At 60.3% G+C, this 56031-nt stretch carries 60 protein-coding genes and 2 tRNA genes (2 of these 62 running past the window's edge); 25 read left to right on the top strand and 37 right to left on the bottom strand.

Annotation, left to right across the window (positions count from 1 at the left end; all coding sequences use genetic code 11):
* Positions 1-1366, top strand: the 3' end of a protein-coding gene (locus QMX97_RS04910) for an AvrE-family type 3 secretion system effector (protein ID WP_282396262.1). 2972 nt of this gene lie to the left of the window's left edge; the window shows 1366 of its 4338 coding nt (coding positions 2973-4338); its start codon lies beyond the left edge, outside the window; the stop codon is at positions 1364-1366.
* A gap of 52 nt (positions 1367-1418) precedes the next feature.
* Here the strand turns inward: QMX97_RS04910 and QMX97_RS04905 are convergent, their stop codons facing one another.
* The 4 genes from QMX97_RS04905 to QMX97_RS04890 all read right to left on the bottom strand — a co-directional run bounded on the left by QMX97_RS04905 (position 1419) and on the right by QMX97_RS04890 (position 3702).
* Complete coding sequence (locus tag QMX97_RS04905; protein WP_201143494.1) at positions 1419-2198, bottom strand: PhzF family phenazine biosynthesis protein; 780 nt, start codon at positions 2196-2198, stop codon at positions 1419-1421.
* 96 nt (positions 2199-2294) lie between these two features.
* Positions 2295-3128, bottom strand: coding sequence for an EamA family transporter (locus tag QMX97_RS04900; RefSeq protein ID WP_282396259.1), 834 nt, complete (start codon positions 3126-3128; stop codon positions 2295-2297).
* Positions 3129-3187: 59 nt separating this feature from the next.
* Positions 3188-3514, bottom strand: coding sequence for a DUF2388 domain-containing protein (locus QMX97_RS04895; RefSeq protein ID WP_282396257.1), 327 nt, complete (start codon positions 3512-3514; stop codon positions 3188-3190).
* A 111-nt stretch (positions 3515-3625) separates the two neighbouring features.
* Positions 3626-3702, bottom strand: a tRNA-Met gene (locus tag QMX97_RS04890).
* Between the two features lie 271 nt (positions 3703-3973).
* Here QMX97_RS04890 and QMX97_RS04885 point away from each other — a divergent pair.
* Positions 3974-5170, top strand: a complete 1197-nt coding sequence (locus QMX97_RS04885; protein WP_201143497.1) for an MFS transporter — start codon at positions 3974-3976, stop codon at positions 5168-5170.
* 43 nt (positions 5171-5213) lie between these two features.
* Here the strand turns inward: QMX97_RS04885 and QMX97_RS04880 are convergent, their stop codons facing one another.
* The gene (locus QMX97_RS04880; RefSeq protein WP_065900458.1) at positions 5214-5765 is read right to left on the bottom strand and encodes an RNA polymerase sigma factor; all 552 of its coding nucleotides are present in this window, start codon (positions 5763-5765) and stop codon (positions 5214-5216) included.
* A gap of 271 nt (positions 5766-6036) precedes the next feature.
* Between QMX97_RS04880 and QMX97_RS04875 the strand changes: the two genes are divergently transcribed.
* The 11 genes from QMX97_RS04875 to sctU are packed head-to-tail and all read left to right on the top strand — an operon-like array spanning position 6037 to position 16174.
* Positions 6037-7101, top strand: coding sequence for a TyeA family type III secretion system gatekeeper subunit (locus QMX97_RS04875; RefSeq protein WP_177410383.1), 1065 nt, complete (start codon positions 6037-6039; stop codon positions 7099-7101).
* Positions 7098-9191, top strand: coding sequence for a type III secretion system export apparatus subunit SctV (sctV, locus tag QMX97_RS04870; RefSeq protein WP_065900460.1), 2094 nt, complete (start codon positions 7098-7100; stop codon positions 9189-9191). The genes QMX97_RS04875 and sctV overlap by 4 nt, the downstream gene beginning before the upstream one ends.
* A 34-nt stretch (positions 9192-9225) precedes the next feature.
* Positions 9226-10125: an FHA domain-containing protein gene (locus QMX97_RS04865; RefSeq protein WP_282396254.1), complete on the top strand. Its 900-nt coding sequence runs from the start codon at positions 9226-9228 to the stop codon at positions 10123-10125.
* Positions 10122-11480: a FliI/YscN family ATPase gene (locus tag QMX97_RS04860; RefSeq protein WP_065900462.1), complete on the top strand. Its 1359-nt coding sequence runs from the start codon at positions 10122-10124 to the stop codon at positions 11478-11480. The genes QMX97_RS04865 and QMX97_RS04860 overlap by 4 nt, the downstream gene beginning before the upstream one ends.
* On the top strand, positions 11467-11895 hold the full coding sequence (locus QMX97_RS04855) for a YscO family type III secretion system apparatus protein (protein ID WP_282396253.1): 429 nt from the start codon (positions 11467-11469) through the stop codon (positions 11893-11895). The genes QMX97_RS04860 and QMX97_RS04855 overlap by 14 nt, the downstream gene beginning before the upstream one ends.
* Positions 11892-12353, top strand: a complete 462-nt coding sequence (locus QMX97_RS04850) for a type III secretion system HrpP C-terminal domain-containing protein (RefSeq protein WP_282396252.1) — start codon at positions 11892-11894, stop codon at positions 12351-12353. Before QMX97_RS04855 ends, QMX97_RS04850 begins: the two co-directional genes overlap by 4 nt.
* The gene (locus QMX97_RS04845; protein ID WP_282396251.1) at positions 12347-13360 is read left to right on the top strand and encodes a FliM/FliN family flagellar motor switch protein; all 1014 of its coding nucleotides are present in this window, start codon (positions 12347-12349) and stop codon (positions 13358-13360) included. The genes QMX97_RS04850 and QMX97_RS04845 overlap by 7 nt, the downstream gene beginning before the upstream one ends.
* The gene (sctR, locus tag QMX97_RS04840; protein ID WP_106805216.1) at positions 13357-14010 is read left to right on the top strand and encodes a type III secretion system export apparatus subunit SctR; all 654 of its coding nucleotides are present in this window, start codon (positions 13357-13359) and stop codon (positions 14008-14010) included. Before QMX97_RS04845 ends, sctR begins: the two co-directional genes overlap by 4 nt.
* A 7-nt stretch (positions 14011-14017) precedes the next feature.
* Entirely contained in the window at positions 14018-14281 is a 264-nt protein-coding gene (sctS, locus tag QMX97_RS04835) for a type III secretion system export apparatus subunit SctS (protein WP_065900472.1), read from the top strand.
* A gap of 10 nt (positions 14282-14291) precedes the next feature.
* On the top strand, positions 14292-15080 hold the full coding sequence (gene sctT / locus QMX97_RS04830; RefSeq protein WP_106805215.1) for a type III secretion system export apparatus subunit SctT: 789 nt from the start codon (positions 14292-14294) through the stop codon (positions 15078-15080).
* Complete coding sequence (sctU, locus tag QMX97_RS04825; protein WP_106805214.1) at positions 15077-16174, top strand: type III secretion system export apparatus subunit SctU; 1098 nt, start codon at positions 15077-15079, stop codon at positions 16172-16174. The genes sctT and sctU overlap by 4 nt, the downstream gene beginning before the upstream one ends.
* On the opposite strand, the gene QMX97_RS04820 is transcribed toward sctU, so the two are convergent.
* The 18 genes from QMX97_RS04820 to QMX97_RS04735 form a co-directional block, all read right to left on the bottom strand.
* Complete coding sequence (locus QMX97_RS04820) at positions 16175-16525, bottom strand: transcriptional regulator (protein WP_213550650.1); 351 nt, start codon at positions 16523-16525, stop codon at positions 16175-16177. It lies immediately after the preceding gene.
* Between the two features lie 11 nt (positions 16526-16536).
* A complete protein-coding gene (hrpT, locus tag QMX97_RS04815) occupies positions 16537-16740 on the bottom strand; it encodes an HrpT family type III secretion system protein (RefSeq protein ID WP_065900480.1) in 204 nt (67 codons plus the stop codon).
* Positions 16737-18881: a type III secretion system outer membrane ring subunit SctC gene (sctC, locus tag QMX97_RS04810; protein ID WP_282396246.1), complete on the bottom strand. Its 2145-nt coding sequence runs from the start codon at positions 18879-18881 to the stop codon at positions 16737-16739. Before sctC ends, hrpT begins: the two co-directional genes overlap by 4 nt.
* Positions 18882-18895: 14 nt before the next feature.
* Positions 18896-19291, bottom strand: coding sequence for a type III secretion protein (locus QMX97_RS04805; RefSeq protein ID WP_106805211.1), 396 nt, complete (start codon positions 19289-19291; stop codon positions 18896-18898).
* Positions 19292-19597: 306 nt separating this feature from the next.
* On the bottom strand, positions 19598-20230 hold the full coding sequence (gene sctL / locus QMX97_RS04800; protein WP_207200620.1) for a type III secretion system stator protein SctL: 633 nt from the start codon (positions 20228-20230) through the stop codon (positions 19598-19600).
* Positions 20169-20774 (bottom strand): type III secretion protein, encoded by a 606-nt coding sequence (locus QMX97_RS04795; RefSeq protein ID WP_106805208.1) that lies wholly within the window; start codon positions 20772-20774, stop codon positions 20169-20171. Before QMX97_RS04795 ends, sctL begins: the two co-directional genes overlap by 62 nt.
* The gene (gene sctJ, locus QMX97_RS04790; RefSeq protein WP_106805721.1) at positions 20764-21564 is read right to left on the bottom strand and encodes a type III secretion inner membrane ring lipoprotein SctJ; all 801 of its coding nucleotides are present in this window, start codon (positions 21562-21564) and stop codon (positions 20764-20766) included. Before sctJ ends, QMX97_RS04795 begins: the two co-directional genes overlap by 11 nt.
* A gap of 5 nt (positions 21565-21569) precedes the next feature.
* The gene (locus QMX97_RS04785; RefSeq protein ID WP_120447587.1) at positions 21570-21953 is read right to left on the bottom strand and encodes a type III secretion protein; all 384 of its coding nucleotides are present in this window, start codon (positions 21951-21953) and stop codon (positions 21570-21572) included.
* 108 nt (positions 21954-22061) lie between these two features.
* Complete coding sequence (locus tag QMX97_RS04780) at positions 22062-22262, bottom strand: hypothetical protein (protein ID WP_157955103.1); 201 nt, start codon at positions 22260-22262, stop codon at positions 22062-22064.
* A 234-nt stretch (positions 22263-22496) separates the two neighbouring features.
* Entirely contained in the window at positions 22497-23420 is a 924-nt protein-coding gene (locus QMX97_RS04775; protein WP_106805206.1) for a sigma 54-interacting transcriptional regulator, read from the bottom strand.
* Between the two features lie 307 nt (positions 23421-23727).
* Positions 23728-24828, bottom strand: a complete 1101-nt coding sequence (gene ychF / locus QMX97_RS04770; RefSeq protein ID WP_106805205.1) for a redox-regulated ATPase YchF — start codon at positions 24826-24828, stop codon at positions 23728-23730.
* 21 nt (positions 24829-24849) lie between these two features.
* Positions 24850-25434: an aminoacyl-tRNA hydrolase gene (gene pth, locus QMX97_RS04765; protein WP_010213318.1), complete on the bottom strand. Its 585-nt coding sequence runs from the start codon at positions 25432-25434 to the stop codon at positions 24850-24852.
* A gap of 167 nt (positions 25435-25601) precedes the next feature.
* Positions 25602-26201 carry a 50S ribosomal protein L25/general stress protein Ctc gene (locus tag QMX97_RS04760; RefSeq protein ID WP_065900493.1) on the bottom strand — a complete coding sequence of 200 codons (600 nt, stop codon included), beginning with the start codon at positions 26199-26201 and terminating at the stop codon, positions 25602-25604.
* A 139-nt stretch (positions 26202-26340) separates the two neighbouring features.
* Entirely contained in the window at positions 26341-27282 is a 942-nt protein-coding gene (locus QMX97_RS04755; RefSeq protein WP_003208392.1) for a ribose-phosphate pyrophosphokinase, read from the bottom strand.
* 46 nt (positions 27283-27328) lie between these two features.
* Positions 27329-27403: transfer RNA gene (locus QMX97_RS04750), tRNA-Gln, on the bottom strand.
* Positions 27404-27440: 37 nt separating this feature from the next.
* Complete coding sequence (ispE, locus tag QMX97_RS04745; RefSeq protein WP_282396239.1) at positions 27441-28289, bottom strand: 4-(cytidine 5'-diphospho)-2-C-methyl-D-erythritol kinase; 849 nt, start codon at positions 28287-28289, stop codon at positions 27441-27443.
* A 1-nt stretch (position 28290) separates the two neighbouring features.
* The gene (gene lolB, locus QMX97_RS04740) at positions 28291-28908 is read right to left on the bottom strand and encodes a lipoprotein insertase outer membrane protein LolB (protein ID WP_065900494.1); all 618 of its coding nucleotides are present in this window, start codon (positions 28906-28908) and stop codon (positions 28291-28293) included.
* Between the two features lie 4 nt (positions 28909-28912).
* Entirely contained in the window at positions 28913-30637 is a 1725-nt protein-coding gene (locus QMX97_RS04735) for a tetratricopeptide repeat protein (protein WP_065900496.1), read from the bottom strand.
* Between the two features lie 182 nt (positions 30638-30819).
* Here QMX97_RS04735 and hemA point away from each other — a divergent pair, with 182 nt between their 5' ends.
* From hemA to QMX97_RS04705, 6 genes are all read left to right on the top strand, one after another.
* The gene (gene hemA, locus QMX97_RS04730) at positions 30820-32109 is read left to right on the top strand and encodes a glutamyl-tRNA reductase (protein WP_065900498.1); all 1290 of its coding nucleotides are present in this window, start codon (positions 30820-30822) and stop codon (positions 32107-32109) included.
* Positions 32106-33188 (top strand): peptide chain release factor 1, encoded by a 1083-nt coding sequence (gene prfA / locus QMX97_RS04725; RefSeq protein WP_012722110.1) that lies wholly within the window; start codon positions 32106-32108, stop codon positions 33186-33188. Before hemA ends, prfA begins: the two co-directional genes overlap by 4 nt.
* Positions 33189-34019 carry a peptide chain release factor N(5)-glutamine methyltransferase gene (gene prmC, locus QMX97_RS04720; RefSeq protein WP_282396236.1) on the top strand — a complete coding sequence of 277 codons (831 nt, stop codon included), beginning with the start codon at positions 33189-33191 and terminating at the stop codon, positions 34017-34019.
* The gene (gene moeB / locus QMX97_RS04715) at positions 34013-34768 is read left to right on the top strand and encodes a molybdopterin-synthase adenylyltransferase MoeB (protein WP_065900502.1); all 756 of its coding nucleotides are present in this window, start codon (positions 34013-34015) and stop codon (positions 34766-34768) included. Before prmC ends, moeB begins: the two co-directional genes overlap by 7 nt.
* Positions 34761-35555, top strand: a complete 795-nt coding sequence (gene murI, locus QMX97_RS04710) for a glutamate racemase (RefSeq protein ID WP_282396234.1) — start codon at positions 34761-34763, stop codon at positions 35553-35555. Before moeB ends, murI begins: the two co-directional genes overlap by 8 nt.
* A gap of 111 nt (positions 35556-35666) precedes the next feature.
* Positions 35667-36185, top strand: coding sequence for an acyloxyacyl hydrolase (locus QMX97_RS04705; protein WP_065900506.1), 519 nt, complete (start codon positions 35667-35669; stop codon positions 36183-36185).
* Positions 36186-36237: 52 nt separating this feature from the next.
* Here QMX97_RS04705 and QMX97_RS04700 read toward each other — a convergent pair whose 3' ends face one another.
* The 12 genes from QMX97_RS04700 to QMX97_RS04645 all read right to left on the bottom strand — a co-directional run bounded on the left by QMX97_RS04700 (position 36238) and on the right by QMX97_RS04645 (position 46231).
* Positions 36238-36543, bottom strand: a complete 306-nt coding sequence (locus QMX97_RS04700) for a YkgJ family cysteine cluster protein (protein WP_065900507.1) — start codon at positions 36541-36543, stop codon at positions 36238-36240.
* Between the two features lie 54 nt (positions 36544-36597).
* Positions 36598-37089 (bottom strand): DUF2878 domain-containing protein, encoded by a 492-nt coding sequence (locus tag QMX97_RS04695; protein ID WP_065900508.1) that lies wholly within the window; start codon positions 37087-37089, stop codon positions 36598-36600.
* A complete protein-coding gene (locus QMX97_RS04690) occupies positions 37082-38353 on the bottom strand; it encodes a cyclopropane-fatty-acyl-phospholipid synthase family protein (protein ID WP_065900509.1) in 1272 nt (423 codons plus the stop codon). Before QMX97_RS04690 ends, QMX97_RS04695 begins: the two co-directional genes overlap by 8 nt.
* A complete protein-coding gene (locus QMX97_RS04685) occupies positions 38340-39149 on the bottom strand; it encodes a DUF1365 domain-containing protein (RefSeq protein ID WP_065900510.1) in 810 nt (269 codons plus the stop codon). The genes QMX97_RS04690 and QMX97_RS04685 overlap by 14 nt, the downstream gene beginning before the upstream one ends.
* Positions 39146-40393, bottom strand: a complete 1248-nt coding sequence (locus tag QMX97_RS04680; protein ID WP_065900512.1) for an FAD-dependent oxidoreductase — start codon at positions 40391-40393, stop codon at positions 39146-39148. The genes QMX97_RS04685 and QMX97_RS04680 overlap by 4 nt, the downstream gene beginning before the upstream one ends.
* Entirely contained in the window at positions 40390-41172 is a 783-nt protein-coding gene (locus tag QMX97_RS04675) for an SDR family NAD(P)-dependent oxidoreductase (protein WP_065900514.1), read from the bottom strand. The genes QMX97_RS04680 and QMX97_RS04675 overlap by 4 nt, the downstream gene beginning before the upstream one ends.
* Entirely contained in the window at positions 41169-41591 is a 423-nt protein-coding gene (locus QMX97_RS04670) for a nuclear transport factor 2 family protein (RefSeq protein WP_065900516.1), read from the bottom strand. The genes QMX97_RS04675 and QMX97_RS04670 overlap by 4 nt, the downstream gene beginning before the upstream one ends.
* Positions 41584-43026, bottom strand: a complete 1443-nt coding sequence (gene phrB, locus QMX97_RS04665) for a deoxyribodipyrimidine photo-lyase (RefSeq protein ID WP_282396228.1) — start codon at positions 43024-43026, stop codon at positions 41584-41586. The genes QMX97_RS04670 and phrB overlap by 8 nt, the downstream gene beginning before the upstream one ends.
* The gene (locus QMX97_RS04660) at positions 43027-43956 is read right to left on the bottom strand and encodes a MerR family transcriptional regulator (protein ID WP_282396226.1); all 930 of its coding nucleotides are present in this window, start codon (positions 43954-43956) and stop codon (positions 43027-43029) included.
* Between the two features lie 3 nt (positions 43957-43959).
* Positions 43960-44919 (bottom strand): DUF523 and DUF1722 domain-containing protein, encoded by a 960-nt coding sequence (locus QMX97_RS04655; RefSeq protein WP_282396225.1) that lies wholly within the window; start codon positions 44917-44919, stop codon positions 43960-43962.
* A gap of 113 nt (positions 44920-45032) precedes the next feature.
* On the bottom strand, positions 45033-45248 hold the full coding sequence (locus QMX97_RS04650; RefSeq protein ID WP_065900523.1) for a TIGR02450 family Trp-rich protein: 216 nt from the start codon (positions 45246-45248) through the stop codon (positions 45033-45035).
* The gene (locus QMX97_RS04645) at positions 45245-46231 is read right to left on the bottom strand and encodes an NAD(P)/FAD-dependent oxidoreductase (protein WP_106805197.1); all 987 of its coding nucleotides are present in this window, start codon (positions 46229-46231) and stop codon (positions 45245-45247) included. Before QMX97_RS04645 ends, QMX97_RS04650 begins: the two co-directional genes overlap by 4 nt.
* A 211-nt stretch (positions 46232-46442) precedes the next feature.
* Between QMX97_RS04645 and QMX97_RS04640 the strand changes: the two genes are divergently transcribed.
* Together QMX97_RS04640 and hemH are read left to right on the top strand one after the other, a co-directional pair.
* Entirely contained in the window at positions 46443-47342 is a 900-nt protein-coding gene (locus QMX97_RS04640; protein WP_282396222.1) for a TIGR01777 family oxidoreductase, read from the top strand.
* A gap of 14 nt (positions 47343-47356) precedes the next feature.
* Positions 47357-48382 carry a ferrochelatase gene (gene hemH / locus QMX97_RS04635; RefSeq protein WP_065900526.1) on the top strand — a complete coding sequence of 342 codons (1026 nt, stop codon included), beginning with the start codon at positions 47357-47359 and terminating at the stop codon, positions 48380-48382.
* A gap of 61 nt (positions 48383-48443) precedes the next feature.
* Here the strand turns inward: hemH and QMX97_RS04630 are convergent, their stop codons facing one another.
* The gene (locus QMX97_RS04630) at positions 48444-50540 is read right to left on the bottom strand and encodes a TonB-dependent siderophore receptor (RefSeq protein WP_282396219.1); all 2097 of its coding nucleotides are present in this window, start codon (positions 50538-50540) and stop codon (positions 48444-48446) included.
* 112 nt (positions 50541-50652) lie between these two features.
* A complete protein-coding gene (gene algW, locus QMX97_RS04625) occupies positions 50653-51807 on the bottom strand; it encodes a Do family serine endopeptidase AlgW (protein WP_065900528.1) in 1155 nt (384 codons plus the stop codon).
* 102 nt (positions 51808-51909) lie between these two features.
* Between algW and QMX97_RS04620 the strand changes: the two genes are divergently transcribed.
* The 4 genes from QMX97_RS04620 to cysN form a co-directional block, all read left to right on the top strand.
* On the top strand, positions 51910-52668 hold the full coding sequence (locus QMX97_RS04620) for a Nif3-like dinuclear metal center hexameric protein (protein ID WP_262135852.1): 759 nt from the start codon (positions 51910-51912) through the stop codon (positions 52666-52668).
* 255 nt (positions 52669-52923) lie between these two features.
* On the top strand, positions 52924-53841 hold the full coding sequence (gene cysD / locus QMX97_RS04615) for a sulfate adenylyltransferase subunit CysD (protein ID WP_005784641.1): 918 nt from the start codon (positions 52924-52926) through the stop codon (positions 53839-53841).
* Positions 53842-53945: 104 nt separating this feature from the next.
* The gene (locus QMX97_RS04610; protein ID WP_065900530.1) at positions 53946-54287 is read left to right on the top strand and encodes a four helix bundle protein; all 342 of its coding nucleotides are present in this window, start codon (positions 53946-53948) and stop codon (positions 54285-54287) included.
* Between the two features lie 53 nt (positions 54288-54340).
* Positions 54341-56031, top strand: partial view of a sulfate adenylyltransferase subunit CysN gene (cysN, locus tag QMX97_RS04605; RefSeq protein WP_282396216.1) — the 5' portion only. It continues 208 nt past the right edge of the window; the window shows 1691 of its 1899 coding nt (coding positions 1-1691); the start codon lies at positions 54341-54343; the stop codon falls past the right edge of the window.

Raw genomic sequence — 56031 nt, 5'->3', positions numbered from 1 at the left:
AGCGTACGGGCCGGGTTTGAGAGTCGCGGGGGAATTGACGGCAGCGGTTGCGAAAAACACCGGTTCGAGCATCAGTTTTGACGTGAGGGAGGCGGACTTCGGCAAGTTGATGTCGATCCTCACCCACCCATCGGGTGGTCTCCAAGATTTGCTGGCGCTGGGAGAGCAGCACGCTGCCGGGCACAGCTCCAAGCTGAGTGGTGACGTTAACCTGGATGGACTCGCGCAGTTGCGTGTGCTCTACAACCCCCAGGAGAATATTGCCGAGCTGGACTCAGTGATACGCGCAGGTATCGGCGGGCTGGCGAACCTCAATCTTGCGCATGCGGACAAGAGTCAGTCCACGACGCGCACGGCGGCGGGCATCAGTCACGCCGAGGGACGCAGCGCACAATGGCTGAGGCAGGGTGGCGTGGGTGCCAACGTTGCGCCTTTGAATGCGCTGGCGTTGGGCAGGGTTGAAACTGGCGGGCCAGCTGCTGCCGTTTTTGCGTTGCCGGAAATATCGGTCATGGTGAAATTTGATCGGAGCCAATCACAGGCATTCAGTTTCTCTTTCAAGCTGCCACACGCGGTGACTCAATCGCAGATCAATGACCTGCGACGCAGCCTTTCGCTGTATTCGCCGCAATTCAGACGGGACTTGGCCGCTACGGAACGGCCGGGGGCCACGACGGATGAACAGTTGGCCAGCTTGCAGGGGTTTCTGGCGACTCATCCGCCCCTGGCGACCAAGGCGGACGCCTACCACGCGATTGGCCAGTCGTTGGATAAATTAATGACCCAACGGGACCTGATGAAAAGCGGGCTTCGCCAGCTGGCATCGGTGGAGTCTTCCGTCACACGTGTGGGCTTGCGGGACAACGGGCAGCATGCCTGGTTGGATGATGTCGCGCCGGCCAACAAAACGGCCATCGAACAGTGGGCCAGGGACGACCCGCACTTTGCCCAGGTGCTCGATCAGCTGCAGCATGGGGAGGGCACTTCAGTGCGACTCGGCATGGAGCTGAAGCCGCAGGTGCTGCGCGCGATCGAGCACAGCCACCTTGCGGGTAAAGGCACCGAGGCGTTGATCAAGCACGCACTCAATGACCGCAACAACCTACGCGTAAAAAGTATGAGCATGAGCTACACCGCCACCCAGTCCCATAGCATGTCGCTACCGGCGATGACGAACCTCAGCTTTTCCAGCAGCGCTGCGCTCAGCCACACGCAAAAACACGTCAACGTCGATCTGGAGTACGGCGTGAATCCGGATAAACCCTTGAAGATGAACCTCAACGATACGTTGAGCCGTTTGCCCCGACACGATCTGACCCTTGATTTGGCCAGCCAGCGCATCAGGACGCCGCAGGCCGTGAGGTAAACGAGGCGCAAGCCCTCAAGCAATGCCGGCTTGCGCCATGCCCCGTGCTTTTCTACAGGTAAAGAGTGCCCTGCATATACAGCGCGGCCTTGCCGGAAATAATCACTCGGTCACCCTTGAGCTCGCAACGCAATTGGCCGCGACGCTTGCCACCCTGTTCGGCGGTGAGTTGCTGTTTGCCGAGGCGCTCGGCCCAGAGCGGCGCCAGCGAGGTGTGCGCGGAGCCGGTGACCGGGTCTTCATTGATGCCCACGTTCGGGCCGAACCAGCGCGAGACAAAGTCAAACCGGGTGCTTCGGGCCGTCACCGCGATGCCGCGTTTGGGCAGGCCCTTGAGGCGTGCAAAGTCTGGCGTGAGCGCGGCGACCTGGGCCTCATCGTCGACCACGACGAGGTAGTCATCGGTGCCGAATACGTGCGCGTTCTCGATCCCCAATGCACTCAACATCCCGCTGGGCGGTTCGCAGCGCTGCGGCTGCTTGGCCGGGAAGTCCATCGCCAGTTCGTCGCCATTGCGCGTTACCCGAAGCTCGCCGCTGCGGGTGGCAAAGCGCAGCACGTCAGGCGCATTCCCCAATTGATGGATCAGCACCCACGCCGCCGCCAACGTGGCATGACCGCAGAGGTCGACTTCGACTTCCGGGGTCAGCCAGCGCAACTCGTAGAACTCGCCACGGGGCACGAAGAACGCCGTCTCGGACAGGTTGTTTTCGGCGGCGATGTTGTGCAGTTGCTCATCGGGCAGCCATTCGGTGAGCGGGCAGACGGCCGCCGGGTTGCCGCCGAAGACGTGCTGGCTGAAGGCGTCGACTTGGTAGATATCCAGTTTCATCCGGGGCACTCCGTGTGTGGGGAGGCTGGACACTAACAGTGGCTCAGGAGAGCGTCAAAATACAGATGCGCAGTTTTTTTGCGCGCATGCACCCGTTCAGCCCAGGCGCAAGACCATTGCGCCGGCGGCAATGATGCACGCGGCGACGATGCGCACTCGCGTGATATGTTCCTTGAGCACCCACGCCGAGATCACCACGCCAAACAGGATCGAGGTTTCCCGCAGCGCCGATACAGTGGCGATGGGGGCCTGCGTCATCGCCCACAGGGCCAGCCCGTAGGACGCCAGCGTGCCGGCTCCGCCGACAAGGCCGAGTCGCCCATTGCGCAGGACGTAGCGGCAAAACTCCACCCGCCGGGTGACTAACGCCCAGGCGGCAAGCGGGAGGCCGGTGAGCAGGAAAATCCACAGTGTGTAGGCCGCTGGCGCGCCGGACTGACGCACACCCCAGCCATCGATGAGCGTGTAGCCGGCGATCACGCCGGCGTTGATGAGTGCCAGGATCAGGCCTTTTCTCTGCCCGGCCGAAGGGCCGGCAGCCATGCTCAAAATGCCGAGGGAAATCACCGCAATCCCGAGCCAGGCAGACGCCGATAATGGCTCGGCCAACACCAACACGCTGACCACGGCCACCAGCAGCGGCGCGGTGCCACGCATGATCGGGTAGGTCTGGCTCATGTCGGCGATGCGATAAGTCGAGGCGACCAGTACGAAATACACCACCTGCAAAACCACCGAGGCACCAATGAACGGCCAACTCTCCTTCGCCGGCAGCGCCAGGAAGGGGACGACAGCCAACGCAATCAACGACGCGACGGACGCGATCATGCAAGTGGTCATCAGTTTGTCTGTGCCGCCTTTGACCACCGCATTCCAGGTAGCGTGGAGCGCCGCGCCGAGCATGATGATCGCGAAGACGTCGAGGCTCATGAGTTGCAGCTTGCGTTATCAAGCATTGCCATCGCCGTGTGGGCTCTCCCGTTTGCTTGTCAGTAGGTCACGGCAATGGCCTGGGCCAGTTGCATGTCATTCATGTGCGGCGCCGGGTAGGACGCGTGGTCGGCCCTGACCGCGAGTTCAAACTGCGCGCTACGGATATCGCCATCCGAGCCGATGAATGCCAGCGCATCGCGCTTGGCGGCGGCGAGCCTTTCGAACGGCTTGGAGGTCAGCCACGTGGTGCCGGTGGTGAGCAGGCACAGCACGCCCGTGGTCACCATCGTGGCACGCTCCAACGGGCTTCTGCCCTCGGCAGCATGCGCGAGCAGGGGCGGGGTTGAGCGTGGGAGTGCAAGCAGCAGAAACTTGGCGGCCATCGAACACTGATTCCGTTTAGTGCTGGGAGAGGGCGGGATCTTAGCAGTTGGCCGTGCTTTTCTGCGGGCATAAAAAAACGGCCTACCTTTCGGTAAGCCGTTTTTAGTACTTGGTGGCTACACAGGGACTTGAACCCCGGACCCCAGCATTATGAATGCTATGCTCTAACCAACTGAGCTATGTAGCCAAGTGGCGCGCATTATTCGCGTAGAACGACAATGCGTCAAGCGTTTATTTTGAATTTTTATCTACGCTTTCAACTGTTTAACCTGAATGGGCGGATCTGGCGACGAGTGGTGCGCCAATTCGCGGTGGCGTGCAGTGCATCCGTCGCGCTGACGACTGTCAGGGGGCGCGCAGTCGTTAGCGTGCTAACGGGATAGCCTTCCCACCGGCAAAAGTGGCACATTGTCGCACCTGCACCTGTGCACTTCCCCCTGCGGTACGGAAACCTTCCCATGGCTTTGAACACCCCCACGACCACCGGACAGACCAGCCCGCTGGTGATGCGCATCATCGGCGCGGTGGCGCTGGCCCATTTGATCAACGACCTGATCCAGTCGGTGCTGCCGTCTATTTATCCGATGCTCAAGGCCAGCTACGGCCTGACATTCACCCAGGTCGGGCTGATTACCCTGACCTTCCAGCTCACCGCGTCGTTGTTGCAACCGTGGGTGGGGTATTACACCGACCGGCATCCGCAGCCGTTTCTATTGCCATGCGGGATGATCTGCACCCTGGTGGGCATTCTGATGATGTCCCAGGTGGGCAGTTTCCCGCTGATATTGCTGGCGGCCGGCCTGATCGGTATCGGCTCCTCGACCTTTCACCCGGAAGCCTCCCGTGTGGCGCGGTTGGCTTCGGGCGGGCGCTATGGCCTGGCGCAGTCGACGTTCCAGGTTGGCGGGAATGCCGGTTCTGCATTCGGCCCGTTGCTGGCGGCAGCGATCATCATTCCTTTCGGGCAAGGCAATGTGGCGTGGTTCGGCCTGTTCGCAATTTTTGCGCTGGTGGTGCTGTATGCCATCAGCCGTTGGTACCGCAACCACCTCAATCTGTTCAAGCTCAGGGCCGGCCAGGCGGCCACTCATGGCCTGTCGAAAAAGCGCGTCATGAGCGCGTTGGTGGTGCTGGGCCTGCTGGTGTTTTCCAAGTATTTCTACATGGCCAGCATCACCAGTTACTTCACCTTTTACCTGATCGAAAAGTTCGACCTGTCGGTCGCCAGCTCGCAGTTGCATCTGTTCCTGTTTCTCGGTGCAGTGGCGGCGGGGACGTTCTTTGGCGGGCCGATTGGCGACAAGATCGGCCGTAAGGCGGTGATCTGGTTTTCGATCCTTGGCGCGGCGCCCTTTACCTTGTTGATGCCTCACGTGGACTTGTTCTGGACCAGCGTGCTCAGCGTGATCATCGGCTTTGTGCTGGCCTCGGCATTCTCGGCCATCGTGGTCTATGCGCAGGAGTTGGTGCCGGGCAATGTGGGGATGATTGCGGGGGTGTTCTTCGGGCTGATGTTCGGCTTCGGTGGGATCGGCGCGGCGCTGCTCGGGCACTTGGCAGACATTCATGGTATCGAGTACGTGTACACGCTGTGCTCGTTCTTGCCGTTGTTCGGGCTGCTGGCGATCTTCCTGCCGCGTACCCGCAAGTCCTGAGGGGGTTGGGCAGATATCCCTGCCGCCCAACACCAGGCTTGTGCTACGGGTAGGTCGAATTGCGGGTGACGCGTTTGAGTTGTTCGCGTGCCCGCGACAGGCGTGAGCGAACGGTACCGATCGGAATGTCCAGCACGTCGGCAGTGTCCTGGTAGCTGCCGTCGGTTTCCAGCGAGGCGTACAGCGTTTTACGCATTTCGGGCGGCAGGTGGTCAATCGCGCTCAGGGTATTTTCCAGGCGGCGGTTGACCTCGAACTCCCAATCCAGACTGTTGTTTTCTTCCTGGCCATGCCACAGCGACTCATCGAATTCGCAATGCACAGGCTTGGCATACATGCGCCGAAAGTGATTGCGGATCAGGTTCTGCGCGATGCCGCACATCCAGGTGCTGAGGGTTGCCGTGCCGCTGAACCGTTCGCGATTGCGCCAGGCCTCAAGGTAGGTCAATTGCAGAAGGTCGTCCGCATCTTCCGGATTGAGCACACGCTTGTGAATGAAACGCCGGAGTTTTTTTTGCTGGTCGTCGGTCAGGTGGAGCATGAATTGAGGCGAGCTGCCAACGAGATGAGCTAAAGCATCAATAGGGATATTCATGATGTTTTCCTTTGGGTAGACGCAGTCGAAAGGATGTCGACAGGAACCCATTAGCACTGCCTGTGCCAATCATGAAAAACCTAATAAAGCATTGATTTATATATAGAAATATCTTGAATTGAGTCGATTTTGAGCAAGTTCTTGCACTTCTCGACGAGGCTTTGTGCAAGTCTTTTCAAGTGCGCGTTGATGTGGAATGCAATGGAACCGTATGCATCTGTTTCGCCACACAGGGAAACACTCTTCCTGTGCCGGTCTGAACACTATGCCCATAGACGTCAATTCCAAAAGCGATGTGCACGCCATCCCGCGCCTTGAGTCGCCCGTCATCAGTAAGACCTCCGTGCCGGTGCCCGACAAAGGGGTGGATGAACTCGCGTATCTGTTCAGTCAGGAAGTGGAGGTCAATCAGCGCTTGTTGGGCGAGCGGAAGATAGGCACGCGTGTGCCCCCGGCCCAACAGATCATTCAGCTTTACGAACAACTGGGGCATCCGGCCCAGGCGACCCTGGCAGCCATTTCGCGTCGCCTCAGGCTGCAATTGCAACAACAGCCTGCGGTGAGCAAGCTGCTCGCGCTCACGGGCGGAGACCCTGCACGCGCGTTCGTGGTCCTCAAGCATGTGGCGGCCCAGGCGGACGCTGAATCGCGCCCGACCGAGGCGGCCCTGGCGCGCGAGGCCATTGCCAGGCTGGAGGTCGGGTTCAAAGGCGAAATCCAGGCGGGCCTGAACACCGCCTTGTCATTGCAGGTGGCCGGTCTCGATCCGCAGGCGCGTCAGGAGCTGCGCATGCTCTACTACGCCAGCGTGGTCGTGCGGCAATCCCCGACGCTGATGATGAAGGAACTGCTCAGGCTCTACGGTGGCGAGCGGTTTCATGTTGGCCTCCAGGCGATGCGCAAGGCCTTGGCGGATGATATTGCGGCATTGGTGTCGTCGAGGCCGCTGCCGCTGTTGCGCACCTTGTTGCTGAGTCTGAACAGCTGCGGGCAGTTGAATGGCGTGTGGGCCGGTTGTCGGGCATTGATCGAGCGCCTGGCCATCGCGCATGACCCGGTGGAGCTGTTGCAGCGCATGCTGACTTACGCCGGCAGCGGCATCGACTCCACTGAACTCCTGACCTTGGGCCATGACCTGGGCGGTGGTCCGGCCTTGCGTCAACTGGTCGCCCTTCACGCGCTTCATCCGCTGTTCAAGCAGTTACCCTTGGCCTTGTGGCCTGACAGGCAAGTACGCCAGGACACGCTGCAGCGGCTCGTGGCCGTGATGGACGAGTTGGACCTGCACCTGCGCGGGCGCACACGATTTACCGTGGTGCCGAGGTCCCTGGCGTGACCGTGCTGCTGGCCATCAACCGTGTATTGCTTAAAGTTGCCCAGCGCGCCGAAGTGCTGGGCGCCGTCGTGGTCCTGGCCATCGTCTTCATCTTTATCGTGCCGCTGCCTACCTGGCTGGTGGACATTCTGATCGCGCTGAATATCTGCATTTCCTGCCTGTTGATCGTATTGGCGCTGTACCTGCCGGGGCCGCTGGCGTTCTCCTCGTTTCCGTCGATCCTGCTGTTGACCACCATGTTTCGCCTGGCGCTGTCGATTGCTACCACGCGCCTGATCCTGCTGGAACAGGACGCCGGAGACATCGTCGAGGCCTTCGGCAATTTCGTGGTGGGGGGCAACCTGGCGGTGGGGATGGTGATCTTCCTGATCCTGACCCTGGTCAACTTCCTCGTGATCACCAAGGGCTCGGAGCGGGTCGCCGAGGTCGCGGCGCGGTTCAGCCTGGATGCAATGCCCGGCAAGCAGATGTCGATCGACAGTGACTTGCGCGCGGGCCTGATCGACGGAGCACAGGCACGCGACAAGCGTGAGCAGCTGTCCCGTGAGAGCCAACTGTTCGGGGCCATGGATGGCGCCATGAAGTTCGTCAAGGGTGACGCCGTCGCCGGTTTGATCATCGTGGTCGTCAACCTGTTGGGCGGCTTCTCCACGGGTATGTTCCAGCACGGCTTGAGTGCTGCTGATTCGATGGCGTTGTACTCGGTGTTGACCATCGGCGATGGCCTGATTGCACAGATCCCGGCACTGCTGATCTCCCTGACCGCCGGCATGATCATTACCCGCGTGGCGCCGGATGCACGCAGGGGGGTAAGTAACATGGGCGCCGAAATCGCCCGGCAAATGACCAGTGAGCCCAAGAGTTGGATGATTGCGTCGGTGGGCATGCTCGCGTTTGCAATTGTCCCCGGTATGCCGACCGGGGTATTTATCTTCATTTCGCTGATCACCGGCGGCCTGGGTTATTACCTGATGCGCAAGCGTCAGCAAGAGGCGAAGCCTGCCGCTGAGGCGGCTCCCGCGGTTCGTCCCGAAGAAAATGGCCAGGAGGATCTTCGCGGGTTCGATCCTTCGCGACCCTACCTGCTGCAATTTCCCGCGGCGCTGCGCGGGACGCCCGAAGTCACCGAGCTTATCCATGGCATCCGCCAGTCTCGAAATTCACTGGTCGCCAACATTGGCCTGACGTTGCCGCCGTTTGAAGTCGAACTCGATGACACCCTGGCCAACGATGAAATGCGGTTTTGTGTGCATGAAGTGCCGATGGTCAAGGCTTCGGTCGTCAGTCGCCTGGCGGTCGACAGCCAGGCGCTGACGGTTGAGCCGGCTGATGGGATACCGGGGCTGGTCGATCGCGATGAACAGGGCTGGGTCTGGCTGGCGCCCGATGATCCGTTGCTGGATGACCCGCAATTGGAGCGCTTCACGTCGACGGAGCTGATCCTCGAGCGCATGAAAAAAGCCATGATGCTCAGCGGGCCGCAGTTCCTGGGGATCCAGGAGAGCAAGTCGATCCTCGGCTGGCTGGAGCATAACCAGCCGGAGCTGGTGCAGGAGCTGCAGCGCATCATGCCGCTGTCGCGTTTCTCGGCGGTGTTGCAACGCCTGGCCGGCGAAGGCGTACCACTGCGGGCTGTGCGGCTGATTGTCGAGTCACTGATCGAGTACGGCCAGCATGAGCGTGAACCGGAAGCCCTGGCCGACTATGCGCGCATCGCCCTCAAGGCGCAGATCTTCCATCAGTACCGAGAGGCCGACGGTCTGCATGCCTGGCTGCTGTCGCCGCATTCGGAAAACATCCTGCGCGAGGCGCTTCGCCAAACCCAGACCGGCGTGTTCTTCGCCCTTGAGGACGAATACAGCGCGGCGTTGATCAACCTGCTCAATCAGGCCTTTGCGATAAGGGCAAAAAGCAAGAGTGTGATGCTGGTTGCGCAGGACCTGCGCAGCCCTTTGCGCACTCTGCTGCTGGAAGAATTCAACCATGTTCCGGTGCTGTCGTTTGCCGAGTTGAGCAGCACCTCCAAAGTCAAAGTGCTGGGACGTATCGACCTGGGCCAGGACGAACTCATGCGTGGTGCAGTGGCATGAGTCTTTGGCGTTGGCCAGCGTGGAGGGGGCGGTGATGTTTGAATTACGCGTGCTTGATGGACAGCGCCAGGGTGCTGCGTTGCCGCTGTTTGGGGAGCAGTGGAGCATCGGTGCCCATCTGGACGCTGACCTGGTACTCAATGATCCCGAGGTGGTCGAGCAGCATGCGCGACTGCGGCTTATCGATGCCCAGTGGTCGGTGCAGGCCGAGGCCGGGCTGTTGCAGAGCGCCGAAGGACAGGTACTGGCACAGATTGCGAGCCTGATGCCGGGTGTTCCGTTTTCGGTCGGAGGCGTGCGCTTGTGTGTCACCTTGGCCGATCAGCCCTGGCCGCAGGCTGCAGCCCCCGTGCAAGCGCCACCGCCGCCCGCCAGTGAACCCGTGCCGGCGCTGAAGTTGTCGTCCATATCCCATTCGCAGCAAAAGCGCTTGATCAGCCTGGTGCTGGTCGTGGCGGTGATCATCGCGGTGATGAGCATGCTCCCCACCGGGGAGCACGATGCACAGGCGTCCTTGATGCCGCCGGTGGCTCAGAAACACGAATTGGCATCGCCGTTTGAAGTGCGCCAGCAGCTGCTGAAGATGCTCAGCGAGCGTGAGTTGGGCCAGCGAGTCAGCTTGCAAGTGATCAATGGCCAGGTCGCGCTCAGTGGGGATGTCTCCCAGGACGATGTGGAACTGGTGGCGCGCATGCTCGCCCGTTTTGGTGAGCAGTTCGACAGCGCGGTGCCGGTGATCAGCCGTGTGCGGGCACGTGACTCGGCGCTGCCGTTCAGGATTGTGCAGATCGTCGGAGGGCCGAATGGCCATGTGGTCCTGGACGAGGGCAGCCGGCTGTTTGTCGGTGATGAAGTGGAAGGGTTGCGTCTGGTGCTGATCGACAACAGCAAGGTGGTCTTCGATGGTGTGCAGCGTTATGAGGTGCGCTGGTGAGTACGGAATTGCAAGCGCGGCTCGACGTTTGGCAGCAGCGCCAGGCGCAATCACTGAGCAACTTTGCGCCGGTGACGGTGCGCGGGCGAATCCAGCGCGTCAACGGCATGCTGCTGCAATGCCGGCTGCCCCAGGCGCGTATCGGTGACTTGTGCCAGGTGGAGAAAAACCCGGGGGAATTCATGCTGGCGGAGATCATTGGCTTCGATAACCAGGACGCGGTACTCAGCGCCTTGGGCAACCTTGAAGGCGTGAAGGTGGGCGCCAGCGTGGAGCGCCTGGGGGTATCGCATCGGGTGCAGGTCAGCGATGCCCTGCTGGGGCAGGTGCTGGATGGGTTCGGTCGACCGATTGCGGGGGAGGGCCCCAGTGCGTTTGTCGAGTCTGACCTGCCGGACACCAGTGCCGTGTTGTGTGAAGCGCCATTGCCCACCGAACGGCCGAGGATCCACCGCGCACTGGCGACCGGGGTGCGTTCGATCGATGGCTTGCTGACGCTTGGCGAAGGTCAGCGTGTAGGCCTGTTCGCCGGTGCGGGGTGCGGCAAGACCACCTTGCTGGCCGAAATCGCCCGTAACGTGGAGTGCGATGTCATCGTATTCGGCCTGATCGGCGAGCGGGGTCGCGAGCTGCGTGAGTTTCTCGACCACGAACTGGATGATCAACTGCGCGCCAAAGCGGTGCTGGTGTGTGCCACGTCCGATCGCTCCAGCATGGAGCGCGCCCGCGCAGCCTTTACGGCCACCGCATTGGCCGAAGGGTTCCGGCGCAAGGGGCAGCGGGTATTGCTGCTGATTGACTCGCTGACCCGTTTTGCCAGGGCCCAGCGCGAAATCGGCCTGGCTGCCGGCGAACCCTTGGGGCGCGGCGGTTTGCCACCCTCGGTGTACAGCCTGCTGCCACGGCTGGTGGAGCGCGCCGGTCTGACGCGTGACGGCGTGATCACAGCGATCTATACGGTGCTGATCGAGCAGGACTCCATGAACGATCCGGTGGCCGATGAAGTGCGCTCGCTGCTCGACGGCCATATCGTGCTGTCACGCAAATTGGCCGAGCGCGGGCATTACCCGGCAGTGGATGTGCTGGCGAGCCTTTCGCGGATTTTAAGCAACGTGGCGACACCTGAAGACATCCAGGCCGGTACCGGATTGCGCCGTTTGTTGTCGGCTTATCAACAGATCGAACTGATGCTCAAGCTGGGTGAGTACCAACCCGGCAGTGATGCCCTTACCGACCTGGCGGTGGACAGCCGCCAGGCGGTCGATGGCTTCCTGCGCCAGGATCTGCGCGAGCCCACGCCGATGATGGTGACGCTGGAGCAACTCAAGGAGCTGACCACCCATGTCCCATTCTGATGTGTTGCAAGCGGACGTCGAGACGTTGCGGCGCCTGCGCCGGCATCGCGCCGATCGGGCCGAGCGAGCGCTGCGCGAGGCCAAGCGCGCCCAGCAGGCCCTGCTTGCGCATATCCAACAGGCCCAGGATGCGCTTGAGCACACGCGACTGGAGGAGGCCCGGCAAAGTGCCGAGTTGTTCAGTCGGCATCAAGGCCAAGTGATGACGCTCAAGGCCCTGAAATCCTGGGGCGCGCAGGAGCGCTCGTTATCGGCCAGTACCCGGCGAGAAATGGGCCAGTTGGAGGCGTTGCGGGGCCAGCAGGACGACAAGCAAAGCCGTGTCGGCACGGCACAGAAACAGGTCACCGAATGCCTGCGGCAAGTGGAGAAACTTCAGGAGTTGTCTCTTTTACTGGCTCAGGAGCCGATATGAACCAGGTTTCAAATAAACCCAGCGAGCGGCCACGTCCACGTGACGCGCGAGAAGAACGTGAGCCACGGGCCACCGGTGCAGTGGAGTGGGAGCAGGGTCGACTGTTCGCTCAGTTGTTTACCGATAACGATGAAGGCACCGGGTCGGGAGCGTCCCTGGCGGGAATCAAGACACCGGCCAATGTCTCCATGATCGAGGCCCTCGCCGAACAACTGGCACCGCGCATACAGGCCGGGGCCCAGTGGCCACTGCAGGCCGTGTTGTATCTGCCCCGGCTGGGGCGGATCAAGGCCAGCGTGCACCGTGAGCAGAGTGCCTGGACCATCGAGCTGGAAGCGGAGCATGACGCCACGGCCCGCTGGCTCAGTGGTGTGCGACAACAGTGTGAGGAGCGGTTTTCCGGCGCGCTGGGGCTGCCGGTCAATCTGCTTGTGCCTGACGCCGGGTGCGCATGCTAGTGCCGCTGCTGACTTTACCTTTGATCAAGAGCGATACCGTTGCCGCACGCCATCGACTGGGGCGCGGCTTGTGCCTGGCGTTCCAGGTTGCCGGCCAGGACGGTGAGCTGCGGCTGGAGCCGGGGCGCGCGTCCGCAGGGGCCAAGGCGGTGTGCTTTGAAACCGTGTGTGGCGTGCTGGCGCTCGCGGAAGCGGGGCCGCTGCTCAGCTTGCTGGGGGAGTGCCCAGTGACATTGGCGCCCTCCGGCAACGATCCGGATTCGTGGTTCTGGGCACTGTTCCAGCATCACCTGAGCCCGCAGGTGAGCGCGTTATTGGGCTACATGCGATTGCTGGAGACCGATCGCCCCAAGGGCTTTGGTTGCCGACTCAGCGTAACCCTGGGGGCCGCACGGGTCGCGAGCTATATGTGGCTGGCGCCCGAGAGCTTCCTGGCGTTATGCGAGGCGGGACCGTGGCGCGCCACTGCCGCACCCATGCCGGCAACGTTCCAACTGGCACTCGCGGTGACCCTTGGGCGTTTGCAATTGCCGATAGCCCAGGCGCGTGGCCTGCGTACCGGTGATGTGCTGCTGCTTGAGCAGGGTTTTTTTCAAGCCCAGGGCAACGGCTACATACAGGTTGGAAAACAGAGGCTGCATGGATGCATCGATGATGCTTGCGGGCCCTTGTGTCTGACCCTTACTTCTATTGAGGACACGTCCGTGGACGAAGAGTTTGCAGCGCCCCATTACTCGGGGTATGAGGAAGACGAGCCGGTGGTGGATGTCTTCGGCCATGAGCCATTCGATGAGCTGAGCATGGCGCTGAATGTGCGCTGCGGGACGTTGAACCTGACGCTGGGCGAGCTGCGAAACCTGGGGCCCGGCTCGGTACTGGGCATCAGCGGCTACGCGCCTGGCATGGCCGGTCTTTACTACGGTGATCGGCCTATTGGCCAGGGGCAGTTGGTGGAAGTCGACGGGCGCCTGGGGTTGCAGTTATCCCGTGTGTTGTTCGGCCAATGATACTCCAGGGGCTCGATCCCCTCGTTCTTGCGCTGTTTCTTGGGGCATTGACGTTGATGCCGATGTTGCTGGTCATCTGCACATCGTTCTTGAAGATTGTGATCGTGCTGATGATTACCCGAAACGCCATCGGTGTGCAGCAGGTGCCGCCGAGCATGGCCATCAATGGCATCGCCTTGGCAGCGACGCTATTTATCATGGCGCCGGTTGGGTACGAAATCGCCGAAAGCGTCAAGGCGTCGCCGTTGGACATGAGCAATGTGCAAACGGTACTGCAGACCGGTGGAGAGGCTATCAAGCCGTTGCGGGCCTTCATGCTGCGCAACGTGGACCCGGACGTGCTGACGCATCTGTTGGAAAACACCGCACGCCTGTGGCCGCCAAAAATGGCCCAGGAGGTGGAGCGCGAGGACCTGATCCTGCTGGTCCCGGCGTTCGTATTGTCGCAACTGCAGGCGGGGTTCGAGATCGGTTTTCTGATCTATATCCCCTTCATCGTCATCGACCTGATTGTGTCCAACCTGCTGCTGGCGCTGGGCATGCAAATGGTCTCGCCGATGACCATTTCCCTGCCGCTCAAATTGCTCTTGTTCGTGCTGGTGTCCGGTTGGTCACGGTTGCTCGACAGTCTGTTCCTTTCCTATCTCTGAGTGGCTTATGGAACCTATCGTGCTGTTCAAGCAGGGCATGTTGCTGGTGGTGGTGCTGTCCGCGCCACCGTTGATCGTTGCGGTGGTGGTGGGGGTGCTGACTTCCCTGGTGCAGGCGCTCATGCAGATACAGGACCAGACGCTGCCCTTTGGCGTCAAGCTGGTAGCGGTGGGCATCACGTTGATCATGACGGGGCGCTGGATTGGTGTGGAGTTGATCCAGTTGATCAACCTGACCTTCGACATGATCGGCCGTTCGGCCCTGAACTGAGGGTTTGCCTGTGCTGTTCTATCTTGAGTTCCTGCCCAGCCTGGTGATCGGCATGGCGCGTATCTATCCCTGCGGCATTCTGGTGGCGGCGTTTTGTTTTCAACATATACGCGGCATGCTCCGGCACACCCTGGTGATGGTCATGGCACTGATGCCCGCACCGGGTATCCATGCGGCGTTGGAGGGCCAGGATTACTCGGCGCTGATGCTCGGTGCCCTGGTGCTCAAGGAAGTGGCGCTGGGTGTGTTGTTGGGGCTGTTGCTGGCGATGCCGTTCTGGATGTTCGAGGCGGTGGGGGCGTTGCTGGATAACCAGCGCGGCGCCTTGGCCGGTGGCCAACTCAACCCTTCACTGGGGCCGGATGCAACGCCGATCGGGCACTTGTTCAAGCAACTGGCGATTTTCCTGCTGATGGTCAGCCTGGGGTTGGGCGCCTTGACCCAGGTGATCTGGGACAGCTACCTGATCTGGCCGCCCACCGTATGGTTTCCACTCCCCGCGCCGAATGGCATGAGTGTGTTCGTCGGCCTGCTTGGCGATACCTTCACGCACATGATGTTGTACGCCGCGCCCTTCATCGCGGTGCTGCTGTTGCTGGAGTTCGGTATTGCGCTGCTGGGGGTTTACAGCCAGCAATTGCAGGTGAGTACGCTGGCGCCGCCGGTCAAGAGCCTGGCCGGTATTGGCATTGTGCTGCTGTACTTTGCGCTGCTGCAGGACCTGATTGTCGGGCGCATGCTCGAGTTGGGCGACCTTAAACATTCACTCGGGCTGTTATTCAAGGCCGCGGTGCCATGAGTGATTCAGGCGAAAAGAAGCACCCGGCTTCAGCCAAGAAGCTGCGCGACCAACGCAAAAAAGGCCAGGTCGCGCAAAGTCAGGACGTCCCCAAGTTACTGGCGCTCACGGCCATCAGTGAGATCGCCTTGTTCACCGCCGAGACCAGCCTGCAACGCTTCCAGCAAATGATGGTGTTGCCGATGTCGCGTTTCAACCAGCCGTTCGCACGAGCGCTGGAAGAAGTGCTGGTTGATGGGCTGGTCATGTTTTTCTCGTTCTCCCTGTTGATGGTTGGCGTGGTGATTGCCACGAAGCTGATCAGCAGCTGGATGCAATTCGGTTTGCTGTTCGCGCCGGAAACCCTGCAGCTCGATTTCAATCGGCTCAACCCGGTCAGCCAGGTCAAGCAGATGTTCTCAGCCCAGTCGGTGATGAATCTGCTGATGAGCATCACCAAGGCATTTCTTATCGGCCTGATTGTGTACCTGGTGGTCTGGCCTTCGTTAGGGGTGTTGATCAACCTGGCGAACAGCGATCTGCAAAGTTACCTGCTGGCGCTGATAGCCCTGTTTCGTCACTTGCTGCACGCCTGTCTCGGACTGTTACTGGTGCTGGCGCTGATCGACCTGAGTTTGCAGAAGCACTTCTTCGCCAAGCGCATGCGCATGACCCAGGTGGAAGTCGTCAAGGAGTACAAGGACATGGAAGGCGACCCCCATGTGAAAGGCCAGCGCCGCGCGTTGGCGCACCAACTGGCCCAGGAGGAGCCGAAGGTCAAGCTGCCCAAGCTGGAGGAGGCCGATATGCTGGTGGTCAACCCGACGCACTTTGCTGTCGCCCTGTACTACCGGCCCGGTAAGACGCCGCTGCCGCTGCTGATCAGCAAAGGCACCGACGCCGAGGCCCGCGCGTTGATCGTACGAGCCAAGGCCGCCGACGTGCCGGTGATCCAGTGTGTGTGGCTGGCTCGCATGCTCTATACGAAACAGCTGGGCGCAAGCATTCCTCGTGAAACCCTGCAGGCCGTGGCGCTGATCTATCGCACCTTGCGCGAACTGGACGATGAAGCCAAGCGCGAGACCCTGGAATTGCCGGAGCTTGAGCGCCGCTGATCAGCGATTGGAAGGTGTGTCCAGGGCGCTCAGGTTGGCCAACGACAACATCCGACTGAGGACCTTGTCGAGCGTACTGGGCACTGCAGGCAATGCGTGCCAGATGACCAGGGCGTGCTGGGCGTCGAGGTAGATGAAACAGCCATCGTACAACGCCGCATGCTCAAAGCGCCGCTCCAGTACCCATTGCAGTTGCCCCGGTTGCAACACTTCGCGAGCGACATGCAACGCCAGCCCCGGCTGCTGGCCGGCTTGCTGTTTGCACACCTTGATTCCAGGCGCGAGTGACAGGTGAGCGGCAGTGCCGCTCACCAGATTCTGCAGAAACACCTGGCGTTGTGCGTCGGGCATTTCCGGGAGGTTCATCGTTCGAGCGAGATCGTTTGATAGTCCGCCCGTTCCCCGGCAGGACCAGGCTCGACGCGCATTTGCGCCGGCCACCAGATCACCATTTTGTTTTGGCTCGATTGCGGGCGAGAGCACGAGTCGCCCTTGCAGGTCGGGGTGCAGCCGGCGACGAGCAGCGCAGTGCCGATCAGGGTGACGCAGAGTAGGCGGTGTTTCATGGCGTAGCCTTTTGAGCGGGAGTGATCAAGGAGGGGCGGGGCACACTGAGGTGTTCATCCTTTACGACGGGGCGCATCGCGATAAATACCTCGGCTTCTTCGCCAGGCTTGAGCCAGGCGCGCGGCCAGACGCTGACGGCTAGGGTCTGCGAGTTGCTGCATTCCTTTTCGTCGATACGCACATTGCGCTTGAACTGATTGCTCAGCACCACGACGGCCACGTTGTACTCAGGACCCGCATACCACTGGCTGCGCTCGGTGTTCAGCGCGAGCAAATCCCGTGTACTGCATAAGGTGTTCAGCCCCAACGGCATCGGTGCAGCCTTGAAGGCCTTGGGGACTTCGCCACTGACCAGGTGCGCCAGGGTGCTGATGATGTCGCTGCGCTTGATCACCGGCTGGTGAGGGGCATAACGCCTGGCCAGCGGTGTGAGCGCGGCCTGCAAATCAACCTGGTCGGCCTGGGGCAAGTAGCGCGAGGGGTCGGCCTGGTCGCCGATGACCCTCGGGGTCAGGATGAACAGGCGTTCACGTCGATTGTTCTGCCGTTCGGTCGAGGAAAACAGTGCCTTGCCCAGCAGCGGGATATCCCCCAGCAGCGGGACTTTGTTCTGCTTGTCAGTGCTTTCAGTCACGTGGAACCCGCCGACCACCAGCGAACGCTTTTCCGCCATCACCGCCTGGGTGCTGACTTTGCCGCGACGGACATCCAGGTTGCCGGGGAGGGGATTGGTCTCGTCGAAATTGCCGTCTTCGATATCCACCACCAAGTGGATCTGATGGCCGCCACGGCTGGTGATGACGCGGGGTACGACCTGGAAGCTGGTGCCCACGGTGACCGGCAAAATGGTGGCGTTCTCTCTACCGGGCGTCAGGTATTGCGTGCGGTTGAAGTCGATGACCGCCGGCTGGTTTTCCAGGGTGAGCACCGAGGGGTTGGAGACCATGGTTGCCAGCCCCTTGGCTTCCAATGCACGTATGTCGGCATAGAAGCGATCGCGATTTTCAATCGTCAGTTGCGACGAGGTGCCCGGCGACACGTTGGCACCACCGCGGAAGCGGCTGTTCTGGAAACCCCAGTTCACCCCGAACTCACGCAACTGCGTGCGCTCGATATCGAGAATGATCGCGTCGATTTCCACCAGCTTGCGCGCCACATCGAGTTGAGTGATCAGCTCGCGATACATGGCCTGGCGTTCCGGCAGGTCATAGATCAGCACGGCGTTATTGCGTATATCGGCCTCGACGCGAATCCGGCTGTTGGAGGTCGGTGCGCGTGAGGTGAGCGTGGGACCGAGGTCCATTTGCGCCGGGTTGGCGTTGGCCCCGAGCATCTGGCCCAGCAACGGATTACCCAAGCGGGGAATGTTGGGTGTGAGCGGTGCGGGTGGTGACGTGGGACGTTGGCTCAGTGCCGAGAGCGACGAGGGCGCCGAGGTGGACCGCGGTTCCAGCAGCCCGCGCAGAATGCTGGCAACGCCCGGGACAGCAAGCTTCTCGCCGCGATAATCGACATGACGGTCCGCCGCATTCGCGAACTTCAGCGGGTAACTCAGCACGCTCTGTTTTTCATCCGGAGAGCGGCGTTGACTGCTGAACTGCTTGATCTGCTCAATGTAGCGCCGAGGACCGGAGACGAGCACCACGCCATCTTCGGGCAACTCACCCCAGCCGAATCGGCTGTCGAGCAAGCCGATATCGGTGAGCGCTTGCTTGAGGTCTGAAATGGTTTCAGAAGAAACTTCAAGGCGCGCGGATTCCTGCTGGTCGAGGGTGCTGACGAACAGAGTGTTGTTGTAGAGGTACCACTGAAAACGATGCTCAACGGATAGCCTGTCCAGCATCGACTGCGGGGTATTCGCGCGGATCTTGCCATTGACGTTGCCTTCCAGCAGCCCCTCGATTTGCAGTTGGGTGCCAAAGGTCTGGGCGAAGTCTTCGAGTACATCGCGCAGGGGTTTGTGTTCGGCCTCGTAGGCGTAGGCGGTGTTTTTCCATTCTTGGGGAACGGCAGCTAACGCGCTGCTTAGCGGGATCAATAGCGAGCAAAGCAGGCCGATGCCGCCCCAACGGATACGTTTGGATAAAACAACGGGCGAATCAAAACGCAGACTCCTGCGCTCGCGGGTCTTGTTATTCATGGGGAGTACTCTGGTTAGTACAGCTGTGAACGTAACGGGATGGGCCTGGCGCTCAGGGAGGGACGGCGAAGACGTGCGAAGATAGCTCGCCAGGCATCGCGTTGATTGAGTAAGTCCGCCAGACAGTCGAGCACATCCGCCTCACTCAGTTTGCCTTTCAGAATCTGAGTAAGCCAAAGCGCACCAGTGTCTGGTTTCTGAGCGAGTGCACCCTGGAAATGCGCGAGGCTAGCGGCGCCCAGACGCGCCCAATACTGTAGAACCACGCCGTCAGCTCGTGTTGACGTCAGTTGGGCGGCAAGCAACAAAACGGTTTTCTGATATATCAAGGTGACTTCATCCTCCTCTTCAAATAATGTCAGATGTTCTTCTTTTTTATTACTCAGCCAGTCATGAATTAAATCTTTCATTTAATTGAAATGGTCAATGGTGGTTTTGAGCGACTGATTGACAATTTTGGCGTGATCCTGATCAAGGGAATTGGCCATCTGGTGGTTAAGTGTGAGTTTGAAAAAAAGCTCACTGTCCCAATTGTCTGGCGTCGCCTCCCTGTAAAAAGAGGTAAATTCGTTATCAGCTTTTTTCCGATTGCTTATAACTTCTGAAGTGAAGGCCTTATAGAAGTCCATGGTCTACCTTTATGGCTGATGGCCGTCGAAGGAATTGCGAAGTCATTACTAAATAGGCAGCATTAATAGGGCTAGAGAAAAGCGAGGTCAGACATCGATCCGACGATCCCTAACCTGTTCATAAAGAGCATTGCGCATGTCGTTCCAGCTGATTCGGAAATCGCCTTCATCTGTCTTCAATACAAGTGTTTGGGCGTCGATTGAGCTGTCGGCTATAAGCTTCCAGAACGTGCTCCCATAGTGGGCTAAAGCGTGCGTTACCTCTTTAAGGTCATGTGGGTGGCACATCAGTGTCGCGCTGATTTCCTCAACTTGGCTCTTCAGCAATTGCTTAACGAGGGCTGCCACTCGTTGTGGGGCTACTATCTCGTCAAGTAGGCTGCGAATCGCCTGGTTGGTGATCTGGGTGGCGTAATGCTCCACGGTGTCGCACATCGTTTGCCTACTACGTTCCCACTGTTTGAGCTGAGCATCGGCGCGTTGCCAGATATCAATCGAGGCCTTCTCCAGCAACGCCTCACATTTCTGCTCTGTCAATCTGATCAACTCTTCAGCTTGAATGTTTGCGTCACGCAAAAGTTGATTTGCATGCTTCCAGTTTGCAAGCTCTTCCCGGGGTATTATGCTACGTGGCGCGCTAGGCGAGAGCCCGGATAACTTAATGTTGTAACGGCATAACACTGTTGAACTCCTCACTCGTGCTAGGTGTGGGCATGTCATTACTCGCCAATGTAGTAGCGCGCCATACGACGGCCTGCCAGAGTGTGTCGAGTCGGTTACCTGTGATTCCGTGCGGAAGGTTTGTTGTTTCAACCTCAACCACACATTTACGCGGGAATCGCAATCTAAGGCGCTGCCAGGTCGCGGCTTCAACCCAGCTATGGAGCAGTTGTATCGGGTCAGAACCCGGCGGCAGTATCACGGGGGGCAGCGCCTTGGAAAGACGCATGCACCATTGATGATGAATGTCGGTCAAGAGGTCTGAGTCCTGGGGATTGAAGGTGCCGTGAACCAATGCCAGCATTAGGTTCAGTTGTTCCCTAGAGGCCAAGGCCAGGCGGATCACTGTGGGGTGCGGCTTAGCAGGCAAACAGGCTGCATAACCCAGTAGTTTGTCTGGTGCTGACTGTCCACTGCGAAGCAGCGTTTCAATCACCGGGTAATCTTCGCCCTTCCAGTCTTCGTGGGCAGACTCCCAGGGAAATACCCACCATCGCGCCCACGGCAGGTGTTCATGAAGCTGATGATCGAGTCTAGGCGTCATGAACAGAAACCGTTGATTTGCCCGTTGACCCCGTTTCTTGATGGCGACTCTGACGCCGTTTGTGCAGCAGCAATAAGGCGATCGGGAGGACGATCACGCTGAGCAGTAAAACCATTACGCTGGTTCGCCAGAACCCAAGATTATCGCTAGGCACCAGGAAAGGGCCGAAATACACCAGTCGCTGCTGCTCCTGGTAAATAGTCGCTGGCACGAATATCACCGAGAGTTTTTGCAGGTTGTCCACTGCCATAGACATGCCAGGGATACTGCTCGCTACCATTCTGCGAATCCGTGCTCGGATGTTATCGGGGTCCAACCGTGGGTCGTGCTTGATGAATACCGATGCAGATGCCGGTTGTACTGGCTCGCCCGGCGCGACGCGTTCCGGTAACACCACGTGCACGCGTGCGACAATGACGCCGTCAATGTTGGACAAAGTGGCCTCAAGCTCTTGGGACAAGGCATAGATATAGCGCGCGCGTTCTTCCAATGGCGTTGAAATTACGCCTTCCTTGCGAAAGGTATCCCCTAGCGTGGTCCGAGCAACTCTGGGTAGACCTACGGCTTCCAGTGTTCGTACGGCTCGCCCGATATCAACGGTATTAACCGTGATGACAACACCGTCCTTAGCCGGAAATTTTGTGGCGCGAATATTTTTATCAGCCAATTCGGCTACGACTTCATTGGCCTCCTGTTCGGAGAGTTGGCGATGAAGTTCCACACGGTCGCTGCATCCGCCCAATAGGGATGCAATAACAATGAAGATGACGGCAGAGAAAAGGGGGGGCATTTTCATTACTGCAAGTTACATATCTTGTCGACGCCTTGGGTCGCCTTGGCGAGGCATTTTGTCAACAGGTGGGGAGTAAGTTGTGCGTTAAATAAATCGCGGGAGTATGTTTTGTAGGCTTCAAAGTCGAGCTCTTTCTTTGGCGCGCGGACGAGTTTGGAAAAACGGTTCATTGAGGCGCTGAGCTGATTGGACGCCTCAACAAAAAGCTGGGGGACGTTAGACCCTGAAGACACTGCCTTTGTATGGTTTGAGCGTTCGAGCATCGATGAAAAAAAACTGGCATCCCTACTTGAGAAGGAATGCTCAGGTGCTGCGTAGGTAACGGCGCCGCTGTCGGACTGATCTGAAAGCTGAGTTTCTTTTATACGCATGGCATGTGGGCTCATTGATGACTCATGGTAACTTTCTATGAGAACAGATGAAGTGACCTTCAGGCAGGCAAGATGATTGCCTCAAGGTCATCAGGCACAAGAGGCAACCGGTAGATCAACTGATTAATTACCTTTGGAGTTTCGTACCTGTTCGTTAACGTTCTTCATCTGGGCACCTAGCCAAGCGTTATCTAATGTGTCTCTTTTCTGCTTATTTGAAATCTGTTTAGCCTCTACTTCTTCGGGGCTATCGGCCATATTGGGATTGAGACCAGCGAGTGGATAAGGGGCACCGCGATAGTTTTGACCGACTGAAAAAGACATATAAGCTCCAAGCGTAAAATTGAGTTTATTTGACCCAGCATATATTTGCTTAGGTGCTATCTGTGTGGTTATCGTGACGGATGCGTTCCCGGTGCGTGGTGGTTAAATGTTTCCAGTTATGTATGTCGACAGGCTTATCTTTGTCCTGCCCATGCGTTAATAGACCAGGCCTTGCAAGGATGTTTATGACTAAAAAGACGTGACGTTTTAGTACGAAAACGAAAGGCATTGGCCTCATTCCAGTGAAATTTCCAGATGTTTGATCCTGTGGTACAGCGTACGCCTGGAAACACCTAATTCGATAGCCACTGGGGTTACACAGTAGTCATGGCGGCGCAAAGACTCCTCAATCAGCGTTTTTTCAATTTGTTGCAAACTTGACTTCAGGCTTGTTTTTTTGCCCAAGTGGGAGGAGGACGGAGTTGAGAGCACTGGCAGTCCTAATACAAATCGCTTCGCGGTCGAACGTAGTTCGCGAACGTTGCCCGGCCAAGTGTGAACAAACAGCTGCTGCAGCAGACTCTCGGGTGGAGGAGGGGCAGGAAGTTTGAAATGTGCTGCTTCTTTCTGGATCATCTCCAGAAATAACGAAATGATGCAGTCGCGTCGATCCCGCAAGGTAGGTAACTGAATGTTGACAACATTCAGGCGAAAGTACAGATCGCGCCTAAAAGTGGCTTGCTCGACCATGTCGTGCAACGAATGCTGGGCTGACGCTATCACACGCATGTCCACTGGGATAAAACGGGTCGAACCCAAGCGCTCCACACCGCGTGACTCTAGCACGCGCAGCAGTTTGGCTTGCAAGCTTAGTGGCATGCTGTCGATCTCATCCAGATACAGCGTGCCCAAGTGGGCGGCCTCGACGAAACCAGCGCGTGATTGTATTGCTCCGGTATAAGCGCCGCTGTTGACGCCGAACAATTGGCTTTCGGCGAGGCTTTCAGGGATAGCTGCGCAGTTTACGGCAATAAAGTTACCTCGTCGGCCGGATAGATGATGAATGCGCTGAGCTAACGTATCTTTGCCAGTGCCGGTCTCCCCCAGCAACAAGATATCGATGTTAAACGTAGCAGTGCTACCCAACATGCTTTTAATATCTGGATCGTCATTCAGGTATAACTCCGTCTCATTTTCCATGTGGTCAAACGCCGACATCGAATGATAACTCCATAATCGCTATTGCTTCATTGCAAGGACACTGTCACAGGCTCACTGCAGTAGATAGAATTTTATAACTGTTGTCACGTGCTCTTGGAGTCGTTATTGGCCAGGGCTGTGTAAGATAAGTTGGATTCTAATCTTGATATTTGATGTTTTTGCTAGGCGCGAACGATTGGGTGGGAAAAGTCTGAAGTTATCTGGGTTTTGGCTGAATCACTAGTTGATGCGATATATAAATGTGCGCCCACAAAAAAGCCGATGCGAAGCATCGGCTTTTTTACTGTTTAAACTACAGGTAAACCTACACGTTAAAGCGGAAGTGCATCACATCGCCATCTTTCACAATGTAATCCTTACCTTCCAAGCGCCACTTACCGGCTTCCTTGGTACCCGCCTCACCTTTGTACTGGATGAAGTCGTTGTAGGCGATCACCTCAGCGCGGATGAAACCTTTCTCGAAGTCGGTGTGGATCACACCTGCGGCTTGTGGCGCGGTGGCGCCGACCTTGACGGTCCACGCGCGGACTTCTTCCACGCCGGCGGTGAAGTAGGTCTGCAGGTTGAGCATCTCGTAGCCCGCGCGGATTACGCGATTCAGGCCAGGTTCGGTCAGGCCCAGGGCCTCGAGGAACATGTCCTTCTCTTCGCCGTCATCGAGTTCGGCGATTTCTGCTTCGATCTTGTTGCACACCGGCACCACGATCGCGCCTTCTTCGTCGGCAATGGCCTTCACCACGTCGAGCAGCGGGTTGTTCTCGAAGCCGTCTTCAGCGACGTTGGCGATGTACATCACAGGCTTGGTGGTCAGCAGGTGGAAGCCCTTGATCACGGCCTTCTCGTCAGCGCCCATGGTCTTCATCAGGCTGCGTGCCGGCTTGCCCAGGGTGAAGTGAGCGATCAACTGCTCCAGCAGGCCCTTCTGGACCACTGCATCCTTGTCGCCGCCCTTGGCGTTACGCGCGACTTTCTGCAGTTGCTTCTCGCAGCTGTCGAGGTCGGCGAAGATCAGTTCCAGGTCGATGATCTCGATGTCGCGTTTCGGGTCGACGCTGTTGGAGACGTGAATCACGTTCTCGTCTTCAAAGCAGCGGACCACGTGGGCGATGGCATCGGTTTCACGGATGTTGGCCAAAAACTTGTTGCCCAGGCCTTCACCTTTCGACGCGCCGGCAACCAGGCCCGCGATGTCGACGAATTCCATGGTGGTCGGCAGGATGCGCTTGGGATTGACGATGGCCGCCAGTGCTTCCAGGCGCGGATCCGGCATCGGCACGATGCCGCTGTTGGGTTCGATGGTGCAGAAGGGGAAGTTCTCCGCCGCAATACCGGACTTGGTCAAGGCGTTGAACAGGGTGGATTTGCCGACGTTGGGCAGGCCGACGATGCCGCAATTGAATCCCATGGTGTTTCCCCTCGGTAAGAGTCAGGCCTTCTGGCTGTGCAGGTTTTTCATCGCACGGTTCCATTCACCGGCGAAGATATCCGGCAGCACGCCGAGGGCAAAGTCGATGCTGGCATCGAGTTTTTCCTGTTCGGCGCGTGGCGCACGACCCAGGACGAAATTTGAAACCATACTGGCGACGCCTGGGTGGCCAATGCCGAGCCGCAGGCGGTAGAAATTATTCTGATTGCCCAATTGCGCAATGATGTCGCGCAAGCCGTTGTGCCCGCCATGCCCGCCGCCAAGCTTGAGCTTGGCAACGCCGGGTGGCAGGTCCAGTTCGTCATGGGCCACCAGGATCTCTTCGGGTTTTATCCGGAAGAAACCCGCAAGCGCCGCGACAGCCTGGCCGCTGCGGTTCATGTAGGTGGTGGGAATCAGCAGACGAACATCCTGACCCTGATGCGAGAAGCGCCCGGTCAGGCCAAAATATTTGCGATCGGCCACCAGGTTCACACCTTGGGCATGGGCGATACGCTCAACAAAAAGGGCCCCCGCGTTATGCCGGGTCTGTTCGTATTCGGCGCCTGGATTTCCCAGGCCAACGATCAGTTTAATGGCAGTCACGACAGGGGCCCTTCCTTTGGAGTTGTGGATAACATCGCTACACCTGCGTGCGGCGAAAGTGGACGACAAGAGATCATTTACTCAAGAGTAAACGCCGCGTTATCGCCCGCTTTCTCGCTACGTTTCGGTCCGCGATGTTTCCTCAAGCTCCGGCAATACAGAGTGAATTACTCTGCAGCGCCTTCTTCAGCTTCTGGTGCAACGCGTGGAGCGTGTACGTTTGCAACAGCTTTGTCATCACCGTGAGCCAGTGCAACAAACTCAACGCCTTTAGGGGCCTTGAGGTCGGACAGGTGGATGATGTCGCCGATTTCAGCGTTAGCCAGGTCGACTTCGATGAACTCAGGCAGGTCTTTCGGCAGGCAGGACACTTCGATTTCCGAAGTAACGTGCGAGATTTCGCCGCCTTTCTTGATCGGAGCAGCTTCGCCAACGAAGTGCACTGGAACGATGGCGGTCAGTTTCTGACCGGCAACAACGCGTACAAAGTCAGCGTGCAGCACGTGGCCTTTGGCCGGGTGACGTTGCAGCGCCTTGATGATCACGTTTTGCTTGGTGCCGCCAACGTTCAGTTCGATAACGTGGCTGTAGGCAGCATCGTTTTCGAGCAGTTTGGCGATTTCCTTGGCCAGCATGCTGATGGATTCAGGGGCTTTGTCGCCACCGTAAACTACAGCTGGAACCAGGCTTGCGAGACGACGCAGGCGGCGGCTCGCACCTTTCCCCAGGTCGGAACGCACTTCAGCATTCAGAGTAAAATCGTTCATGTTGTATCTCCAAAATAACCACATTCGCCCCAGCGTTTGCGACCAGCGCTAAAGGCGATATGGGCAAAAAAGCCCCGCCCCAACAGTATGCTGGGGCGGGGCGCTTTTCGTCAGTGAGGTGTTCCGAAAGGTTTGACCCTTAACGGAACATCGCGCTGATCGATTCTTCGTTGCTGATACGGCGAACCGCCTCGGCAACTACCGGTGCGATATCCAGTTGACGGATACGCGAACAGGCTTGAGCTGCAGCGGACAACGGGATGGTGTTGGTCACCACCAGTTCGTCCAGCATGGAATTCTCGATGTTCTCGATCGCTCGGCCCGACAGCACAGGGTGTGTGCAGTAGGCGAAGACTTTAGCTGCACCGTGCTCTTTCAAGGCTTTGGCCGCGTGGCACAGGGTGCCGGCGGTGTCGACCATGTCATCAACCAGAATACAGGTACGCCCTTCGACATCACCGATGATATGCATCACTTCAGAGTGATTGGCTTTCTCGCGGCGTTTGTCGATGATCCCGAGATCCACGCCCAGGGATTTGGCAACAGCCCGTGCACGCACGACGCCGCCAATGTCCGGGGACACGATCATCAGGTTTTCAAAGCGCTGGTCTTCGATGTCATCCACCAGGACGGGGGAGCCGTAGATGTTATCTACTGGAATATCGAAGAACCCCTGGATTTGGTCAGCGTGCAGGTCAACCGTGAGAACACGGTCGATGCCTACCACGGTCAGCATGTCAGCTACGACTTTCGCGCTGATTGCCACACGTGCGGAACGCGGACGGCGATCCTGACGGGCATAACCAAAGTAAGGGATTACAGCTGTGATTCGAGTCGCTGAGGAGCGGCGGAAGGCATCAGCCATCACGACGAGTTCCATCAGGTTATCGTTGGTCGGAGCGCAAGTCGGCTGAATAATGAAGACGTCTTTACCGCGGACGTTTTCATTGATCTCGGCAGTAATTTCGCCGTCGGAGAATTTACCGACAGAGATGTCACCGAGAGGGATATGCAGCTGACGTACGACACGTCGAGCCAGATCGGGGTTAGCGTTCCCCGTAAAGACCATCATCTTGGACACGCGCAGTACCTAGAGGCTGAGGGTAACCTGGATGAGTATAGGAAAATGGCAGGGGCGGCTGGATTCGAACCAACGCATGGCAGGATCAAAACCTGCTGCCTTACCGCTTGGCGACGCCCCTGTATCTGTTGCAACGAGTACCCAGTACTCGGTTCCTTTTAGAGCAGACTTTGCAGCTTGCGATGCAACATCGAAACGTTGCTTCCCTTTGCTACAAACCCTGTAAGGGTCTCTGTAAGAAGGGCCGAGACTTTATCAGCTTCAGCTTTGCTTGGGAAGCCCCCAAACACACAACTTCCAGTGCCGGTTAATTTTGCTTCGGTAAATTTACCTAGCAAATTCAAAGCGTTACGTACCTCTGGATAACGCCTTGCTACAACCGGTAAGCAGTCATTTCGACTGTTTCCCTTGGGAACGGGGCGCACTTTAATGGGAGGAGAGTTACGTGTCAACAGTGGATCTGAAAAAATTTCTGCTGTACTTACAGATACTTGCGGAACAAGCACGACATACCACGGCTCTTCGGGGTATTCGGGGCTGAGTTTCTCGCCCACGCCCTCGGCAAAAGCCGCGTGTCCACGCACGAAAACCGGCACGTCGGCCCCCAGCGTCAGGCCCAGCGCAGCCAGGCGATCGTGGTCCCAGCCGAGCTGCCACAAGTGGTTCAGACCCAGCAGCGTGGTCGCGGCATTCGAGCTGCCGCCACCGATCCCGCCGCCCATGGGCAGAATTTTATCGATCCAGATATCGATGCCCAGCGTGCAGCCGATTTGTTCCTGAAGTTTTTTTGCCGCCTTCACGATCAGGTTGCTGTCGTGGGGCACGCCTTCGAATTCGGTGTGCAGCTGGATCACGCCATCGTCGCGTACGGCGAAGGTCAGTTCATCGCCGTAGTCGAGAAATTGAAACAGTGTCTGCAGTTCGTGGTAGCCGTCTTCGCGACGTCCGAGAATGTGCAGCATCAGATTGAGTTTGGCCGGGGAGGGCAGGGTCAGGCGTTCGGTCACGTCATTGCCCCAGCTTGCGCGGTTGCCATTCCTTGATCACCAGCGTGACGTCAAGGTCGGTGCCGTGCAGCTTGATGCGCTCGGGCAGCCAATAGCCGTTCTGCTGCACGTAGCTCAGGTATTCGACCTGCCAGCCATCCTGCTCCAGGGAGGCCAGGCGGCTGTCGCCGTTGAGGCTCAGGCGGCTTTTGCTGTCGGGCGCGGGCAAGCCGCGCACCCACCACACCAGGTGGGATACCGGCAGCTTCCAGCCCATCTGCTGTTCCAGCAATTCTTCCGGTGAGGTCGCTTCATAGCGGCCCTGGTTGGCCACTTCAAGGCTGACCTGCCCAGGTCGGCCGGTCAGGCGGGCAGCGCCCCGACCCAGCGGACCGGACAGGCGGATGTCGTAGTAGTCCTGGCGTTGCAGCCAGAACAGGGTGCCGCTGCCAGAGTCTTTCGGCGCGCGAACCCCGACCTTGCCGTCGATTTGCCAGCCGTCGATGCTGCTGAGCTGGTCCTTGTGTTGTTTCCATTGCGCCGGGTTGCCCTGGCCCTCAACGGATTCTCGGCTGCCGATGCCCGCGCAACCGGCGAGCAAGGCGATGAAGCTGAAAACGATAACGTGGCGCAAGAACATAAGCTTAAAGGGTCTCGGATCCGGTCAGGCGCTTGATGGTGCCGCGCAGGATGGGGCTTTCGGGTTGTTCCTTGAGGAATTTCTCCCAGACTTGCCGGGCTTCGCGCTGCTTGCCATTGGCCCACAGCACTTCACCCAGGTGCGCGGCGACTTCCTGGTCGGGGAAGCGCTCCAGCGCCTGGCGCAGCAAGCGTTCGGCTTCGTCCAGGTTGCCCAGGCGGTAATTCACCCAGCCGAGGCTGTCGAGTACCGCCGGGTCTTCCGGGTTGAGCTTGTGGGCTTGTTCGATCAGGACCTTGGCTTCGTCGTAGCGCGTGGTGCGGTCGGACAAGGTGTAGCCCAGGGCATTCAGGGCCATGGCGTTGTCCGGATCGCGCTTGATGATCAGGCGCAGGTCTTTTTCCATCTGCACCAGGTCATTGCGTTTTTCCGCCTGCATGGCGCGCGTGTACAGCAGGTTCAAATCGTCAGGAAATTGCAACAAGGCTTGTTGCAGCACCTTCCAGGCGCGCTCGCCCTGATTGTTGGCGGACAAGGTCTCGGCCTGGATCAGGTAGAGCTGGATTGCATAGTCCGGTTCGGCGTCGCGGGCGGCGGCCAGGCGTTTTTCCGCCTCGTCGGTGCGCCCGTTGCTCATCAGGATGTCGGCCTGGCGCAACTGCGCCGGCAGGTAGTCATTACCCGGACCGACCTGGGCGTATTCGAGCAGCGCAGCCTGTGGATCGTTGCGCTCCTCGGCAATACGGCCGAGGTTCAGGTGCGCCGAGTCCACGTGGCTTTCCCGGGCGATCAAGTCTTCCAGGTAGCCCTTGGCCTCGTCCCAGGCCTTGGCTTCCAGGCACACCAGTGCCAGGGAGTAGCGCAGTTCGTCGTCGTCCGGGTACTGCTGGACCAGGTTGGCGAACTGCACTTTGGCGTCTTCCATCCGGTCCTGCTCCACCAGTGTGCGCGCGTAAGTCAGGCGCAGGCGCTTGTCTTCCGGATACTTCTTGATGCTTTTTTCCAGCAGCGGAATCGCTTCCTTGCCGCGATTGAGGTTCTGCAGCAGGCGCGCGCGCAACAGGATCGGCGCGATCTCGCCGTCTTCCGGCGGGTTCTGCTCCAGCAGCTTCAGCGCGGCTTCGGCTTCATCGTCCTGCTGCAGCAGCAAGGCCTTGCCGAAAATCAGCTGGCTGTTCTTCGGGTGTTTTTGCAGCAGGCGGTCGAAACTCTTCATCAGGCCATTGCGCGTGTCCTGGTCGGTGTCGGCAGCTGACAGCGCAAGGAAGTCGAAATGGGTGTCGCCCTTGCCCTGCAGGACCTTCTCCATATAGACCATGGAGTCGTCATAGCGGCCCGCGCGCGCCAGTTGGATGGCGGCGGCACGCTGCGCCTCCAGGTCGTCCGGCGCGTTTTTCGCCCAGATCAGCGACGTGTCCAGCGCAGCCTGATCGGCGCCCAGGTACTCGGCGATGCGAAACGCTCGCTCGGAAATGCCCGGATCCTGCGTGTTGATCGCCTGGGTCACGTAGTTATCCAGCGCAATGTCGAAACGATTGCGTTGCCCGGCCAGCTCCGCGCTCAGCAGGCTGAACACCGTTTCTTCACTGAATGAGGAATAAACCTTGGGCTTTTCAGGGGCGGGGGTGCTGTCTTCTACCGGCGGCGTACCGTCCGGCGACACGGGTGCCATGGCCTGGCAGCCGCTGAGGAAGACAAAAGCAAGGAGCAACGCGGAAGATCTATTCATATAGGAAGAGGACGACTAACCTGCGGTCGGATCATCATGACACAAGCCTTCGGCCAAACATAACCGAGTCTCAATGGATGCCTTTATAGACACAAGGCATTAGGACAATAGACGACGGTGGTTGTTCTGAATCTTTCGAAGTAGGACAATTGTCGGCTTCCCGACATCATCAGCGATATTGAATGGCCTTCCTCGCACTCGGTATTAACCACAAGACTGCCTCCGTAGACGTGCGCGAGCGCGTGGCGTTTACGCCCGAGCAGTTGGTTGAGGCCTTGCAGCAGCTCTGCCGGCTCACCGACAGCCGCGAAGCTGCAATCCTTTCGACCTGCAATCGCAGCGAGCTTTATATAGAGCAGGAACATCTTTCAGCGGATGTGGTACTGCGCTGGCTGGCCGATTACCACCATTTGAGCCTCGACGACCTGCGCGCCAGTGCGTATGTGCATGAAGATGATGCGGCAGTTCGTCACATGATGCGCGTGGCGTCCGGCCTTGATTCGCTGGTGCTGGGCGAACCGCAGATTCTCGGCCAGATGAAGTCCGCCTACGCCGTGGCGCGAGAGGCCGGCACTGTCGGCCCGCTGCTGGGCCGCCTGTTCCAGGCCACCTTCAATTCTGCCAAGCAGGTGCGCACCGACACCGCCATCGGCGAAAACCCGGTGTCCGTGGCGTTCGCCGCCGTCAGCCTGGCCAAACAGATTTTCAGTGATTTGCAGCGCAGCCAGGCCTTGCTGATCGGCGCCGGCGAGACCATCACCCTGGTCGCCCGCCACCTGCACGACCTGGGTGTGAAGCGCATCGTCGTCGCCAACCGTACCCTGGAGCGCGCGAGCATCCTCGCCGAACAGTTCGGCGCCCACGCGGTGCTGCTGTCGGATATCCCTGCCGAGCTGGTGCGCAGCGATATCGTCATCAGCTCTACCGCCAGCCAGTTGCCGATCCTGGGCAAGGGTGCGGTGGAAAGTGCGCTGAAGCTGCGCAAGCACAAGCCGATCTTTATGGTCGATATCGCCGTTCCCCGCGATATCGAGCCCGAAGTCGGCGAGTTGGACGACGTTTACCTCTACAGCGTCGACGATCTGCACGAAGTGGTCGCCGAAAACCTCAAGAGCCGACAGGGCGCAGCCCAGGCCGCCGAGGAGATGGTCAGCACCGGCGCCGAAGATTTCATGGTGCGCCTACGTGAACTCGCGGCGGTGGACGTGCTCAAGGCGTATCGTCAGCAAGGCGAGCGCCTGCGCGATGAGGAGTTGATCAAGGCCCAGCGCCTGCTCGCCAATGGCAGCAGCGCCGAAGAGGTGCTGATGCAACTGGCGCGCGGCCTGACCAACAAGTTGCTCCATGCACCTAGCGTACAGCTTAAAAAATTGACTGCCGAAGGCCGCCTCGATGCGTTGGCCATGGCCCAGGAACTCTTTGCCCTCGGTGAGGGCGCGTCAGACAGCTCTTCGGATAAAAAACCGCAATGAAAGCGTCACTGCTCAATAAACTGGACGTGCTCCAGGACCGTTTCGAAGAACTGACCGCTTTGCTGGGCGACGGCGAGGTCATTTCCGATCAGGCCAAGTTCCGCGCCTATTCCAAGGAATACGCCGAAGTTGAGCCTATCGTGGCCACCTACAAGCACTTGACTAAAGTGCAGGCCGACCTCGAGGGCGCCCAGGCGCTGCTCAAGGACAGCGATCCGGACATGCGTGAAATGGCCGTCGAAGAAGTCCGCGAAGCCAAGGAAAAACTTGCCGAGCTGGAAGGTGACCTGCAGCGCATGTTGCTGCCCAAGGACCCCAACGACGGGCGTAACGTGTTCCTCGAGATCCGTGCTGGTACCGGCGGCGATGAGGCGGCGATCTTCTCCGGCGACCTGTTCCGCATGTACTCGCGCTACGCCGAGCGTCGTGGCTGGCGGGTCGAGATCCTGTCCGAGAACGAAGGCGAACACGGCGGCTATAAAGAAGTCATCGCGCGGGTCGAAGGCGATAACGTCTACGGCAAGCTCAAGTTCGAGTCCGGCGCGCACCGCGTGCAGCGGGTCCCGGCGACTGAATCCCAAGGTCGCATCCATACCTCCGCATGCACCGTGGCCGTGTTGCCCGAGCCGGACGAGCAGGAAGCGATCGAGATCAACCCGGCGGACCTGCGGGTCGACACCTACCGCTCGTCGGGCGCCGGTGGCCAGCACGTCAACAAGACTGACTCGGCGATTCGTATCACTCACTTGCCGTCGGGCATCGTGGTCGAGTGCCAGGAGGAGCGTTCCCAGCACAAGAACCGTGCACGCGCCATGTCCTGGCTGTCGGCCAAGCTCAATGACCAGCAGACCAGCGCCGCCGCCAACGCGATTGCCAGCGAGCGTAAGTTGCTGGTGGGCTCGGGCGACCGTTCCGAACGCATCCGCACCTACAATTTCGCCCAGGGCCGGGTCACCGACCACCGGGTCAACCTCACCCTTTACTCCCTGGACGAGATTCTCGCCGGCGGCGTGGATGCGGTGATCGAGCCGTTGCTCGCCGAATACCAGGCCGATCAATTGGCCGCGATAGGTGAATAAATGACCATCATCGCCAGCCTGCTGCGCGCCGCCGATCTTCCCGACTCGCCTACCGCGCGCCTGGATGCCGAATTGTTGCTGGCCGCTGCCCTGGGCAAGTCGCGCAGTTACCTGCACACCTGGCCGGAAAAAATTGTCAGCAGCGAGGCCGCACTGACGTTCGCCGACTACCTGCAGCGCCGTCGTGGCGGTGAACCGGTGGCCTATATCCTCGGCCAGCAAGGCTTCTGGAAACTTGACCTGGAGGTCGCGCCTCACACGCTGATCCCGCGTCCGGAAACCGAGATGCTGGTGGAGGCTGCGCTGGAGTTGTTGCCGGCCACGCCGGCCAAGGTTCTCGACCTGGGCACCGGCAGCGGCGCGATCGCCCTGGCCTTGGCCAGCGAGCGCCCCGCCTGGCAGGTCACCGCCGTCGACCGCGTGCTGGAGGCCGTGGCCCTGGCCGAGCGCAATCGCCAGCGCCTGCACCTCAACAATGCCACGGTGCTGAACAGCCATTGGTTCAGTGCCCTGCAAGGTCATGCCTACGACCTGATCATCAGTAACCCGCCGTACATCGCCGACAACGATCCGCACCTGGTGGCGGGCGACGTGCGCTTTGAGCCGGCGAGTGCGCTGGTGGCGGGCCATGACGGCCTGGACGACTTGCGCTTGATCATCCGCGATGCCCCGGCCCACCTGAATGCCGGTGGCTGGTTGTTGCTGGAACACGGTTACGACCAGGCCGAGGCCGTGCGTGACCTGTTGTCCAGCCAGGGCTTCGAGGCGGTGGCCAGCCGCATCGACCTTGGCGGCCACGAACGCATTACCCTGGGACGCCGGCCGTGCTGACCGATCAGGAGCTGTTGCGCTATAGCCGACAGATTCTGTTGCAACATGTCGACATCGAAGGCCAGTTGCGCCTTAAAAACAGCCGCGCCCTGATCGTCGGCCTCGGTGGCCTGGGCGCGCCGGTGGCGCTTTACCTGGCCGCTGCCGGGGTGGGCGAATTGCACCTGGCGGATTTCGACAGCGTCGACCTGACCAATCTGCAACGCCAGATCATCCATGACACCGACAGCGTCGGGCAGACCAAGGTCGACTCGGCCCTGCGTCGCCTGGGCGCGATAAACCCCGAAATCAGCCTGGTTGCCCATCGCAGTGCGCTGGATGCCGATTCCTTGGCTGCAGCCGTGGCGGCGGTGGACGTGGTGCTCGATTGCAGTGACAACTTTTCCACCCGCGAGGCAGTCAACGCCGCCTGTGTGGCTGCGACCAAGCCGCTGGTCAGTGGCGCGGCGATTCGCCTTGAGGGCCAGTTGTCGGTGTTCGATCCGCGCCGCGCCGACAGCCCGTGCTACCACTGTTTATATGGGCACGGCAGCGACAGCGAACTTACCTGCAGCGAAGCCGGCGTGGTCGGTCCGCTGGTCGGCGTGGTCGGCAGCCTGCAGGCGCTGGAAGCCTTGAAGCTGCTGGCCGGTTTTGGCGAGCCGCTGGTGGGCCGCCTGCTACTGATCGACGCGCTGACCACGCGTTTTCGCGAGTTGCGCGTCAAGCGTGACCCTGGCTGCAGCGTCTGCGGGCCGCGGCATGGTTAAGGGCGTGCCGATCGGTGTGTTCGATTCCGGTGTCGGCGGCTTGTCGGTACTGGATGAAATCCAGCAGTTGCTGCCGCATGAATCGCTGCTGTACGTGGCGGATTGCGGGCATATCCCGTACGGCGAGAAAACCCCGGGATTCATTCTTCAGCGCTCCCGGGCCGTCGCCGAGTTTTTTCGTGAGCGGGGCGCCAAGGCGTTCGTGATCGCCTGCAACACCGCCACGGTCGCGGCGGTCGCGGATTTGCGCGTGGACTATCCCGAGTGGCCGCTGGTGGGGATGGAGCCTGCCGTCAAACCTGCCGCCGCCGCGACCCGCAGTGGTGTGGTCGGTGTGCTCGCTACCACCGGTACCTTGCAAAGCGCCAAGTTCGCCGCGCTACTGGATCGCTTCGCCACCGATGTACGCGTGGTCACCCAGCCTTGCCCCGGCCTGGTGGAACTGATCGAGACCGGCGACCTCAACAGCCCGGTGTTGCGCCAACTGTTGCAGGGTTATGTCGACCCGCTGCTCAGCGTCGGCTGCGATACCATCATCCTCGGTTGTACCCACTACCCCTTCCTCAAGCCGCTGCTGGCGCAGATGCTGCCGCCCAGCATCATTCTGATCGACACCGGCGCCGCCGTGGCTCGCCAGCTGAAGCGTCTGCTCGGCGAGCGCGACCTGCTCGCCAGCGGCAATCCTCAGCCCGCACAGTTCTGGACCAGTGGCGATGTGTGTCATTTCAGAAATATCCTACCGACACTATGGAAACATCCCGGAGATGTGCGAAGCTTCAGCGCGTGAAAAATTCGTGAAATATCGTGATTCCAGGCTGAACTTCTGACACTGCGTAGGCTTCTATAGCGGGATTGCCTGTACAAAACCATATAACTTCGTTCGGAAAGGATGTTTCTTATGAAGCGCTTGTTCTGTTTGGCTGCGATTGCGGCCGCTGTGGTGGGACACTCTTTTTCGGCGCAGGCCGCTGGACTTGAGTTTGGCCTGGGGGCCACCAGTGATTCGACGCTCACTTATCGATTGGGGCTGACGTCGGATTGGGACAAGAGTTGGATGCAAAGTGATGTCGGTCGCCTGACCGGCTACTGGAGCGGCGCCTACACCTATTGGGAAGGTGACGACCGCGCAGGCGCGAGCAGCCTGTCGTTCTCTCCGGTGTTTGTGTATGAATTCGCCGGACAGTCGGTGAAGCCTTATATCGAGGCGGGGATCGGTGTGGCGGTGTTCTCCCGCACGCGCCTGGAAGACAACAACATCGGCCAGGCCTTCCAGTTCGAAGACCGCCTGGGTTTCGGCCTGCGCTTTACCGGTGGGCATGAAGTGGGCATTCGCGCCACCCACTACTCCAATGCCGGGATCAGCAGCAACAACGATGGCGTAGAGAGCTACTCGCTGCACTACACCATGCCGCTCTAAACACACATTCCTGCAGGAGCCGGCAAGCCGGCTCCTGCAGGATGTAGTTCAATCAGCGATACGCTGTTGCAATGCCTTCGCGCTCGGTCAGGCATTCCGGCGCGCCCATCTCGAATTCCCTGCAAATCAGCGGCCGCCGCTCATAGATCGTGCACATCATCGTGTCCCGATCCAGCGCCGCGCACCAACCATCGTCCAGGCGCAGCATGACTTCTCCGCCCCAATCGTCCGTATCGATATAGCGCTCCGGCACGCCTGTGTCCGTGATCAGCAGTACTTCCAGCTGGCAGCAGCAGGCCGCGCACGTCGAGCAGGTAACGGCGGGTTCGGTGATTTGGGTATGGGGGATGTTGGTCATAGGCGTGCAGTGTAAGGCAAGGCGACGATGCGCGTATGACTGCTCTGACGGACGTCAGTGCGCCAGTTGCCCGGCAATCCAGTGCAACACCGGAAATATCACGGCCCAGAGCAGGGCGAGGCCGATTAGGGTGGCGGCAGTGCCGTAGCCAAAACTGACCCCGGCCAACTGGCTGCCTGCGTAATACGACAGCGGCCCACCCAGCGCGCCCAGCAGACTGGCACGCCACCAGGGCTGGGCGCTCCAGGCCAGGCAATGGCGCAAGGTCGTGGCCAGCAGCGCCCACAGCACGATCAACCAGAAGGGAATCAACGGCCCGGGCGCGCCGAAGTGAAACACGCCGAAGGTGCGCAGCGACGTATCGATGACTGTCCCCAGCAGGGTCACGGCGAGAATCGCCTGGCCTTCGCGGGACCAGGCACTTATCCACAGCAGATGGAGGGCCAGTACCGCCAGTCCCACCAGCAGCCAGAGGCTGTCCCCACCCAGTACACAGGCAAACCAGCCGCACTGGAAGAGCACGGCATTGGCCACGGTCTTAAGCACTGAAGCGTCCAAGCAGCGGTGGGTTGATGGCCGACGGCTTGGCCAGCAGCAGTTGCGCGGTACCGATGGTGCGCTCCATGAAGCCGCCCTCGCAGTAGCACAGGTAAAACTCCCACAAGCGCAGGAAGTATTCGTCGTAGCCCAGCTCCGTCAGGCGACCCTGGGCGCGGCGAAAGTTCTCATGCCACAGGCGTAGGGTTCGCGCGTAATGCAGGCCGAAATCCTCCATGTGCAGCAGGTTCATATCGGTGTCGCGGCTGACGATCTGCAGCATGTTCTGCACGCAGGGCAGGGCGCCACCGGGGAAGATGTAGCGCTGGATAAAGTCGACGCTGTTCTTGGCCTGCTCGAAACGTTGCTCACGGATGGTAATGGCCTGCAGCAACATCAGACCGTCGCTCTTGAGCAGGTGCGCGCACTGCTTGAAGTAGGTCGGCAGGAAACGATGGCCCACCGCTTCGATCATCTCGATGGACACCAGCTTGTCGTACTGGCCGGTCAGGTCGCGGTAGTCCTGCAGCAGCAGCGTGACCTGGTCTTGCAGGCCGAGGGCCGCGATGCGTTTTTCGGTGTAGGCGAACTGCTCCTTGGACAAGGTCGTGGTGGTGACCTTGCAGCCGTAATGCTGCGCTGCATACAGCGCCATGCTGCCCCAGCCAGTGCCGATTTCCAGCAAGTGGTCGGTGGGTTTGAGGGCGAGCTTCTGGCAGATACGCTCGAGCTTGTTCAGTTGCGCCTGTTCCAGGCTGTCGTCGGCGGTCAGGAACTGCGCGGCCGAGTACATCATGGTCGGGTCGAGGAATTCTTCGAACAGGTCATTGCCCAGGTCGTAGTGGGCCGCGATGTTTTTCTGCGAGCCCTTGCGCGTGTTGCGGTTGAGCCAGTGCAGGCCTTGGGTGAACGGCCGTGCCAGGCGCGCCAGGCCCCCTTCCATCGCGTCGAGCACATCGAGGTTGCTGACCATCACGCGCACCACTGCGGTGAGGTCCGGGCTGCTCCAGTAGCCGTGGATAAACGCCTCGCCGGCGCCGATGGAACCGTTGGCCGCCACCAGGCCCCACACCGCCGGGTCGAGAATCTGGATCTCGCCCAGCAGGTGCGCTTCGCGTGCGCCGAACACTTGGCGCTCGCCATCCTCGATCACCACCAGTTGGCCATGGCGCAGTTGGCTGAGTTGGCGCAGCACACCTTTGCGCAGCAGCGCACTGGTCAGGCCGTTGACGTTCAGGCGATTGGTCTTGACCGATAAGCTAGGGGATTTCATGGCGGCGATCCTTGGTATACCCGACTGCAGTGCGAGAGGCGCCATCGGCGGCCTGATGGGAAAAAATCGGTGTGCGTTTGAGCAACAGGCGCAAGGCCTGCCAATAGATGGCGAGGCAGGTCTTGGCGGTCATCCACGGAAAGCGCCACAGGTAGCGGTGCAGGCTGGCGCGGGTGAGTGTTTCCTTGTGCAGGCTCAGCGTGGCATCGAAGACTTTCAGCTCGCCTTGCCAATCGGCCATGTGCACGCCGAGCTTGGCGGCGGGCGGGCTGAAGCTCATGCGGTACTCCAGGTCGCGCGGCAAGAACGGCGACACATGAAACGCCTTGGCCACGGCGAAATGCTGGTGCTCATCCGCGCCAAGGGCCTGGGCCGGCAGCACGTAGTGATAGCGCTCGCGCCAAGGGGTGTTGGTCACTTCGCACAGGATCGCGGCCAGACGTCCGTCGGCCTCGAAGCAGTAGAAGAAACTCACCGGATTAAAAGCCAGGCCCCAACTGCGGGCCTGGGTCAGTAGGCAGATTACGCCCTGGGGTGTACGCCCCAGCGCCTTGCCGACTTCCTGGCGCACGGCGGCGGTCAAGCTCATGCCGTGGCGCGTCAATTCACGCAGGTAATCCTGCTGGCGAAAACCGAAGGGTGCCAGGCGACTCGCGCCGGCCAGCGGCGAGAGCCCGAGCACTTGCTCTTCTTCGCTCAAGTCCAGGTACAGCAGCCCGATGCGGTAGCGAAAGGCGTGGGCCTTGGGCGCAAACCGGCGATGGGCGATCCAGCCGCTGTACAGGGCGCTGTTCACAGGGCCTCCCCGAAGGCTTGCGCCACGCGCAGGGCGCTGACCACGCCGTCTTCATGGAAACCATTGGCCCAGTAGGCGCCACAGTAAAAGGTGTTGCGCGTACCGCAGAGTTCTTCCCAACGACCTTGGGCCGCCACCGCCGCGAGGCTGTATTGCGGGTGGGCGTAGGTATAGCGGGCGAGGATCTTCAGCGGGTTGATCATTGGCGTCTGGTTGAGGCTGACGCAAAACGTGGTGGCGCTGTCGATGCCTTGCAGGATGTTCATGTCGTAGGTGACGGCCGCCTGGGTCTGCGTGTTGCCGGTCAGTCGATAATTCCAGCTGGCCCAGGCCAGCTTGCGGTCGGGCAGCAGGCGGGTGTCGGTATGCAGCACGACATCGTTGTCGGCATAGGGCAGGGCGCCGAGGATCTCCTGCTCGGCCTGGCTCGGGTCGCCGAGCAACGCCAGTGCCTGGTCGCTGTGGCAGGCGAACACCACCTTGTCAAAGGCTTCGGTGCCGGCCGCGCTGTGGATAACCACACCCTCGGCGTCGCGTTCGACCAGGTGCACGGGGCAATTGAGACGCACCTGTTCGCGAAAGCTGCGGGTCAGCGGCTCGATATAGCGGCTGGATCCGCCTTCGATCACACACCATTGCGGGCGGTTGTTTACCGAGAGCAGGCCGTGGTTCTTGAAGAAGCGCACAAAGAACTGCAGCGGGAACCCCAGCATGTCCTGCAGGGACATCGACCAGATCGCCGCGCCCATCGGCACGATGTAGTGCCGGATAAAGCGCGGGCCATACCCGCCGGCCTCAAGGTAGTCACCCAGGGTCATTTCGGCGCTGATGCGCTGCTCCTGCAGGTCCAGCGGCGCCTGGCGATTGAAGCGCAGGATATCGCGCAACATGCCCCAGAAGCCTGGCGACAGGATATTGCGGCGCTGGGCGAACAGGCTGTTGAGGTTGTTGCCGTTGTACTCGAACCCGGCGTTCTCGTCGCACACCGAAAAACTCATCTCGGTGGGCTTGAACGCCACCCCGACCTGCCCCAGCAGGCGGATGAAATTGGGATAGGTCCAGTCGTTGAATACGATGAAACCGGTGTCCACCGCGTAGCTTTTACCCTCGACCGTCACATTGGCCGTGTGGGTATGCCCGCCGATGCGGTCGCCCGCTTCGAACAGCGTGATGTCGTGGCGACGGCTGAGCAGGTAGGCGCTGGTCAGCCCGGCGATACCGCTGCCGATAATGGCGATCTTCACAGGTCGTCCTTCTGTGGCGGCGGGCTGCGCAGCATGCGCTTGCCGATGATCAACTGGGCACGGTTGGGCAGTTTCGACAGCGGCCACAGGGTGGCGATAAACAGCGCCGGGAACGCAATCTCCAGTGGGCGTTTTTCCAACTTGGCGAAGATGTGCCGCGCGGCTTTGTCGGCGGACCAGCTCAGGGGCATCGGGAAATCGTTGCGCTCAGTCAGCGGGGTGTCGACGAAGCCTGGGCTGATCACCGTGACGTCGATGTTTTCCGGCGACAGGCTGATGCGCAGCGATTCGAACAGGTAGCGCAGCCCGGCTTTGGACGCACCGTAGGCCTCGGCACGCGGCATCGGCAGGTAGGTCACGGCACTGGCGACGCCGACCAGATGCGGGGTGCGCCCGGCACGCAGCAACGGCAGCGCGGCTTCGATGCAATAACTGCTGGCGAGCAAATTGGTGCGCACCACATGTTCGACAATCGAGGCGTCGAATTGCCGGGCGTCCACGTATTCACAGGTGCCCGCATTCAGGATCACCGTGTCGAGCGAACCCCAGGCCGCGGCGATCTGCTCACCGATCTCGCGCACAGTCTGGCTGTTGGTCAGGTCGCCAGGCACCACCAGCACTTGTCCGGGAAAACGTTGGGCGAGGGCCTGCAGCGGGCCTTTGCTGCGCGAACTCAGTGCCACATGGGCGCCGCTGTTGAGCAGCTCCACGGCCAGCGAGGCACCGATGCCACTGCTGGCGCCGGTCAGCCAATAACGACGGGGCGGCAGTGCGTTCATCCCATTCTCCTTTTCAGCCAGTTGACGACGCTGCCCAGTACGGGAAGGTGTTCGTAGAGCAGGGCGCCGGCATCGAAGTAATCGCGATGGCGGTAGACCTTTTCACGCCACATCAGGTGCGAACAGCCCTCCACGCGGATGACCTTGCCGTTGGCCAGGCGCGGGTGGGTAAAGCTCATTTTCCAGCGCAGGTAGCCTTCGCCTTCGGCCACCTGGTCGAACCCGTGGAAGTCGAAGCGCAGTTGGCTGACGTTGCTGTACAACTCGGCGAAGTAGCGGTGCATCGCGGGCAATCCCTGCACCTCGTGCAGTGGATCGGTAAAGGCGATGTCCTGACTGTACAGGCTGTCGAGCAGGTGCAGGTTGTGTTTGTCGAGGGTGGAAAAAGCCTGGGCGAAGCGGCGCAGGAAATCACTCATGTTCGGCGACCTCCTGGCGTGAAGGCAGGCTGCGGAAGGCTGCCAGGGCGCGTTCGCGGGACTTTTTCAGGTCGACGATGGCGCGCGGGTAATCCGCCACGCCGAACAGGCCGCCGACTGTCTCGGGGTTGTGCACTTCCTTTTTATTCAGCGCGGCCAGTTCCGGCAGCCAATGCTTGATAAACACGCCTTCGCTGTCGAATTTTTCCGATTGGCTCAGTGGGCTGAAAATCCGGAAGTACGGTGCCGAATCGGTGCCGGTAGAGGAACTCCACTGCCAGCCGCCGTTGTTGGCTGCCAGGTCGCCGTCGATCAGGTGACGCATGAAGAATCGCTCGCCTTCACGCCAGTCGATCAGCAGGTTCTTGGTCAGGAACATCGCGACCACCATGCGCAGGCGGTTGTGCATCCAGCCGGTTTCCAGCAGTTGGCGCATGGCTGCGTCGATGATCGGCAGCCCGGTGCGGGCTTGTTGCCAGGCCGCGAGGTCCTTGGGCGCGTCACGCCAGGCGACCGCCTCGGTCTCGGGGCGGAAGGCGCGGTGGCGAGACACCCTTGGATAGCCGACCAGGATGTGCTTGTAGAACTCGCGCCAGAGCAACTCGTTGATCCAGGTGATGGCGCCGATATCGCCGCTTTCGAATTCGCCCTGGTTGGTTTGCAACGCGGCGTGCAGGCACTGGCGCGGCGACACCACGCCCGCCGCGAGGTAGGCGGACAGCTGGCTGGTGCCGGGTTTGGCCGGGAAGTCGCGCTCGTCCTTGTAGTAACTGATCTGCTGGTCGGCGAAGGCGTCGAGGCGGCGGCGGGCTTCCTCTTCGCCGGCGGGCCAGAGGGCGCGCAAGGTCTCGCTGGGTGGTGCGAACCCGTCGACCTGCGCGGGGATCGGATCACTTTTCAACGGGACAGGCGCTTGGGCCTTCGGCGTCGCGACCAGGCGCGGCAGGGCGCTGTGCAAGCGGGTGTAGCAGACCTTGCGGAACTGGCTGAATACCTGGAAGTACGTGCCGGTCTTGGTCAGCACGCTGCCGGGTTGGAAAAACAGCTGGTCTAGGTAGCTGTGAAAGCTGACGCCATCGGCCTCCAGCGCCTTGGCCACGGCCGCATCGCGACGGCTTTCATGGATGCCGTATTCCTCGTTGACGTGCACCGACTGCACCGACAACTCGCGGCACAGCTTGCCGAGCGCGGCGGGCACCTGATCCCAGGTGGCGGCATGGCGGATCAGCAGGGGAATATTCAGCTTGCCCAGGGCCTGGCTCAAGTGCTGCAGATTGCGCAGCCAGAAGTCGACTTTGCACGGCGCATCATCGTGGGCCAGCCATTGCTCCGGCGTGATGAGGTACACGGCTGCAACCGGGCCGCGCTGGCAGGCGGCGGCGAGGGCGGTGTTGTCGTGTAGGCGCAGGTCGGTGCGCAGCCAGATCAAATGCATTTAAAGAAGTCCACGCTGGATCAGTATCTGGTGGGCCGACAAGGGGTCTTCGGCCACGAACAATTCAGGGGTGTCACGGGTTAATACGGCTAACTCGGCCTGGTGGATGCATACCGTTGGTCCGACGATCAACTTTGGGCCACTGACGCCGCTCAATAGTTTTGCGAGTGCCGACAAGTGGAGGGCCTTGCTCGAATACAGCAGCACCGCGCGCGGTTGCAGGTGTTCCACGGCCAGGGCCAATTCGCCGGCGGGCAGTGGCCAATCGAAGACTTCCACCGGGCAATCGGCACTGCTGGCCAGCCAGGCGCTGAGCCATAGGTGCGGCTCCAGCGGCAGGTCGGACTGGTTGATCAGCAGCAGCGGCGGGCCCTGCAACTGGCGGTTGTTGTGATAGATGCGTGCGCCGAATTTGCTGCGCAGCCAGGACAGGAAAAACACCCGCTCCATCTGCGCGCCGAACTGGCCTTGCCAGCGCTGCTCCAGGTCCTGCAGCAGCGGCAGCAACAATTGCTCGCACAGCGTGCGCGGCGGGTACAGCGCCATGGCCTGGTTGAAGACGTCGTCGACCCGGCGCTCGATCAATTCGCTGATGGCATTCAACAGGTTCTGGCGCAACCCGTGCCACTCATTCTCGACAGTCTCTGGAAGGGCTTGGGCAGAGTCGATCAGGCCTTTGACCTGGCTGACCGGCACGCCGCGATTGAGCCAGGTCAGGATGGTGTGGATGCGTTGCACGTGATCGGCGCTGAACAGCCGATGGCCCTTGGGCGTGCGCTGGGGCACGATCAGGCTATAGCGGCGTTCCCAGGCGCGCAGGGTCACGGCGTTGACGCCTGTCTGGCGCGCCACTTCGCGAATCGGCAGCCAGCCGTCTTCGAGGGCTTGGGCGATGTCGTCGCCGGTTTCGTCTTGCAGGGCGGCTTTCATAGGTTAGATCGCATTACGCAGGCTGAGATTTTCCGGGTGCGGTTGCAGGTACGCCTGCTGCGCGATGTAGCGGTCCGGGTGTTGGCGAAAGTGATGCTTGAGCAAGGTCAGCGGCACCACCAGTGGCACGATCCCCTGGTGGTACTGGCCGATGACGGTCTGCATTTCCTGTTTGTCGTCGGCGCTGATGGCTTGCTTGAGGTAGCCGCTGATGTGTTGCAGCACATTGGTGTGGGTCCCCCGAGTGGCGCACTTGCGCAGGCCGCTCATCAGTTCGCTGAAGTAGCCGGTGGCCAAGGCGTCGAGGTCGGTGCTCCGGGTCATGCTGCCCAGCAGGTGGCCGAGGCTTTTGTAGTGCGCCGGGCTGTGGGCCATCAACAAGTATTTGTAGCGCGAATGGAAGGCCAGCAGGCGATGACGGCTGAGCCCTTCGGCGAGCAGTTGTTGCCAGCTGGCGTAGACAAAGACGCGGGTCATGAAGTTTTCCCGCAGCACCGGGTCGTTCAGCCGACCATCCTCTTCCACCGGCAGGTTGGGGTGGCGCGAGCAAAACGCCTGGGCGTAGATGCCGCGCCCGCCGCCATCCACCGGCGTGCCGTTGTCGCGGTAGACCTTGACTCGCTCCAGGCCGCAGGACGGTGACTTCTGCATGAAGATGTAACCGCACAGGTCGGTATGCGCGGCGGCCATCTGCTGGCCGTAGTCATCCAGCGGTTGGGTCACATTCAGCTCGCGGTGCACGGTGCCCACGGCTTGCGGGTGCGCCGGATCGCCCACCAGGCGAATCGGTTCGCGGGGGATGCCCAGGCCAATCGCGACTTCTGGGCACAGCGGTACGAACTCGAAATAGTCGCTGAGCGTCTGGCTGCAGAGAAGGGATTGTTTATGCCCGCCGTTGAAGCGCACGTTTTCGCCAAGCAGGCAGGCGCTGATCGCGATCTTTGGCTTACCGGAGTGGGACATGGCCAAACCTCTACAAGATTCCTGTACAAGACTAAAAACTTGTACAACTAAATCTCATCATAGGTTTGATGCTGTACAAGTCAAATATTTTGTACAAGTATTTTTCGCGGAGGTTATTTCCAGCCGATCTGCCAGTCCTCGGCGTTCTGCAGGCTTTGCCACGCCAGCCTTTCGGTGCGCCGCGTCATGACGGCTTGCAGGTCGATTTCCAACACGGTGCCTTCTTCGTCACGGATCAGCTCGGTGACCAAAAAGTGTTTTTCCTTGTTGCGGGGGTGCGCTGCTGTCCACTTCGACAGCAGCAATTTGGCGGGGTTGATGCGGTTCATTGCAGGTGCTCGATCAAGCGTCGCGCGGCTTCCTGGCCACTGAGCCAGGCACCCTCGACGCGGCCCGACAGGCACCAGTCGCCACATACGTACAGGCCCAGGTCGGCGTCGGCCAGCACGCCGAACTCATGGGCGCTGGACGGTCGCGCGTACAGCCAGCGATGCGCGAGGCTGAACGACGGGGCGGGCATGGCGCTGTGCAGCAATTCGGCGAAGGCCCCATGCAAGTGTTCGATCACGGCTTCCTTGGGCAGGTCCAGGTGGGCCCTGCTCCAGGCGCTGGTAGCGTGCAGCACCCAGGTGTCGAGGGTGGTGTCGCGTCCGGGTTTGCTGCGGTTGCGCGCCAGCCAGTCGAGAGGGCTGTCTTGCACGAAGCAGCCTTGCATGGGCGTATCCAGGGGCTTGTCGAACGCCAGGGCGATGGCCCAGGTCGGGTCCATCTTCACGCCGGCGGCGGCACTTGCCAGCTTGGGCGCGGCGGCCAGCAGCGCGGTGGCTTGCGGGGCGGGTGTGGCGATGATCACGTGGCTGAACGGGCCGTGGTTTTCGCCGTCGGCGTCCAGCAGGTTCCAGTGCTGTTTGCCCATGAACACTTCGGTGATGCGGCAACCGAACTCCACCGGCAGGTCATCGAGCAGGGCGCGGGTGATCGCGCTCATGCGCGGTGTGCCGACCCAGCGGATTTGTTCATCGGGAGACGGGGTGAGTTGGCCGGACTTGAAGTTGTACAGCTGGGGCTTCCATTGCTCGGCCCAGCCGTTGCTTTGCCAGCGCTGCACTTCGTTGACGAAGCGGCGGTCGCGGGCGGTGAAGTATTGCGCACCCATGTCCAGCGCGCCGGCGTCGCTGCGCTTGCTGGACATGCGGCCACCACTGCCGCGGCTTTTATCGAAGAGTTGTACAACGTGCCCAGCGTCTCTTAACGCTCGGGCGGCGGAGAGACCGGCGATGCCGGTGCCAATGATCGCGATGGGAACAGTCATGGGAGGCCTCGTTTTACCGTTGGGTACAGACTACGCCGACACCAATAGCTGTACAATATTGTTTTTTGGTATAAGTTTTGGCTTACCTGTTCTTACGGCGTGACCTATGGTTAAAGCTGAGGCTTGAACCTGCGTTACGCCCGTTTACAAATGGTCCCTGCTTATAAAATAGACTAGCGATGGGCGGCAAACGTTACATGAGGAAGATCCCATGCACATTTTGCTGACCGGCGGTACTGGTTTGATTGGCCGCCAACTTTGCCGAGACTGGCTTGCCCAGGGTCACCGCTTGACCGTGTGGAGTCGTGATCCGGAACAGGTGGCCCGTTTGTGTGGCGACCAGGTCTTGGGTGTGGGGCGCCTGCAAGAGGTGATCGGCCCGGTGGATGCGGTGGTCAACCTGGCGGGCGCGGCTATTGCAGACCGTCCCTGGACCCATAAGCGCAAGGCGCTGTTGTGGAGCAGCCGTATCGGCCTTACCGAAACCCTGCTGGCCTGGCTGGAAGGCCTGGCACAGAAACCCTCGGTGTTGATCTCCGGTTCGGCGGTAGGCTGGTATGGCGACGGCGGCGAGCGAGAACTCACCGAAGCCAGCGGCCCGGTGCAGGACGATTTCCCCAGCCAGTTGTGTATTGCCTGGGAGGAAACCGCCCAGCGCGCCGAAGCGTTGGGCGTGCGTGTGGTGCTGGTGCGTACCGGCCTGGTGCTGGCCGCAGAGGGCGGCTTTTTGTCGCGGCTGTTGCTGCCGTTCAAACTCGCGCTGGGCGGGCCGATCGGCACCGGTCGGCAGTGGATGCCATGGGTCCATATCAAGGATCAAATCGCCCTGATTGATTTTCTTCTGCACAAGCCTGACGCCAGCGGTCCGTATAATGCCTGCGCGCCACACCCGGTACGCAACCGTGAGTTCGCCAAGACGTTGGGCCAGGTGTTGCACCGCCCGGCGTTCATGCCGATGCCGGCCTTTGCGTTGAAGGTCGGGCTGGGCGAGTTGTCCGGCCTGTTGCTGGGCGGGCAAAAGGCCTTGCCAGAGCGGTTGCTGGCGGCCGGTTTCACTTTCCAGTTCACTGAATTGCGCGCGGCTTTGGATGACGTGTCCAGCCGCCTCTAGAGATAGGATGTTGCATGACGGATCACGCGTTGTTACTGGTCAACCTGGGCTCACCGGCGTCCACTTCGGTGGCCGATGTGCGCAGCTACCTCAATCAGTTCCTGATGGACCCTTACGTGATCGACCTGCCGTGGCCGGTGCGGCGTCTGCTGGTGTCGCTGATCCTGATCAAGCGGCCCGAGCAATCGGCTCACGCCTATGCCTCCATCTGGTGGGACGAGGGCTCGCCGCTGGTGGTGCTCAGCCGCCGCCTGCAACAGCAGATGACTGCGCAATGGACCCAGGGCCCGGTTGAGTTGGCGATGCGCTACGGCGAACCGTCGATTGAAAGCGTGTTGACCCGCCTCGCCGCACAGGGCATTCAGAAAGTCACCCTCGCGCCGTTGTACCCGCAGTTCGCCGACAGCACCGTAACCACAGTCATCGAGGAAGCCAGGCGCGTAGTGCGCGATAAAAAACTCGATGTGCAGTTCTCGATCCTGCAACCGTTCTACGACCAGCCCGAATATCTCGACGCCCTGGTAGCGAGCGCGCGGCCTTATGTGGAACAGGATTACGACCACCTGCTGCTGAGTTTCCACGGCTTGCCTGAGCGCCACCTGACCAAACTCGACCCCACCGGCCAGCATTGCTTCAAGGATGCCGACTGCTGCAAGAACGCCTCCGCCGAGGTGCTCAAGACCTGCTATCGCGCGCAATGCTTCAGCGTCGCCCGTGACTTTGCCGCGCGCCTGGGCTTGCCGGAAGATAAATGGTCGGTGGCGTTCCAATCGCGCCTGGGCCGCGCCAAATGGATCGAACCCTACACCGAAGCGCGCCTGGAGGCGTTGGCACAGCAAGGTGTGAAAAAGCTGCTGGTGATGTGCCCGGCGTTTGTCGCCGACTGCATCGAGACCCTGGAAGAAATCGGCGATCGCGGCCTGGAGCAGTTCCGCGAGGCCGGGGGCGAGGAGCTGGTGCTGGTGCCGTGCCTGAATGATGATCCACAGTGGGCGAAGGCGCTCAATACCTTGTGTGAGAGAGCCCCAACGGCGCTGTAACCAGGCCTTATACCGATCTAACTGTAGGCGCTGGCTTGCCGGCGCCTGCAGTTAGAGGGTGTTACAGGTTGAGCGTCAGGCTGACCGTGAAATTGCGCGGCTCGCCGGGGCTGATCCAGTAGCTGCTGTAGGACCGCTCGTAGTAATTCTCATCAAACAGGTTGTTGAGGTTCAGCCCCACGGTGAGGTTGTCCGTGGCCTTGTAATGGGCCAACAGGTCAACGGTGTGATAAGCCGGCAGTTCGAAACGCGTCCCTGCCTCTCCCGAGCGGTCACCTACATAAGTGAACGCCGCACCCAGGTCTGAGCCGCGCAACGCGCCGTCCTGGAACTCATACACGCCCAGCAGACTGCCGCTGCGCTTGGCCACGCCGAGGATCCGGCTGCCGGCGGGAAGGGTTTTATCGCCTTTGGTCACCTCGGCGTCGATGTAGGCAAACGCGCCGATCACTCGCACGGCATCGCTCACTTGCCCGCTCAGTTGCAGGTCAAGGCCTTGGCTGCGCGCCTTGCCCACGGCGCGGTTGAGGTTGGTGGCGGGGTCCAGGGTGAGTACATTTTCCTTCTCGATATGGAACGCGGCCAGGGTGGCGCTGAGACGGTCGTCGAACAGCTCGCTCTTGACCCCCACTTCATAGCCCACGCCTTCTTCCGGCGTGAAGGATTTCCCGTCGGCGCCCAGCCCGCTGTTGGGCTTGAACGACGTGGAGGCATTGGCGAACACCCCGACTTGCGGCGTGAGCTGATAGAGCAGGCCGGCACGCTGGGTCAAGGCATCGTGGGTTTGCTCGCTCCTGGCGTGGTTGCGGGTGAAGTCGTCGATGCTCTGCTCGAAATGCTCGAAGCGCGCACCGACCATGCCGCGCAGGCGGTCGGTGAAGATGACCTGGTCTTGCAGGTTCAGCGCGTGGCTTTGGGTCTGTTCGAAGAAGTCAGTGCCGGAGCGCGCGCCGTTGGGTTTGGGCTGGCCGTAGACCGGGTTGTAGATATCGAGCGTGTAGCGGCTTCCGCCAATCGCGGTGACGCGTTCTTTCTTGCGATAGTCCTCGTATTCGGTGCCAACCAGCAACTCGTGCTGCCAGCTGCCGATATCGAACAGGCCGCGCAGCTCCACCTGGGTAATGCTGTCGTGCCAGCCCGTGGAGCGTTCACGGTAGCGGCGGTCGATGGTGTGGCCGTCGGCATTCAGTGCGCGGTTTTCCGAGGCGTCGCCCCACAGGCTGCCCTGTTTGTAGTGGCTGGCCAGGCGCAGTTTCCAGGCGTCGTTGAGGTGATGCTCAAGGCTGGCCTGGAGACGGTTGTTATGGTTGTCGATATCGCCGTCGTTGGGTTCACCCAGGAAGGTGGCGCGGGACACGCCGCGGGCGTCGACGATGCCGCGGTCGAAGGTGGAGCTGTGGCGCACCAATTCGCTTTCCACCAGCAGATGCGTGTCCGGGTCCAGTTGCCAACTGAATGAGGGGGCAACAAAGACCCGCTTGCTCTGCACATGCTCGCGAAAGCTGTGGTTGTCTTCCACGGCCAGGTTGACTCGCGAGAGCAGGTTGCCCTCGCTGTCCAGCGGGGTGTTGAGGTCGACGGCGGTGCGATAGCGATCCCAACTGCCGGCGCTGGTTTGCACGGTGGTGAAGGCATCGGGCTGGGGCTTCTTGGTGACGATGTTCACGGTGCCGCCGGGATCGCCACGGCCGTAGAGGCTCGCGGCGGGGCCCTTGAGCACTTCGATGCGTTCGATATTGGCGGTATCGGGCGTGCTCGGGTAGCCACGGTTGGCGCTGAAACCGTCCTGGTAAAACTCCGACGTGGTGAAGCCGCGCACGCTGTATTCGTAGAGGGTGATGCCGCCGAAATTGTTCTGCTTGGACACGCCACCGGCAAACTCAAGGGCGCGTTCTACCTGGGTGCTGCCCAGATCCTTGAGCACCGTTGCGGGAATCACGCTGATCGATTGTGGGATGTCGCGCAGGGCTGTGTCGGTTTTTGTCGCACTGGCGGAACGCGTTGCACGGTAGCCGTTGACCGGGCCGGTGGCGGATTCATAGGCGTCGGTGGTGACGCTGATGGTGTCGAGTTCCAGGGTGTTGTCTTCGGCGTAGGCGGGGTCAAGCAACAAGCCCAGGGCCAGGCCAGCCATGGGGGCAATTCTTCGAGACGGCATGATAGAGCGTTCCAATAGCGATATTGAAACAATATAACATGTCTAATGAGAATGCCTTCGCTTTGAAATATGAGCTTACAGGTACCCGCGAACGGGTACCTGGCGACGCGTCTTATTCCTCTTCTTTGACCGGTGCAGGCGGTGGGCGCAGGCCGATTTCTGCCAGCAGCTTGATCTCTTTGCCGTTGCGCATTACCTGGATTGCCACCTTGTCGGTCGGCTTGATCCGCGCCACCTGGTTCATCGATTTGCGCCCATCACCGGCCGGTTCGCCGTTGATGCTGAGGATCACATCGCCCAGTTGCAGGCCGGCTTTCTGCGCCGGGCCGTCGCGGAAAATCCCGGCGACCACGATGCCCGGGCGCCCGGTCAAGCCAAAGGACTCGGCCAGCTCCTTGGTCAACGGTTGTACTTCGATCCCCAGCCAGCCGCGAATCACCTGGCCGTGCTCGATGATCGACTTCATCACTTCCATCGCCAGTTTCACCGGGATCGCAAAACCGATGCCCTGGGAGCCGCCGGACTTGGAGAAAATCGCCGTGTTGATACCGGTCAGGTTGCCATTGGCATCCACCAGTGCGCCGCCCGAGTTGCCCGGGTTGATCGCCGCGTCGGTCTGGATGAAGTCTTCGTAGCTGTTGAGGCCCAACTGGTTACGCCCGGTGGCGCTGATGATGCCCATGGTCACCGTCTGGCCCACCCCGAACGGGTTGCCGATGGCCAGTGCGACGTCACCGACGCGCAGGCCGTCGGAGCGACCGAGGGTGATTGAAGGCAGGCTCTTGAGGTCGATCTTCAGCACCGCGAGGTCGGTTTCGGGGTCGCTGCCGACCACGCGGGCCAGGGTCTCGCGGCCATCGCGCAGGGCGACCACGATCTGGTCGGCGCCGGTGGTCACGTGGTTGTTGGTGAGGATGTAGCCCTCGGGGCTCATGATCACGCCGGAGCCGAGGCTGGATTCCATGCGCCGCTGCTTGGGGCCGTTGTCGCCGAAATAGCGGCGAAATTGCGGGTCTTCGAATAATGGATGAGCGGGTTTGTTGATGACTTTCGTGGTGTACAGGTTGACCACCGCTGGCGCCGCGATAACGACAGCGTCCGCATAGGTCACCGGGCCTTGCACCACCGCGCTGGTTTGCGGCGCCTGCTGCAGGTTCACATCAAGGCTGGGTAAGCCCACCAACTGGGGGAAACGCTGAATAATCAGCATCGCGATCAGCACGCCAGCCAGCAATGGCCATCCAAAAAAACGCAGTGCCTTGAGCATCAAGTAAGTCCTGACAGGTTGCAGGGGGCGGGAGAGCGCCCATAATGTCGCGCATTATACGAGGCTGCGAGCGCCTCGGAACGGGATATTTAGGAGTCTTTTATGGCCGTCCCCCTTACCACCCTCGTCGAGGAAGCGGACCGCTACCTCGGCAGTGCAAAAATTGCCGATTATTGCCCCAATGGCCTGCAGGTCGAGGGGCGCCCGCAGGTGATGCGCATCGTCAGCGGCGTGACCGCCAGCCAGGCGCTGCTGGATGCAGCCGTCGAAGCGCAGGCCGACCTGATCCTGGTGCACCACGGTTATTTCTGGAAAGGCGAAAACCCCTGCATCACCGGCATGAAGCAACGCCGCCTGAAAACGCTGCTCAAGCACGACATCAGCCTGCTGGCCTACCACCTGCCGCTGGACCTGCACCCTGACGTCGGCAACAACGTGCAACTCGCCCGCCAACTGGACATCACGGTCGAAGGCCCGCTGGACCCGAGCAACCCGAAGATCGTCGGCCTGGTCGGTTCGCTCTCCGAGCCGCTGTCACCGCGCGACTTCGCACGCCGGGTGCAGGACGTCATGGGCCGCGAGCCCTTGCTGATCGAAGGCAGCGAGATGATCCGCCGCGTCGGCTGGTGCACCGGCGGGGGCCAGGGCTATATCGACGACGCGATTGCCGCCGGCGTCGACCTGTTCCTGAGTGGCGAGGCGTCGGAGCAGACCTTCCACAGCGCTCGCGAAAACGACATCAGCTTTATCGCCGCCGGCCATCACGCCACCGAACGCTACGGCGTGCAGGCACTGGGCGATTACCTGGCGCGGCGTTTTGCCCTGGAGCATTTGTTCATCGACTGCCCCAACCCGATCTGAGCCATGCAACTGAACCCCTGTGGGAACTGGCTTGCCTGCGACGCAGGCAACTCGGGACATCAGGCACACCGAGTTGAAGCCATCGCCGGCAAGCCAGCTCCCACACCTGAACGCGTTGCACCCCAAACCACGAGGCATATTCATATACCGTTTCGATCTAGCTGGCTCCCTGAATAGAAGAAGGTGCTGTGCTAGCATGCCCCGCTCGAACACGGCCCGCTGGCCGTCCATAAGATCGTTTTTCCGTGAGTAACCATGGTCGACAAACTGACGCATCTGAAACAGCTGGAGGCGGAAAGCATCCACATCATCCGCGAGGTCGCCGCCGAGTTCGACAACCCGGTGATGCTCTACTCGATCGGTAAAGACTCCGCCGTGATGCTGCACCTGGCACGCAAGGCCTTCTTCCCGGGCAAGCTGCCGTTCCCGGTGATGCACGTCGACACCCGCTGGAAATTCCAGGAGATGTACAAGTTCCGCGACAAAATGGTCGAGGAGCTGGGCCTGGACCTGATCACCCACGTCAACCCGGATGGTGTGGCGCAGGGCATCAACCCGTTCACCCACGGCAGCGCCAAGCACACCGATATCATGAAGACCGAAGGCCTCAAGCAGGCCCTGGACAAACATGGTTTCGACGCCGCCTTCGGCGGTGCCCGTCGCGATGAAGAGAAATCCCGCGCCAAAGAGCGCGTGTACTCATTCCGCGACAGCAAGCACCGCTGGGACCCGAAGAACCAGCGCCCGGAGCTGTGGAACGTCTACAACGGCAACGTCAACAAGGGCGAGTCGATCCGTGTGTTCCCGCTGTCCAACTGGACCGAGCTGGATATCTGGCAGTACATCTACCTGGAAGGCATCCCGATCGTGCCGCTGTACTTCGCCGCCGAACGCGAAGTGATCGAGAAGAATGGCACGTTGATCATGATCGACGACGACCGCATCCTCGAGCACTTGTCCGACGAAGACAAAGCCCGAATCGTCAAAAAGAAAGTACGTTTCCGTACCCTTGGCTGCTACCCGTTGACGGGCGCGGTGGAGTCCGAAGCCGAGACGCTGACCGACATCATTCAGGAAATGCTCCTGACGCGAACTTCCGAGCGCCAGGGCCGTGTCATCGACCACGATGGCGCAGGCTCGATGGAAGATAAAAAACGTCAAGGGTACTTTTAAGCTTCGAGTTACAAGCGGCAAGCTGCAAGTTAAAGGCGGTATGCGTAATTTTGCAGCTTGGTGCTTGCAGCCGGTTGTTGCGAGCCGCTACTGAGTGACTCGTGATGGACTTCGAGAAACTGGTTGTCTGGCAAAGAAGCAAGTGTCTAGCGGTGCAGATCTATAGCGAGTTTGCGGAGTGCGGGGATTTTGGCTTCAAAGATCAAATCACCCGATCTGCACTTTCGGTGCCTTCCAATATTGCTGAAGGCATGGAACGTCGTAGCGCCAAAGAGAAAGCTTACTTTCTTTGGATTGCAAAGGCTTCTTGTGGGGAGCTACGAACTCAGATCTTCATCGGTTGTGACATTGCCTACATCGCCCGCCCGCTGGCTGAAAACTGGATTACAGAAACTCGCGAGCTTTCAAAAATGCTCTGCGGCCTGATCAACAAAATTTCTGACTAGCTGTACGCCGACAAGCTTGCCGCTTGAAGCTTACAGCTTGGAGCTTGAATGCAATGAGCCATCAATCTGATTTGATCAGCGAGGACATCCTCGCCTACCTGGGCCAGCACGAGCGCAAGGAAATGTTGCGCTTCCTGACCTGTGGCAACGTCGACGACGGCAAGAGCACCCTGATCGGGCGCCTGCTGCACGACTCCAAGATGATCTACGAAGATCACCTGGAAGCCATCACCCGCGATTCGAAGAAGTCCGGCACCACGGGCGATGACATCGACCTGGCGTTGCTGGTCGACGGCCTGCAGGCCGAGCGTGAGCAGGGCATCACCATCGATGTTGCCTACCGCTATTTCTCCACCGCCAAGCGCAAATTCATCATCGCCGACACCCCCGGCCATGAGCAGTACACCCGCAACATGGCCACCGGTGCGTCCACCTGTGACCTGGCGATCATCCTGATCGACGCCCGCTACGGCGTGCAGACCCAGACCCGTCGCCACAGCTTCATCGCCTCGTTGCTGGGGATCAAACACATCGTGGTGGCCGTCAACAAGATGGACATCAATGGCTTCGACCAAAGCGTATTCGAGCAGATCAAGGCCGATTACCTGAAGTTCGCCGACGGTATCGCCTTCAAGCCGAGCACCCTGGCCTTCGTGCCGATGTCGGCGCTCAAGGGCGACAACGTGGTGAACAGGAGCGAGCGTTCGCCGTGGTACACCGGCCAATCGCTGATGGAAATTCTTGAAACCGTCGAGATCGCCAATGACCGCAACTACACCGACCTGCGGTTCCCGGTGCAGTACGTCAACCGTCCGAACCTGAACTTCCGTGGTTTTGCCGGCACCCTGGCCAGCGGCGTCGTGCACAAGGGCGATGAAGTCGTGGTGCTGCCGTCGGGCAAGAGCAGCCGGGTCAAATCCATCGTCACCTTCGAAGGTGAGCTGGAGCATGCGGGGCCTGGCCAGGCCGTGACCCTGACCATGGAAGACGAGATCGACATCTCCCGTGGCGACTTGCTGGTGCATGCCGACAACGTGCCGCAAGTGACTGACGCCTTCGACGCCATGCTGGTGTGGATGGCCGAAGAGCCGATGCTGCCGGGCAAGAAATACGACATCAAGCGCGCCACCAGCTACGTGCCGGGTTCCATCACCAGCATCGTGCACCGCGTGGACGTGAACACCCTGGCCGAAGGCCCGGCAAGTTCGCTGCAGCTGAACGAGATCGGCCGGGTCAAGGTCAGCCTCGACGCCGCCATTGCGTTGGACGGCTATGACAGCAATCGCACCACCGGTGCGTTTATCGTCATCGACCGATTGACCAACGGCACTGTGGCCGCGGGCATGATCATCGCGCCGCCGGTCAACCATGGCGGCGCTGCGCAGCACGGCAGTCTCGCGCATGTGGCCACCGAGGAGCGCGCGTTGCGTTTCGGCCAGCAACCGGCCACCGTGTTGTTCAGCGGCTTGTCGGGCGCCGGCAAAAGCACCCTGGCCTATGCGGTTGAGCGCAAGCTCTTCGACATGGGGCGTGCGGTGTTCGTACTCGATGGCCAGAACCTGCGTCACGACCTGAACAAAGGTCTGCCGCAGGACCGTGCCGGGCGTACCGAAAACTGGCGGCGTGCCGCGCATGTGGCGCGTCAGTTCAACGAGGCTGGCCTGCTGACCCTGGCCGCGTTCGTTGCACCGGATGCCGAGGGTCGCGAACAGGCCAAGGCGCTGATCGGCGCCGACCGCCTGCT

Source organism: Pseudomonas sp. PS01298 (assembly GCF_029959745.1).
GTDB lineage: Bacteria > Pseudomonadota > Gammaproteobacteria > Pseudomonadales > Pseudomonadaceae > Aquipseudomonas > Aquipseudomonas aylmerensis.
This window is presented reverse-complemented; position numbering and strand designations above follow the sequence as displayed.

Bases quoted from the DNA above. Each gene is read 5' to 3' on its own strand.
- QMX97_RS04905 (WP_201143494.1), bottom strand. From the start codon at position 2,198: ATGAAACTGGATATCTACCAAGTCGACGCCTTCAGCCAGCACGTCTTC.
- QMX97_RS04900 (WP_282396259.1), bottom strand. From the start codon at position 3,128: ATGAGCCTCGACGTCTTCGCGATCATCATGCTCGGCGCGGCGCTCCAC.
- QMX97_RS04895 (WP_282396257.1), bottom strand. From the start codon at position 3,514: ATGGCCGCCAAGTTTCTGCTGCTTGCACTCCCACGCTCAACCCCGCCC.
- QMX97_RS04885 (WP_201143497.1), top strand. From the start codon at position 3,974: ATGGCTTTGAACACCCCCACGACCACCGGACAGACCAGCCCGCTGGTG.
- QMX97_RS04880 (WP_065900458.1), bottom strand. From the start codon at position 5,765: ATGAATATCCCTATTGATGCTTTAGCTCATCTCGTTGGCAGCTCGCCT.
- QMX97_RS04865 (WP_282396254.1), top strand. From the start codon at position 9,226: ATGTTTGAATTACGCGTGCTTGATGGACAGCGCCAGGGTGCTGCGTTG.
- QMX97_RS04855 (WP_282396253.1), top strand. From the start codon at position 11,467: ATGTCCCATTCTGATGTGTTGCAAGCGGACGTCGAGACGTTGCGGCGC.
- QMX97_RS04850 (WP_282396252.1), top strand. From the start codon at position 11,892: ATGAACCAGGTTTCAAATAAACCCAGCGAGCGGCCACGTCCACGTGAC.
- QMX97_RS04845 (WP_282396251.1), top strand. From the start codon at position 12,347: ATGCTAGTGCCGCTGCTGACTTTACCTTTGATCAAGAGCGATACCGTT.
- sctR (WP_106805216.1), top strand. From the start codon at position 13,357: ATGATACTCCAGGGGCTCGATCCCCTCGTTCTTGCGCTGTTTCTTGGG.
- sctS (WP_065900472.1), top strand. From the start codon at position 14,018: ATGGAACCTATCGTGCTGTTCAAGCAGGGCATGTTGCTGGTGGTGGTG.
- sctU (WP_106805214.1), top strand. From the start codon at position 15,077: ATGAGTGATTCAGGCGAAAAGAAGCACCCGGCTTCAGCCAAGAAGCTG.
- QMX97_RS04820 (WP_213550650.1), bottom strand. From the start codon at position 16,525: ATGCCCGACGCACAACGCCAGGTGTTTCTGCAGAATCTGGTGAGCGGC.
- hrpT (WP_065900480.1), bottom strand. From the start codon at position 16,740: ATGAAACACCGCCTACTCTGCGTCACCCTGATCGGCACTGCGCTGCTC.
- sctC (WP_282396246.1), bottom strand. From the start codon at position 18,881: ATGAATAACAAGACCCGCGAGCGCAGGAGTCTGCGTTTTGATTCGCCC.
- QMX97_RS04805 (WP_106805211.1), bottom strand. From the start codon at position 19,291: ATGAAAGATTTAATTCATGACTGGCTGAGTAATAAAAAAGAAGAACAT.
- sctL (WP_207200620.1), bottom strand. From the start codon at position 20,230: ATGACATGCCCACACCTAGCACGAGTGAGGAGTTCAACAGTGTTATGC.
- QMX97_RS04795 (WP_106805208.1), bottom strand. From the start codon at position 20,774: ATGACGCCTAGACTCGATCATCAGCTTCATGAACACCTGCCGTGGGCG.
- sctJ (WP_106805721.1), bottom strand. From the start codon at position 21,564: ATGCCCCCCCTTTTCTCTGCCGTCATCTTCATTGTTATTGCATCCCTA.
- QMX97_RS04785 (WP_120447587.1), bottom strand. From the start codon at position 21,953: ATGAGCCCACATGCCATGCGTATAAAAGAAACTCAGCTTTCAGATCAG.
- QMX97_RS04780 (WP_157955103.1), bottom strand. From the start codon at position 22,262: ATGTCTTTTTCAGTCGGTCAAAACTATCGCGGTGCCCCTTATCCACTC.
- QMX97_RS04775 (WP_106805206.1), bottom strand. From the start codon at position 23,420: ATGTCGGCGTTTGACCACATGGAAAATGAGACGGAGTTATACCTGAAT.
- ychF (WP_106805205.1), bottom strand. From the start codon at position 24,828: ATGGGATTCAATTGCGGCATCGTCGGCCTGCCCAACGTCGGCAAATCC.
- QMX97_RS04760 (WP_065900493.1), bottom strand. From the start codon at position 26,201: ATGAACGATTTTACTCTGAATGCTGAAGTGCGTTCCGACCTGGGGAAA.
- lolB (WP_065900494.1), bottom strand. From the start codon at position 28,908: ATGTTCTTGCGCCACGTTATCGTTTTCAGCTTCATCGCCTTGCTCGCC.
- QMX97_RS04735 (WP_065900496.1), bottom strand. From the start codon at position 30,637: ATGAATAGATCTTCCGCGTTGCTCCTTGCTTTTGTCTTCCTCAGCGGC.
- hemA (WP_065900498.1), top strand. From the start codon at position 30,820: ATGGCCTTCCTCGCACTCGGTATTAACCACAAGACTGCCTCCGTAGAC.
- prfA (WP_012722110.1), top strand. From the start codon at position 32,106: ATGAAAGCGTCACTGCTCAATAAACTGGACGTGCTCCAGGACCGTTTC.
- prmC (WP_282396236.1), top strand. From the start codon at position 33,189: ATGACCATCATCGCCAGCCTGCTGCGCGCCGCCGATCTTCCCGACTCG.
- murI (WP_282396234.1), top strand. From the start codon at position 34,761: ATGGTTAAGGGCGTGCCGATCGGTGTGTTCGATTCCGGTGTCGGCGGC.
- QMX97_RS04705 (WP_065900506.1), top strand. From the start codon at position 35,667: ATGAAGCGCTTGTTCTGTTTGGCTGCGATTGCGGCCGCTGTGGTGGGA.
- QMX97_RS04700 (WP_065900507.1), bottom strand. From the start codon at position 36,543: ATGACCAACATCCCCCATACCCAAATCACCGAACCCGCCGTTACCTGC.
- QMX97_RS04690 (WP_065900509.1), bottom strand. From the start codon at position 38,353: ATGAAATCCCCTAGCTTATCGGTCAAGACCAATCGCCTGAACGTCAAC.
- QMX97_RS04675 (WP_065900514.1), bottom strand. From the start codon at position 41,172: ATGAACGCACTGCCGCCCCGTCGTTATTGGCTGACCGGCGCCAGCAGT.
- QMX97_RS04670 (WP_065900516.1), bottom strand. From the start codon at position 41,591: ATGAGTGATTTCCTGCGCCGCTTCGCCCAGGCTTTTTCCACCCTCGAC.
- phrB (WP_282396228.1), bottom strand. From the start codon at position 43,026: ATGCATTTGATCTGGCTGCGCACCGACCTGCGCCTACACGACAACACC.
- QMX97_RS04660 (WP_282396226.1), bottom strand. From the start codon at position 43,956: ATGAAAGCCGCCCTGCAAGACGAAACCGGCGACGACATCGCCCAAGCC.
- QMX97_RS04655 (WP_282396225.1), bottom strand. From the start codon at position 44,919: ATGTCCCACTCCGGTAAGCCAAAGATCGCGATCAGCGCCTGCCTGCTT.
- QMX97_RS04650 (WP_065900523.1), bottom strand. From the start codon at position 45,248: ATGAACCGCATCAACCCCGCCAAATTGCTGCTGTCGAAGTGGACAGCA.
- QMX97_RS04645 (WP_106805197.1), bottom strand. From the start codon at position 46,231: ATGACTGTTCCCATCGCGATCATTGGCACCGGCATCGCCGGTCTCTCC.
- QMX97_RS04640 (WP_282396222.1), top strand. From the start codon at position 46,443: ATGCACATTTTGCTGACCGGCGGTACTGGTTTGATTGGCCGCCAACTT.
- hemH (WP_065900526.1), top strand. From the start codon at position 47,357: ATGACGGATCACGCGTTGTTACTGGTCAACCTGGGCTCACCGGCGTCC.
- QMX97_RS04630 (WP_282396219.1), bottom strand. From the start codon at position 50,540: ATGCCGTCTCGAAGAATTGCCCCCATGGCTGGCCTGGCCCTGGGCTTG.
- algW (WP_065900528.1), bottom strand. From the start codon at position 51,807: ATGCTCAAGGCACTGCGTTTTTTTGGATGGCCATTGCTGGCTGGCGTG.
- QMX97_RS04620 (WP_262135852.1), top strand. From the start codon at position 51,910: ATGGCCGTCCCCCTTACCACCCTCGTCGAGGAAGCGGACCGCTACCTC.
- cysD (WP_005784641.1), top strand. From the start codon at position 52,924: ATGGTCGACAAACTGACGCATCTGAAACAGCTGGAGGCGGAAAGCATC.
- QMX97_RS04610 (WP_065900530.1), top strand. From the start codon at position 53,946: ATGGACTTCGAGAAACTGGTTGTCTGGCAAAGAAGCAAGTGTCTAGCG.